Here is a 57,671-nt window from a genome sequence, read left to right as displayed (position 1 = left end):
CCACCCGCTAGCCGGCGGCCGCAGGGAAGAGGCCCCACTCCACCGCCCCGGCAACGGCCGGGCGCACCGCCTCGGGAGCCGCCGCGGCCGCGGCCACCGCCTCCGGATGGGGCGGCAGTCCTGCCGGGAAGGGCGGCCACGCCCTGTAAAAGAATTCCCATCCCAGCCGCGGTGACGGTGGCGGCGGGAAGCCGCCGAAGGCCCGTTCCACCGACCGGTGCTGGGTGCGGTGACAGGCCAGGGCGGCCCGCTTGCGCTCCGCCCAGGCGCGGGCATCGACCACGGTGGTGACGGTGGCGTCCAGGGGATGGGGCGGGCGACCCAGCCCGTTGAGCCGGTAGACGGCGGCAGGCAGGGTGAAGTAGTAGAGCCGCGACCGGTCCCCTGGTGCCAGCACCTGGCGGAAGGCCTGTTCCACCGCCCGGGACAGCACCCGGTGGTCGGTATGGCCGGAGATACCCCCCGGCGGAAAGGTCAGCACCACGTCGGGTTCGAGTCGCTCCATCCAGCCGGCCAGGACCGCGACCAGCTCCGCCGGGGCCACCCGGGCCAGTCGCCCGTCCTCGTAGTCCAGCACATGCACCCGGGCGACCCCCAGCGCCCGGCAGGCGGCCCGCAGCTCCTGCTCCCGCACGCGGGGCAGCTCGGCCCGGCTGCAGAGGGGCGGGTCACCCGCCTTGCCGGCCTGGCCGCGGGTGGCGCACACCACCGTCACCTCCACCCCTTCGGCGGCGTACCGGGCCAAAGAGGCGCCGGGACTGAAGGACTCGTCATCCGGGTGGGCCGTCAGGCAGAGCAAGCGGCGCCCGCCTCCCTGCAAGCGGTGGCCGCCTCCCTCCGGCTCAGGCATCGGCCACTCCTCCCCCCTGCGGCCCGCCTCCCTGGCGCGCGGGCCGCCCCTGCGACGACCGCCGCCGGTGGATGAGCCAGCACAGGCCGTAACCGGCCTCGTACAGCACGGCCAGGGGCACGGTGAAGACCAGCTGGGTGATGATGTCGGTGGTCGGCGTGAGGAAGGCCGCCACCACCAGGGAGGCCAGCAGGGCGTACTTGCGCAGGTGCGCCATGAACGGCGGGGTGAGGAGCCCGATCTCCGTCAAGATCCCCACCACCACCGGCAACTCGAAGATGAAGCCGAAGGGCCAGACCAGGCCGGTGACGAAGTCGACGTAGGCCTGCACCGAGAGGGTACGCTCGATGGGGCCGGCATTGAACCCCAGGAGAAAGTTCAGCGCCATGGGCGCCGCGACCAGGAGGCCGAAGGCCAGCCCCGCGGCGAAAAGGACCAGGGCCGGGAACGCATACCAGCGCACGTACCGGCGCTCCGCCTCGGTGAGCCCCGGCCAGATGAAGCGCAGGGCCTGGTAGACCATCACGGGCGACGCCAGGCCGAGGCCCAGCAGCACGGCGATGCGCAGGGTGACCAGGAAGGCCTCCGCGGGAGCCAGGGCCACCAGCTTGACCTCGGGGCCCCTCTCGATCAGCCATTCCAAAACCGGCCGGGCGTAGAAGAACCCCACCGCCACGCCGGCCACCAGAGCCAGCCCGCAGTAGATCAGGCGCAGCCGCAGCTCGCTGAGGTGCTCGGCCAGGGAGGGCCAGAAGCCGCTCCCTCCGGTCTCCTCCACCCCTGGGACCATCCTTCACCCGGCAGGTTCCTGGCGGCTCAGCTCGCCGTCCGGAGCCCCTGCCGGCGGTGCGGTCCCGCCCGCTCCGGCCGCCCCTGCAGCGCCGCCCCCCGAGCTCCCCGCCGCGGGGGCAGCCGGGGGCACGGCCTGGAGCGCCGGCTCCTGTTGCGCACCCGAAGCGTTCGGCGGCTGCTGCGCGCCCGCCGCTCCCGCCTGCGCACCGGCCGCTGGCCCGGGCTGCCCGGCGGTCGCCGCGCCGGCCGCCGGCATTCCGGCCGCGGCCGTACCGCCCGTTCCGGCCGCCGCCGCGCCAGCCCTCCCGCGGGCATGAGGGGCATCCTCGTCACCGTCGTCCAGGGACCGGACCGCCGAGCGGAACTCGCGCATCGCCCGGCCCAGGGAGCGGCCCAGCTCGGGCAGTCGCGCCGGGCCGAAGATGATCAAGGCGACCGCACCGATCAGCAAGAGCTCAGGCAAGCCAATCTGTCCCACGGCTGGCACCTCCTTGGGCGGCCCCGTCCCCGGAGCCGCCCCGCGGGCCGGCGGCGGCCGGCCTCGTCCCTCAGGGCGTCGCCGCTATTGTAGCGCACCGCTCCCCAGGGCGGGCACCCGGTTCGTCCCCCCAGTCCCGCAGGCATCACCCCCCGAGCCCTGTAGGTCCCCGCCCCGTCCCCGGGCCGCCGGCCGCCGGCCGGACCTGCGGCCGCCTGCCCACCGCCCACCGGCCTCCCTCAGCCCGCAGCCAGCAGCCACAAGAGGAACAGCACCGCCCCCGCCAGCGCCAGCTGGACGAACAGCTCGTCCCGCCGGGCCAGTTCTTCGGGCGGGGGGTGGGGCTGGGCCGTGACCAGCTCGAGAAAGGTCCGCCGGCCCCACAAGAACCCGGAGTAGTTCAGGGCCGACAGGAGGACCAGGGCCACCTCGACGGCCAGGGCCCGGCCCAGGACCTCCCGCCGGAAGGGCCCCGGCCAGAGGAACACGGCCAGGGCCGTCAACGCGCCCAGGGCCAGCGCCGCGGCCACGGGCACCAGCCACCGGGCGGGACCCGCCCCCCGGCCCGGGGCTTCGGGTTCCAGGGAACGGGGTTTTTCAGGCCGTGCCATGGCCACCTTCCCTGCCCTGGGTTCCGGAGCCGCCGTGCAGGAAATAGACGGTATCCAGCCCCACCTGCCGGGCCACCGCCTGGATGTCCGCCCGGCCCATGCCCTGCCAGGCGCGGATCAGCTCTTCCGGGTCGTCCCGGTGACCGTGGACCTCCGCTTCCAGGGCGGCGCGGATCAGGGCACCCGGCTGGTCCAGCTCCGCCCGCAGGCGTTCCACCAGCGAGCGGCGGGTGGCCTCCAGTTCCTCGTCACTGATGCGGCCGGCCGCCATGTCTTCCACCTGGCGCAGCATGATGGCTTCGGCGTCCTGGCGGCGGCGGGGGTCGATGCCCGCCATGGCCAGGATCAGCCCCTTGCCGCGGACCAGGCGGGACCAGGCGGAGTAAGCCAGGCTGGCCCGCTCCCGCACGTTGAGGAAGAGCTTGGAGTGGACGAACCCGCCCAGGATGCCGTTGTACATCTCCAGGGCCGGCCGCAGCGGGTGGTCGAAACCGATGGGGGCCCGCAGCCCCAGGACCAGCCATCCCTGTTCCATGGGCAAGGTCTCCTCCACCCGCCGGGGTTCGGGGCGGGGGCCCCGGATCACCGCCGGAGGCAGGGACAGGACCTCCCTGGGCCCGCCGCCCGCCCGCTCCCAGGCGGCGGCCACCGCCTCCACCAGGGAGCCGGGCTCGACCGGCCCGGCGACGAACAGGTCCAGGGGAGCCACGGCCCGCACCCGCCGGTGCATGCGGAGCAGGTCCTCGCCGTCCAGCATGGCCAGGCGCTCGCGATCCCCCAGCTCGCTGAGGCCGTAAGGCTCGCCGGCGCAAAGGTGCTCCAGGCAGTGACGCAAGGCATAGGTCGCCTTGTCGTTGACCAGGGCCCGGATGCGCTGGATCTGCGCCTCCTTCTCCTCCGCGACCCGGTCCGCCGGAAACCCCGTGCCGTCCAGGTAGGGGTCGGTGAACACCTCCATCAACAGCCCTGCGGCGCGCGCCACCAGGCCGCCGGCGCCCTCCTCCCGGGCCCCCGGGACGAAGCGGCCCGCGGGCCACGTCAACGTCAAGGTGGCCACGTGCCGGTCGCCCATCTTTTCCACGCCCGCGCCCAGGTTGGCCCCGTAGAGCTCCGCCAGCGCCCGCTCCAGGGCGGGCAGGTCGGGATGGTGCCGGGTCCCGCGGCGCAGCAACCGGGGAAGCAGGGCGAAGGGGCTGGCGGTGTCCGTCGCCAGGGGCATCTGCCAGGCCAGGACGGCCGCCACCCGCTTGAACCGGGGATCGGGCCGCACGTGCACGCGCAGGCCGGGCAGGTCATGCCGGATGAAGCCCGCCGCCCGCCCTAGATCCAGGCCACCGCTCATGATGCCGCCTCCTTCCCCGGCAGCACCGCGGCCCGCACCGTGCGCCGCGGGTCGGCGTGCTCCCGCAGCCAGCGGTCGGCCGCTTCCACATCGACCCGTTCCAGGATCTCCAGCCGCCGGTAGAAGTCCCACCCCAGGAAGCGGTCCGTGAGGAAGGCGTGGGCCAGGTCTTCCGGCGAGTCCAGCACCGACAGGAACTCGCCCAGGGCCTTTCGCCGCACCGCTTCGAAAAGGCCAGGGTCGAGCCCTCCGCTGAGAGCCTCCCCCAGGCGCTGGCTGCAGGCCGCGGCGAAGGCGTCGGGGTCGCCGGTCTCGCCGCCCACCTCCCAGTGGGCCGCGCCGGGCACCACCGACAGGCCGAACCAGTAGCGGTCGGTGATCACGTGACGGCGGTACTGCTGTTCATACCACGGGCTCAGGCGGCCGAACAGCGCCTCCGCCACCAGATCCCCCAGGACGGCATCGCGCAAGCCCTCTTCCGCGGCCGGGAAGGGACCGACCTTGATGCCCCACTGCACGTAGGGGCGGGAAACGGCCATCTGCCGCTCCACCGCGGGACGCGCCAGGTCGGGACCCTCCTCGGGCACTTCCCGGCGCGGCCGGGGCCGCGCCGGGAAGCGGCGCCGGGCCAGGTCGGCGGCCACCATGTCCACCACCCGCCGGGGATCCACGTCCCCCACCACGCAGACGGTCATGTTGGCCGGGTGGTAGTAGGTGCGGTGAATGGCCTCCAGCAACTCCGGCGTCAGGGTGGCGATGGATTCGGGCGATCCCAGGATCCAGTCGCGCACGGGGTGCTCGCGGTACATGGCCTCGAGGAAGTCGTAGTAGAGCCGGTGCACCGGGTGGTCGTAGGCCGTGGCGATCTCCTGGCCGATGATCCCCTGCTCCTTCGCCACGCTTTCCGGGGTGAAGCGCGGGTCCTGCACGTAGTCCAGCAGCAGCTCAAAGCAGGGCTCGAAGGCTTCCACCACCGAGAAGAGGTAGACGGTGTAGAAGTGGCCCGTGTAGGCATTCATGCTGGCGCCCAGCCGGGCAAAGCGCTCGAGGATGCTGCCCTCGGGCTTGTCGAACATCTTGTGCTCAAGGAAATGGGCCGCCCCGGGCGGGATCTCCATCCGGCGCCCCGTCTCCGGGTCCTGCAGCACCCGGTCGATGCTGCCGTACCGGGTGGCATAGGTCGCGTATTTCTTCCCGAATCCCGGCTTGCGGATCACCACCACCTCGGCGCCCGGTTCCACCCGCGCTTCATAGACCCGCTCGTCCAGGGCCGGCAGCACCCGCTCCTCGAGCTGCACGCCCTCACACCTCCTCCATCCGCCTGCGGCACCCCGCCCTCCGCCCCCCTCCACGCCCTCCAGGTCCGCCACCTCGGGCCGCCGGGCCGGGCTCGCGCGGCCAGAGCTCGGCCGGAGCGCGGCCGGCTCCTGCCCCGCGGTGGCCCCACGCTCCGGCCCGGTTCTTCCTTAGGAATACCGCCGCGGGGGTACGCGGATACTACGCCCGACCCAACGGGAAGGAGGCGGTTTCCCATGCCCGTGACCGACCAGTTCCAGCAGTTCACCAGGGAACTCTCCCAGCGCATCCAGGCCGCCCGGCAGGCCGGGATGTCCCAGCAGGACATCAAGGCGCGCGCCCAGCAGATCGGTGACTGGCTGGCGCAGGAGGTCGAACCCCGCACGCCCGAACAGCGGCTGCTCAAGGAGATGTGGCAGGTGGCCAACCAGCAGGAACAGGAGGCCATCGCCAGCTCCCTGGTGAAGGTCATCCAGCGCCAGCCGGGCATCAGCGGCTGAGCGCCCGGGCCGAGCTTCCATCCGGTGGCCCGCTGGCCCGCAATGCCCGGCACCCAGGACAGGGCGGGGGCCAGGGGGCGCTACCGGCCACCAGGACAGAACCCCGCCGGGGACCGGCACTGCCGGTCCGGCCCGAGGCCGGCGGGGTTTGCGTTGCCAGGGGCCCGGTTCCGTCCTCCCGCCGTTCCGGTGCCGCCGGTTGCGACGGCCGGTTGCTACGGGTAGGGGGAAGAGGACCCGGCGGGGCCTCCGGCCTGGGGCATTCACGCACCCGCCGCCCGCAGGCCGCAGGACTGGCGAATGATCAGGCGGGGGGCCAGGCGTTCGGGCTCCGCCCGGACGTCCCCTGCCTGCCGGCCGGCAGCGGCCCGTTGGGCCAGCGCCGCGGCCGCCTGCCGGGCCAGCTCCTCGAGGGGCGGCACGACGGCCGTGAGCCGGGGCCGCACCGCCCGGGCCAGCATCCCGCCGCCGTAGGCCACCAGGGCCACATCCCCCGGAACCGTCTTGCCCAGCTCCTCCAGGGCCTCGACCGCCCAGGCCGCCAGCTGGGCCGAGGCCGCGAAGAGGGCCGTGGGGCCGGGTTCCTCGGACCACCAGCGGCGGCAGGCCTCCGCCACGGCGACGGGATCGGGCGCCACCTGGGCGACCCGCTTCGGCGGCAGCTGGCGGCCGTTATGGGCCAGGGCCTGGCGAAAACCCCGCAGCCGCTCGCCCGCCGCCGGCGACTCGCCTGCCGGGCCCAGGAACGCCACCTCCTGGTGCTTGAGGTTCACCAGGTGCTTGCCGGCCAGGTATCCGGCCCGGTAGTTTTCCACCACCCACGTATCCAGCCGGCTGCCGGGAAGAACCCGGCCCGCGGCCACCGCCACCCGGCCTGCCACCAGCTTCCCCAGCTCCGGACCCGCGTCCCGGGCGGGCACCAGCAGCACAGGCTCGCCCGGGGGCAGGGCGGCCAGGCAGCGGATCTGCTCCGCCTCCCCGTCGGCCACGGGCCAGACGGCGACCCGCGGCCAGTGACGGCGCAGGGCGGCCACCAGGGCAGGCGGCAGGTCTTCCTCCTCGCCCTCCAGGCCAGGGGTCACCAGATGGACCACCGCGGCCTGGGAATCAGTTGCCGAGACCGTCAAGGCTCCCTTCCTCCAGCCCGGTCTTGAATCCCCATCGCTCCCAGGTTAGCCCACCCCGCCCCGGTGGACAACGGGCCGTCGCCGGGGCTGGACGGGCGGAATAATCGCTGACAGCCCCCCATATTCCTGTACCACGAGAGGAGGGTGCGGGTATGGAGCGACTCAATCGCCTCTGGGTCGTGGTCGCCGTCCTGGTGGTGGCCTTCATGGCCTACAGCGTCGGGGGCTGGCTCAACAACGTCCAGCAGACGATGACCACCGTCGACGACCTGATGGTGCGCATGACCCAGCTCGAAGCCCAGCAGGCCGAGATCTCCGCGGCCCTGGCGGGCGGTGGCGACCTGGCCGCCGGCTGGCCGGACCAGGGCAGCACCGGGGATGACCAGGCCGCCGGCGGGGACCAGACCGGCTCCACGGGTTCCGGGGGCCAGGCGGCCGAGCCGGCGGAACCCCAGGCCAGCACCGGCCAGACGGCCACCGTCACCACCCAGTACCTCAACGTCCGCGCCGAACCCACCCAGGAATCCACCCGGGTCGGTACCCTGGCCAAGGGGAGCACGGTCCAGGTCCTGGAGGAACAGAACGGCTGGGCCCGGGTGCGCTACCAGGCCAACGGCCGGACGTACGAGGGCTGGGTGGACGCCCGCTACCTGCAGCGCTGAGCCGCCCGGCCCCAGGCCGGACCCGGCCGTACCCCGGCCCCATCCGCCCGCGGCGCCCACCCCGGGACCAACCTCCGGCAGCACCGGGACGGAACCCAGCACCAGCCCCAGCCCCATCTCCCGCGGCCTCGTTCGGAGGCCGCATTCTTTCGGCCCTTGCTGCGCCGGACCGGTGTGCAGCGGGAAAGGCCAGCCGGGGGGCAGGCGGGCTCGCGCCCTGCCTGCCCCCCGGCTGGCTCCCGTGAGGCTCCACCGCCCGAACCGGCCTCCGGCCCGCACCGCAGGCCGGTCAGGCCGGTTCCACGGCAGAAAGCGCCTCTTCCAGGATCAGAAAGAGGTCGGTCACGCCGAAAGGCTTTTCCAGAATCCACTGCACACCGTAGCCGGCGGCAATCTCGTCCACACCCACGCTGCCGGTCATGAGCACGACCGGGACCTGCTTCAGCCGCGGGTCTCGGCGCAGGGCCCGCAGCACCTGGGCCCCGTTCATCCGCGGCATCACCCAGTCCAGGAGGATCAGGTCCGGCTGAACCTCCCGGGCCATCTGCAGCGCGGTCTGGCCGTCGCCGGCCAGCATGACCTGATAGCCCTGCTCGGCCAGGGCCAGCTGGAGAAAGGCGCGCACCGCGGGCACATCGTCGACCACCAGCACGCGGCGCCCGCCGCTGGGTTCTTCCGGCGGCACCCCCTCAACCTCCCCACCCGGCCCACCGTGGGTTTGCGCGGGTCCCGGCCTCTCGCCGGGCCCGTCCAGCTCCGCTCCGGGCCGGGACGTATCTTCCCATACAAACAGGGATACCGCCTGCCCCGGGCCGTTCCTGCCGGTGTCGAACGAAAGACAGGATTCGACACGCCGCCTGCAGGCGGCCTCCGCCCGGGCAGCCTACCGCGACGCGGGGCAACCGGCCCGGACACCGGGTCCAGCGGCCGGCAGGGGCAGCCGGCTCGGGGCTCCCGCTCCGACGCCGGGACGGCGCCGGCGGCTGAGGAGCCCCGCGGCTCAGACCGGGTGCACCGGGTTGTGGCGGGCGGGCCAATCCCGCCGGCGGTTCTCGTAGAGGGCGAAGCGCCGCACCAGTTCCTCGCGCAACCGGGCCGCCGGGATCACCTCGTCCACCACCAGGTCCGAGGCCATGCGGTAGATGTCGATGTCCCGGGCGTACTCCCGCCGCTTCTCGTCGATGAAGCGCTGGCGCTCCTCCCCCTCCAGCTGGGCGATGTGGTTGTAGTAGACGGCGTTCACCGCCGCCTCGGGTCCCATGACGGCGATCTGGGCCGTGGGCAGGGCCAGGCAGGCATCGGCGCCGAAGGCCGGGCCCGCCATCGCGTAGAGGCCGGCGCCGTAGGCCTTGCGCACGATGACCGAGATCTTGGGCACCTCGGCCTCGGAGACGGCGGCGATCATCTTGGCCCCGTGCCGGATGATGCCCTGCCGCTCCACCGCCGAGCCGATCATGAACCCCGGCACGTCGGCCAGGAACAGCAGGGGAATGTTGAAGGCGTTGCAGAGCCAGATGAAGCGGGCGGCCTTGTCGGCCGAGTCGACGAACAGCACGCCACCCCGCACCCTGGGCTGGTTCGCCACCACGCCCACGACCCGGCCGTCCAGGCGCGCCAGCCCGGTGATCAGCTCCGGTGCAAAGAGGCGCTTGATCTCGAAGAAGGAGCCCTCGTCCACCAGGCGGTCGATGAGCCGGTACATGTCGAAGGGCACGTTGGCGCTGGCCGGGATGATGCTGTCGATGGCCGGTCCCGGGGCGGGGGGCCGCGGCTCCGCCCGGGGTGGACGCTCCTCCCAGTGGCTCGGCATGTAGGAGAGGTAGGCTTGGGCGGCGGCGATGGCCTCCTCTTCGCCGGCGACCAGCACGTCGCCGCAGCCCGAGACGGTGCAGTGCATCCGGGCGCCGCCCATCTCCTCCAGGGTCACCTTCTCGCCGATGACCATCTCCGCCATCCGCGGCGAGCCCAGGTACATGCTGGCGTTGCCTTCCACCATGATCACCAGGTCGCAGAAGGCGGGGATGTAGGCGCCGCCGGCCGCCGAGGGGCCGAAGAGCAGGCAGATCTGGGGCACCACGCCCGACATGCGCACCTGGTTGTAGAAGATGCGCCCCGCGCCCCGCCGGCCGGGGAACATCTCCACTTGGTCGGTGATGCGCGCCCCCGCGCTGTCCACCAGGTAGAGCATGGGGATGCGCTGGCGCAGCGCCTGTTCCTGAATGCGCAGGATCTTCTCCACGGTGCGGGCGCCCCAGGAACCCGCCTTCACCGTAGAATCGTTGGCCATGACGGCCACCGGCCGGCCGGCGATGCGGCCGATGCCGGTGATCACCCCGTCGGCGGGCAGATCCCCCGCCAGCACGTTGGCTAAGGTGGCATCCTCCACCAGGCTGTCCGGGTCCAGCAACCGCCTGAGCCGTTCCCGGGCGAAGAGCTTGCCCTGCTCCCGGTTCCTGGCGTGATAGCGTTCCGGGCCGCCGCGGCGCACGGCAGCCAGCCGCTCCAGCAGCTGCCGGTCCAGCTCGCCGGTGCCGCCGGTCAATGGACTCCCCTCCCGCGCTCGACCGTGGCCTTGGCTGCCTCAGGTGTCCAGCTCGATGAGCACGTCGCCCTGGTTGACAAAATCGCCCGGCTGCACGCGCACCGCCCGGACGGTGCCCCCGGCAGGGCTGGCCACGGGGATCTGCATCTTCATCGATTCCAGGATCACCACGTCCTGGCCGGCCTCCACCGCCTGGCCTTCCTGCACCAGGACCTCCTGGACGATCCCGGCCATTTCCGCTTGAATCTGCACCTGCCGTCCCCTCCCGCTGGCCCGGCCGCCATGGCCGGCGAACGTCCCGCGAAAAAGCAAGGCCGGTGCCCGGGCACCGGCCTTGCCGTGCGTCAGCGCGAGTAGAACTCGACGATGAGGGATTCCTCGATGTCGATGGGGATCTCGTCCCGGGCGGGCACCCGCAGCAGCGTGCCCTGGAACCTCTCGGGCTCGACGCTCAGGTACTCCGGCGCCCGCTGGGCGTTCTCCAGGCTCTCCTGGATCAGGGGGATCCGGCGGCTCTTCTCCCGCACGGCGATCACATCGCCGGGACGAACCTGGTAGGACGGGCGGTCCACCTTGCGGCCGTTCACCTGGATGTGGCCGTGGACCACCAGCTGGCGCGCCGCCCAGATGGTCGGCGCAAAACCCATCCGGTAGACCAGGTTGTCCAGCCGGGTCTCCAGCAGCTGCAGCAGCCGCTCCCCCGTGTTGCCCTTGGACCGCTGCGCCCGCTCGAAGTAGCGCCGGAACTGGCGCTCCAGCACCCCGTACATGAAGCGAAGCTTTTGCTTCTCCAGCAAGCGGCGGCCGTACTCGCTGAGCTTCTGCCGCCGGCCCGGACCGTGCTGTCCGGGCGGATAGGGCCGCTTCAGGGCGGGGCACTTGGGCGACCCGCAGAGCGGCCGGCCCACACGCCGGCACATGGCGTGCTTGGGGCCCGTGTAGCGTGCCATCCAACCGACCTCCCGAGTTGCCAGCAGCCAAAGGCTATTTTATCCCATCCGACCGGTCTGGAAAGGGGCAATTTGCAGCCTTCCTTCAGGAGGTGCCGCGGAAGGTGGCCACGTGGCCGCGCCAGCGCTGGGCCTCCTTGTAGATGCAGCGGTTCATCACCACGGCGAGGCCGCCTTCGGCCGCAATGCGCGCCGCCTCCGGGCTCACCACGCCCTCCTGCAGCCAGAACACCCGGGCGCCGCGGGCCACCGCCTCCCGCGCCACCGCCGGCGCGTGTTCGGGCGCCCGGAACACCACCACCACGTCCACCGGGCCGGGCACCGAGGCCAGGTCGGGGTAGGCCCTCTCGCCCAGGATCTCGCTGGCCCGCGGGTTCACGGGCACGATCTTGTAACCCATGCGCTGCAGCTTGCGTGCCACCCGGTAGCTGGGCCGCCCCGGATCGGACGAGAGTCCCACCACCGCCACCACCCGGGCCCGGGGACCGCCGGGTTCGTCCACGGTGGCGCGGCCCACCACCTCGCGGATCACCCCTTCGTCGTTGAGCCGCAGGGTCGACACCGGGTCGCCGTCCCCCTGGGCCGGGGGCAATCCCGCGGCGGCCCGCAGGCCGCGGTCCAGGTCCGCCTGCAGGTCGGCCAGCCCCTCGATGCCCACCGACAGGCGCACCAGGTCGTCGGGCACGCCGGCGGCCAGCCGCTGTTCGGAAGTCAGCTGCTGGTGGGTGGTGGACGCCGGGTGGATCACCAGGGACTTGGTGTCCCCCACGTTGGCCAGGTGGGACCAGAGCGACAGGTTGTCGATGAACCGGCGACCCGCCTCCAGGCCGCCCTTGACGCCGAAGACGATCATGGAGCCGTACCGCCCGGGCCGCAGGTACTTCTGGGCCAGGTGGTGGGTGGGGTGGTCCGGCAGGCCGGGATAGGCCACCCACGCCACGGCCGGGTGCTCCTTCAGCCACAGGGCCAGGGCCAGGGCGTTCTCGCAGTGGCGGTCCATGCGCACGTGCAGGGTCTCAAGCCCCTGCAGGAATAGCCAGGCGTTGAAGGGACTCAGGCAGGCGCCCACGTCGCGCAGCAGGTGGACGCGCAGCTTGGTGATGTAGGCCAGCGTGCCGAAGTCGTTCCAGTAGGAGATGCCGTGGTAGCCCGGATCGGGTTCCACCAGCCTGGGGAACTTGCCGTTCCCCCAATCGAACCGGCCGGAATCCACCACCACCCCGCCGATGGAGGTGCCGTGGCCGCCGATCCACTTGGTGGCCGAGTGGACCACGATGTCGGCACCCCACTCGAAGGGCCGGCAAAGGTAGGGGGTGGCGAAGGTGTTGTCGACGATCAGCGGGATCCCGTGCTGGTGGGCGATCCGCGCCACGGCCTCCACGTCCAGCACGTCCAGCTTGGGGTTGCCGATGATCTCGGCGTAGATGCAGCGGGTGCGCTCGTTGATGGCCCGGCGGAAGTTCTCCGGGTCCGACGGGTCGACGAAGCGCACCGTGATCCCCAGGTCCTTGAAGGTGTTGGCGAACAGCTGGTAGGTGCCGCCGTAGAGGCTGGAGGAGGCCACCACCTCCTCGCCGGCGCGGGTGATGTTGGTGATGGCCAGCGTCGTCGCCGCCTGGCCGCTGGCCGTGGCCACGGCCGCCACGCCGCCCTCCAGGTAGGCCATGCGCTTTTCGAACACTTCCGTGGTCGGGTTGCTGATGCGGGTGTAGATGTTGCCGGGCTCGTCCAGGTTGAAGAGCTGGGCGGCGTGGTCGGTGTCCTGGAACACGAAGGACGTGGTCTGGTAGAGCGGCACGGCCCGCGAGCCCGTGGCGGGATCGGGCGCCTGGCCCGCATGCACCGCCAGGGTCTCGATGGAGTACTCGCGGAAGGGGTCGCGGCGGTCGGTCAAGGGGATCCCTCCTTCTCGATCGGCATTCCCGTTCCCCGCGCGGCCGCCGATTCCTGCCGGGACCCGGGGGCGGGCGCCGCCGCGGCCGCCGGCGGGACGAACCCGGCCCGGGCGCGCCCGTCCGGGATCGGCCGCCCGTCCGGGGCCGGCGCCCTCAGGGCCGCAGGTCGCTGCGGATCAGGGCGAAGACCTCTTGACGGCTGGCCACGTTCTCCCGGAAGAGCCCCCGGACGGCGGAGGTGACGGCATAGGACCCGGGCTTCTGGATGCCCCGCATGGTCATGCACAGGTGTTCGGCTTCGATGACCACCACCACGCCCCGGGGGTTGAGGCGCTCTTCGATGGCGTCGGCGATCTGGACCGTCAGCCGCTCCTGGAGCTGGGGCCGGCGGGACGCCACCTCCACCGCCCGCGCCAGCTTGCTCAGCCCCGTGATGCGGCCGTTGCGCGGCAGGTAGGCCACGTGGGCCCGTCCGTGGAAGGGCAGCAGGTGGTGCTCGCACATGGAGTAGAAGGGGATGTCCTTGACCAGGACCACCTCATCGTGGTCGGTCTCGAAGAACACGCTGAGCTCGTCGGCGGGATCGCGGCCGAGACCGCTGAACAGTTCCTGATAGGCCTCCGCCACCCGGCGCGGGGTGTCCACCAGCCCCTCGCGCCGGGGGTCCTCGCCCACCGCCTCGAGGATGTCGAGCACCGCGCGCTTGATCCGGTCCAGGTCGAATTCTTCAGCCCGTCGTGGCATGGGGCGTCCCCTTTCCTCGGTGAAGTCGGCACGGCCGGGCTCGTCCGGCCCGGCCGCCGCGGTACGCCCCCATTGTAGCCCAAAGGATGCCGGTCCCAGGCACCGGCGGCGCACCCCGGCCCGGGCGGCCCGTCCGGCCCGGCGCCGGCAGCCCGCGCCGCCTCCCGGAGCCGCCCCATCCCGCCGTCCCGCGGCGCCCCAGGCCAGGCCTTGACGGCTTGCTGGCCGCGGCACGACGCCGCCTCAGCCGCCGTGGATCCGCGCCACACACCACAGCACCACGCCGCCCAATCCGGCCTCCAGGGCCAGCAGCAGGACCAGCCAGCGGGCCGCCAGGGGAAAGCGCTCCATGCCCTGGGGATCCCGCAGCATGGCGGTCACCCCGAAGGCCAGGGCCGCCCCGGTGATCAGCATGCCTGCCGCCCCGGCCATCTTGGCCAGCAGCAGGCGCCCGTACAGGGTTCCGGGCAGCTCGGCCAGGGGCCAGGGCAGGGCCAGCATCCGGACGATGCCGCTGGCGACCACCGCTGTGGCGGCCACGACGGCCACCCCGTGGAACCGGGCCACCAGCTGCAACCACAGGCGCCGGCGCAGGAGGGGCGGCTGGCCGGCCAGGACGGGCGCCACCACCAGCAGCTGGTAGAGGACGCTGCCCAGCCACAGCACGGCCCCCAGGTCGTGCACCCAGACCCACCATGCCTTGGGCCCCATGGCGGGACATCCCCCCGCTGCACCTTACGAAGCGGGGCGGGGGTTGAGAACAGCCAACGCGCTTCCCATCGCTTTGCGCCCGCGACCCGTAATCTCACGGGCCTGGCGGCCGCCGTCGCCGGGAGTGGCCCGGAGATGTCAAACGCCCGTGGAAGGGATGGAAGACGTGCCGCACCGCAGGCGATCCCGGAGGAAGCGGAAGCCCACCGGCGCATGGCCGGGTGAAGACCGGCACCGCCGATCCACAAGGATCGGCTGCCTGACCCAGCCTGCCGGCGCGGGAGCCCGGGGTCCCGGTTACGGGACGGGACGTTCCGCAAGGGTCACCCCGCCTTCTCCGGCCTCTTCGGCCCGGGGAGGCCAGGGCCGGACCGTCAGTTCTTCCCGCTCGCCGTACCGGGCCAGGTCGATCCGCAGCACCGCTCGCCGGGCCTGCTCCTGCCCACCTTCCCCGTACCACTCCCGGACGAACTCATCCACCAGCGGGTCAATGTATACCTCCGCTGCCGGCACCGCCGGCTGGGGCGACCCGGCCGCCGCGCCTGCCGCCCGGGCGGCCACCGGCCCCGCGGCACCGTCGCCCGCCGGGAGCGGCCCACGGCCTGGGGCGAGGCCGCGGTCGGATTCCCAGCCCGGGCCGGCGGGCCCGCCGCCGGGGACCGCCAGGGGCACCGTCACGGCCCGGAAGTCACCGCTGGGCGGAGGCCCCAGGTGCACCTCGGGAGGCAGGTTCGGCGAACAGCAGCCCGAGACCAGGAACGCTTCCACGGTGAGGGTGTAGTTCAGTTCCGGCCGCCGCGCCAGCTCGCGCGCCGCAAAGGCCGCGGCCTCCGGCGTCAACTGGACGCGCACGCTGTCACCTCCCCAGGGAGCGGGGTCCTTTCGCCGGGCTCCGGGATCCCGCCCCGGCCCGGCCGGAGGCCCTCCTCCTTGTAGTACAATGTTTCCTGGTAGTCATGTCGATTGCTCGGGACGAAGGAGCGTGCAGGGCGATGGCGACTGCGACCCCATCTCTCACCCGGCCCGTGGAGGTTCCCCGCGACCGTTTTGAGCAGGAGGTCCTGCAGCACAAGGGGCAGGTCCTGGTGGAATTGTGGCGGCCCGGGAAGGACACGGAGTTCTTCACCCGGGCCCTGGCCGAACAGGCCCAGCGGCATCCCGAGGTCAAGCTGGTCCGGATCAACGTGGACGAGTACGGCGACCTGATCCAGGAATACCACCGGCGCCGGGCCATCAACCAGACCTACGACCTGGCCCACGTGCCGGGGGTCGCCCTCTTCCGCAACGGCAAGCTGATCACCACCATGAAGCCGCTGATCGTCAACTCCGACCCCGAACTGATCGCGTACAACGTCCGCCGGCAGCTGGACGTGTTTCTGGCCAAGTTCGTCGAGGACGTGAAGACGTCCGTCCCCACGGACGAGTCCGATGCGCCCGGGGGCGCTGCGGGGGGCGACGCGGGGGGCGCCGCCGGCGACAAGGACGCCAAGATCAAGGCCGCCCTGGAGAAGGCGGCCCGGCTCAAGGCCGAACGCGCGAAGCAGAAGGCCGCGGCCGGCGAAGGCGGGAGCGCCGGTAAGGCAGCGACCGCCCAGGGCGAAGGGGCCGGCGGCGACCAGGCGGGTCCGGCGGCCGCAGGGCGGCCGCGGGCTGCGGCCGCCGGCGACAGGGACGCGCGGGTGCAGGCGGCCCTGGAGAAGGCGGCCCGGCTCAAGGCGGAGCGGGCCAAGCAGCAAGCCGCGACCCCTGAGGCCCAGGGCGGTGCGGCCGTCGCGGGTGAGAAGCCCGCTGCGGAAAGCACCGCCGAGGCCGGCACGGCCGCACCGGCGGGAGATGCCGGGAGCGACAAGTCCTCCTGACGGGCCCGCCGGTCGCCCCGGGACGCCAGGGACGGGGCGCCCGGGCGGGCAACACCGATCACCTGCCGGCCGAGCCAACAGCGCCCGGGGCGGGGACCCGCCGGTCCCCGCCCCGGGCTTGTTCGTCCGGCGGTGTCCCCCGCAGGGCTTCCGCAGGGTCGCCCGACCCATCCTGCCCGCCGGCCCGGTCCCGGCCGGGATCAGTCGATCCGCTCGTACGCCGGCAGGGTGAGGAACTCGATGAACTCGGGGCTCAGGGCCACCAGCTCGAAGAGCTCCCGGGCCTCGTCGAAACGTCCCCCGCGGAAGAACTCGTCCCCCACCGCCCGGCGGATGGCCTCCATCTCCTCATCCGCCACCTTCCGAACCAGCTCGGCGGTGATGGCGGGACCGCCGTCGATCCGCGCCCCGTGGCGGGTCCACTGCCAGACCTGGGCGCGGGCGATCTCGGCGGTGGCCGCGTCCTCCATCAGGTTGAAGATGGCCGCGGCGCCGTTGCCCCGCAGCCACGACGCCAGGTACTGGATGCCCACGCTGACGTTGTTGCGCAGGCCCTCCTCGGTGATGCGCCCGCCGGGGACCCGGACGTCCAGCAGGTCCTGCGCCGAGACCTGCACGTCGTCCCGCTGGCGTTCCACCTGGTTCGGCCGGGCGCCCAGGACCCCGTCGAAGACCTCCATGGCCACGGGCACCAGGTCGGGGTGGGCGACCCACGTGCCGTCGAAACCGTCCCCTGCCTCCCGGATCTTGTCTTCCCGCACCCTGGCCAGGGCCACCTCGTTCACCTGGGGATCCTTGCGGCTGGGGATGAAGGCCGCCATGCCGCCGATGGCGTGGGCCCCGCGCCGGTGGCACGTCTTGACCAGCAGCTCGGTGTAGGCGCGCATGAAGGGCACCGTCATGGTCACCTGGGCCCGGTCGGGCAGAAGGAAAGCGGGATCGTGGCGGAACTTCTTGATCACGCTGAAGATGTAGTCCCACCGCCCGGCATTGAGCCCGGCCGCATGATCCCGCAGCTCGTAGAGGATCTCGTCCATCTCGAAGGCGGCCAGGATGGTCTCGATCAGCACCGTGGCCTTGATGGTGCCCCGGGGGATGCCTAGGGCGTCCTGGGCCAGGTTGAAAACGTCGTTCCAGAGCCGCGCCTCCAGGTGGCTTTCCAGCTTGGGCAGGTAGAAGTAGGGGCCCGTCCCCTTCTCCAAAAGGCGCCGGGCGTTGTGGAAGAAGTACAGGCCGAAGTCGAAGAGGCTGGCGGATACGGGCTCGCCGTCGACCAGGACGTGCTTCTCTTCCAGGTGCCAGCCCCGCGGGCGCACCACCAGGGTGGCCACCCGTTCGGCCAGCCGGTAGATCCGGCCGTCGGGGCTCGTGTACTCGATGGTCCCCGCCACGGCGTCGATCAGGTTGATCTGCCCCTGGATGCAGTTGTCCCAGGTGGGTGTGTTGGCGTCTTCGAAGTCGGCCATGAAGACCCGGGCCCCGGAGTTCAAGGCGTTGATCATCATCTTGCGGTCGACGGGCCCGGTGATCTCCACCCGGCGGTCCTGCAGGTCGGCGGGCACCGGCGCCACCCGCCAGTCGCCTTCCCGGACGGCACGGGTCGACTCCAGGAAGCCGGGCCGGACCCCCGCTGCCAGCTCCTGCTGCCGCTCGGCGCGGCGCCGCAGCAGGTCCTTGCGCACGGGATTGAACTCCCGCTGCAGCCGTGCCACGAAGGCCAGCGCCTCCGGGGTCAGGACCTGGTCGTACCGCTCCCGGACTGGACCCCGCACTTCGATGCCGTCAAGGGACGCCATGCCCATACCTCCTTCTCGGTTCGCCGGTGACCCCGCCTCGCTCGCCGCCCTGCCCCATCCTCCCAGAGAGGGCCCTCCCATCCGGCCGGTCCGGGGGTTGCCGCCGGGCGCCCGGAGGCCGGGGCCCGGAGGCCCCGCCATCGGGTGCCGGGTTCGACCGGCTTGGCGGCAGGACCCGGCCGGGTGGTGGTTTTTGACATCGGCGCTTGTCTCCGCTTCGCGGCCGGTGACAGCCGTTCCTTCCCCCCGGCGCCAGGAGCCGCCCGCAGGGGGCAGGCGGCCGCCCCCGGGGGGTGAACGGCAGGGCGGTGGGGGAGGCGGCCATCCACCCGAGCGCCTCCCCCATCCGCCGAGCCCCTGCCACCCGCCCGCCCCGCTCCCCCGTCAGCCGCCGAAGAGCTGCCGCAAGACCTGCTGGCCCGTCTGGTACACGAAGAAGGCGTAAAAGGCCGAGAGCAACACCAGGCCCAGGCGCGACGGCCAGCCGGGGCGCAACTCGGGCGGAAGCACCCGGGTGTTGAGCCACAGCAGCGTGAGCCCGCCGAGAACGAAGGCGACGCCGGCCATGTTGGCCACCAGCAGCACCAGGGTCAGGGGGTTGTACGCAAACAGGATGGCGAGCCACACGGTGATCACGGCCATGATGATGTAGTAGACGACCCGGATGTCGTTGCGGGTCCAGCGCCCCAGGCCGGCGGACCACAGGGTGTCCGTCAGGTGCCGCACCACGGCGTCGGTGGCGCTGATCTGGGTACCCCACAGGACCCAGAAGCCGATCAGCAGCACCCAGACCCAGCCGAGCCCGCCGATCACCTGCGAGACCGCATGGGCCTGGATGGCTGCGACGTCGTAGTTCCCCTTCAGGGGCGTGCCCGGCTCGATGAGGCCCACCGCCAGCAGCACGCAGAGGTACATGCCCAGCAGGCAACCCCCGCAGTAGAGGGTCCACTGCTCCCAGCGGCTGTACCGGAGCCACTCCCGGAACCGCGCCAGGCTCTCGGCCGTCAGGTCGAAGATCTTGCCGGTGGGCGAGACCTCCACCTTGCGCCCGCCCACCAGGGCCGGGATGTAACCCACCTGGCTTCCCATGCCCCAGCCGCGGTCGCGCATCCAGTTGGAGGCGGCCATGTTCAACACGCCGCCGGTGGCGGCGTAGGCGGCGAACCCGCCGATGAGGGTCCAGTCGACCCCGCCCCCGGATCCCGACGGCAGGTACCCGAACTGGAAGAACCCGGCCGCCACGCGGCCCCACCACTCCAGGGGCACAAGCCACAGGTCGAGGACGATCAGGCTGGTGAAGATGAAGGCCACGGCAAAGGTCGAGACCCGGGCCAGGGTCCGCTCGACCCGGGAGCCGAAGGCCATCACCAGCATGACCAGCAGCATGGCCAGGATCCCGTAGACCAGCACCAGGCCCCGATCCGCATCCGTGGGCAAGCGCCCCAGGTGCAGGGCGGCCAGGGCCGTGGCCGACGACGCCGCCCACCCGGGCGACACCGAGAGCAGGCAGATGAGCGCCCACACCGGCCCCCACACCCACCGGCCGGGCCAGAGGCGCATCAGGCCGGGAATGATGGACTCGCCGGTGGCCAGCGTGTAGCGCTGGCACTCCAGGTTGAACACCGTCTGCAGCACGGTGGCCACGGTGGCGATCCACAAGAGCGCCGGGCCGTACTGGATCACCGAGCGCGGGCCCAGGAGCCACTCGCCGCTGCCGATGGAGATGCTGATCAGGATGGCGCTGACCCCGATCATGCGGATGAAGTTTCGGAAGTTGAAGGGCGGCGGCGCCGGGAGCTCGCCGATCTCCATCGGCGGGCCGTAGCCCATGGGGACGGTACGAACAGCCTTCGCCACGGTTCACCCCTCCCTGGGCGGGGCATCCCGATGCCTCAGGCACAGGGTTCCTGCCCCGCGCTGTGGTCCGCGGAGGGCGTCACCGGACACGGCCGGTGGCCGGGCTCCGCATCTTGGGCCGCCGGCCCGTCCCCCAGCGGGCCGGCGCGAGCCCTTCGAGGCCGGCACGAGCTGTGCCGGCCCGGTCCCGGTTCCTCTCGCTTTCCGCCCGCTCTGTACCTCCCGCTCCTGGCGCCGGGTCGCGCCCTGCCGGTCTCGGAACCCCTTTAACGGGCCCCCGGCCGCCAGAGGCACCCCCCGCCCGGCGTGCACCCCTGCCCGGGGTACACCCTGCACCGCACCCGCCCGGCGGCCCGGCAACCAGCCCGCCCGCCGGGGGCGGTCGCTGGAGGAACCCGGCCCGGCATCCCCCCTTTCCCGGCATCGCCCGCCTGCTCACCCCTATGCCTGGCCGGCGGGCGCCACCACCTTGCCGGGGTTGAGGATCCCCAGCGGATCCAGCATCGCCTTCAACGAGCGCATCCAGCGGACGCCTTCCTCCCCGTGCTCGGCCACCAGGTACCGGATCTTGCCCATGCCGACCCCGTGCTCGCCGGTACAGGTGCCACCCCGCGCCAGGGCGTCTTCCACGATGCGCCGGTTGACGGCCTCGGCACGGGCCACCTCCGCGGGGTCCTCGGGGTCGACCATGAAGGTGACATGGTAGTTGCCGTCGCCCACGTGCCCCAGGACGGCGGCTTCCAGGCCGTGTTCTTCCGCCACCTGGCGGGCGAAGCGGATGCTGGCGGGCAGCTGGGAGAGGGGAACGCAGACGTCGGTGGCCATCATGCGCCGGCCCGGGGCGGCTGCAGCGATGGCCAGGGCCGCCTGGTGGCGGGCCTCCCAGAGCTTTTCCCGGGCCGCCGGGTCCGTCTCGAAGGTGAAGTCCACGGCGTCCTCCAGGGCCGCCAGCTCCCGGGCCAGGGCCACCTCCTCCCGGACGGCCGCCTCGGTGCCCGCGAACTCCAGAAACAGCGTGGGCCGCTCAGGGTAGGCGGTGCCCTTGTAGCCGTTGACCGCCCGGATGGTGGCGGCATCCACCAGCTCGACCCGGGCCACGGGCACGCCGGCCCGGATCAGGGCCACCGCCACCCGGGCCGCCGCCTCCACGTCGGGGAAGCTGGCCCGGGCAGCCAGCACGAACTCGGGCAGCGGGTAGATGCGCAGGATGGCTTCCGTCACCACCCCCAGGGTGCCTTCGGACCCCACGAAGAGGGCGGTCAGGTTGTATCCGGCCGAGGACTTCACCGCCCGGCTCCCCGTGCGGAGGACCCGGCCCCCGGCCAGCACCACCTCCAGACCCAGCACCTGGTGCTTCATGGCCCCGTACCGGACGGCGCTGGTCCCGCTGGCGTTGTTGGCGATCATGCCGCCGATGGTGGCGTCGGCGCCCGGATCCACGGGGAAGAACAGGCCTTCCCGGGCCAGGCGCTGGTTGAGCCGCGACCGGGTGATGCCCGGCTGGACCCGGACCAGGAAGTCCTCGGGCCGCACCTCCAGGATGGCGTCCATCCGGGTGAGATCCAGGCTGATGCCCCCGGCCAGGGGCACGGTGTGGCCCTCCAGGCTGCTGCCCACGCCGAAGGGCACCACCGCCACCCGGTGGCGGGCGGCCCATTCCAGGACCGCCTGGACGTCGGCCGTGGATTCGGGATAGACCACGGCGTCGGGCAAGTGGGGCGGGTGGTAGCTGAAGTCGCGGCTGTGGTGCTCGCGGGCTGCCCGGCCGGTGGTGACCTTGCGCGGGTCCCCGAGCCGGGCACGGAGCTCCTCCAGCTGCTCCGGGCCGGGCCGGTTCAGCGGAGGCTGTGACGACGGTTGCGACGCGGGGGAGTCGAACACGCCCCATCCTCCCTTCTCGTGCTCACCGGCCGGGAAGGCTTGCCGCCGGCCGCCGGTCCCGGGGGCCGGGACCGCCTTACGGTGCCGCCGGGAGGGCCTGGTACGCTTCGGCCAGCAACTGGACCGTATGGACCACCGGCACCGGGAGGCCCGCCTGTTCCAGCCCCTGGCGGATCTGCACCAGGCAGCCGATGTTCCCCGTGGCCACGGCTGCGGCACCGCTGCGGCGGATGCTGGCCACCTTGCGCTCCTGCAGGACCCGGGCCACCTCCGGGTGCTCCAGGTTGTAGGTGCCGGCGGAGCCGCAGCAGAGGTCGGGTTCGTCCAGCTCCACCAGCTCCAGGTTGGGGATGGCCGCCAGCAGGCGGCGGGGGGCCGTGCGGATCCCCTGGCCGTGGGCCAGGTGGCAGGCGTCGTGGTAGGCCACCCGGAGGGCGGCCGGCAGGGGGCCCGGTTTCCGAGGCCCCAGCTCGTCGAGGAACTCGGCCACGTCCCGGACCCGGGCGGCCAGGCGGCGGGCGGCCTCCTCCTCGGGGTGCCCGGCGAAGAGGTGTCCGTACTCCTTCATGGCCGAGCCGCAACCGGCGGCATTGACCACCACGGCGTCGATGTCCGCGGGAAAGGCCCGCAGGTTGACGGCGGCCAGGCGCCGGGCCTGCTCCAGCTCGCCGGCGTGCATGGGCAGGGCCCCGCAACAGCCCTGGGCGGCCGGGACCACCACCTCCACCCCGTTGGCGGCCAGCACCTGGGCGGTGGCCCGGTTGATCTCCGGTGCCAGCACCTGCTGCACGCAGCCCGCCAGCAAGACGACCCGGGCCCGCCGGGGCCCGCGGGCCGGGATCACCGGCGGCAGCGGATCCGGCGGAGGCACGCGGGGCGGGGTGAGGGCCACAACGGCCGCCAGTTGCCGGGCCAGCTCCCCGCCCCGGGAACGGGCCGGACTTTCGCCGGCGGGCTCGCCGGGTTCTTCCCCGGGTGCGACCGGAACCTCCTGCGGGGCCTCCCCCTCCGCCCGCTTCCCCGGCCTTGCCCGGCCCTCCAGCCAGGCGGCCAGCAGGGGCCGGGCGGCGGTCGCCAGCGCCAGCGCCCGGCGGAAGCGGCGGGGATGGGTCAGGGTGGCCAGCAAGACCTGCCGCAGCCGGCGCTGCATCCAGGGGCGAGGAGCCTGTTCCTCCCGCAGGGCGCGGAAGGGGGTCAAAAGCTGGCCGTACTGGACCCCCGAGGGGCAGGCGCTTACGCAAGCCAGGCAACCCAGGCACCGGTCCACGTGCTCGCTCACGCTGCCCGCCAGGGGCAGGTGGCCTTCCAAGGCTTCCTTCATCAGGTAGATCCGGCCCCGGGGCGAGTCCATCTCCTCGCCCAGCACCAGATAGGTGGGGCAGGCGCTCAGGCAGAAGCCGCAGTGGACGCAGGCATCGACGGCTGCTGCCATGGCCGGCCCGGCCGGTCCCAGTTGCTCCACGGGAATCTGGTGCTGCAACGGTCTGCCCCCCTCTCGCCGCAACCCGCGCCATGTCCCGAACCGGCCGCCGCCGGGAAGGTCAGCCCGGGGGGCTTCCCGCCGGCGGTTCCGCCCAGGGGAGGTCCAGAAAGCGCCCGTGGGGATCGAACACCTGCTTGAGGGCTCGGGCCACCGCCGTTCCTGCCGGCGGCACGGCGAAGGCGGGCGGCGGCTGGCTGGCCCAGCCGTGGCCCCGCCAGCAGAGGACCGGGATGCCGAGACCGGCCAGTTCGGCCAGGAGCCGGGCCCGCTCGCCGGCGCCGGGCGCCTGCGGGAACAGGGCCCAGGCCGCCGTCCCCGCCTGGGTGTGCAGGACCACGGCCCCGTGCCGGCGCAGCAGGGCGTCAAGGGCCGGCAGCAAGCCGGGCCGGGAATACAGCCGCAGCAGGTCGGGCCCCCGGTGGGATCCCTCGGGACCGCCCTCCTCCGGTGACCGCCCCGGTCCCGCGGCGCCGGCGGCCGGTACAGCGGGTGCGGCCGGTGCCGGTCCGGCAACCGGTGCCCGGCTGGCCTCCGGTGCCGGCCCGGCCGCCGGTACCGGCGGGCCGGGATCGCCCTCGGCGGCGGTCCAGGCCAGTTCCCGCAGCCTTTGCCACAGCTGCTCTTCCGGCTCCCCCTGCAAGATCTCGGCCCGGCGGGCCGCGGCGGCTCCGCCCACCACCGTCACCACCCGGTCGACCCAGGCGGGGAGGATGGCGGCCGGCCCGCCCACCCGCACCAGCAGGGTATAGGCCTGGCCGAAGCCCTCCAGGCCCGCAGGAGCACCGGCGGCGCCTGCAGCCTGCCGCATCATCACGCCGGGACCGGCCACCTCCAGGGCGTGGGGCTCCAGCGGCGAGCGGTAGACGGCCGCCAGGGCCGCCGCCGCTTCCTCCGCCGAGGGGAAGGCGAAGCAGGCCGTGGCGAAGGCCTCGGGCCGGGGGAACACCTTGAAGGTGAGCTCCGCCAGGATGCCGAAACGTCCCAGGCTGCCACACAGGAACTTGGGGAGGTCGTAGCCGGCGGCGTTCTTCACCACCCGCCCGCCGCCGCGGGCCACCTGGCCCCGGCCGTCCACCAGGGTCACGCCGAGCACGAAGTCCCGCACGCCGCCGTAGCGCATCCGGCAGGGACCCGAAACGCCCGTGGCCACGGTCCCGCCCAGGGTCGCTCCCGCGCGCACCAGCAGCGGGTCGAAGGGCAGGTACTGGCCGTGCCGGGCCAGAAGCTCCTCGAGCACCGCCACCCGCGTTCCCGCGCGGGCCGTGACGGTAAACTCCGCCGGGTCGTAGTCCACCACCCCCGCCAGGCCCGTGGTGTCGACCACCAGGACGCCCGTGGGGCCCCGGCCGCCTTCCGGGCTCTGGTGCCGGTCGCCGGCCGGGCCGCCGAGCCCCTGCGCCGCCGGGACCGGCTGCCCGGCCGGACCTGGTCCCGCGGGGCCCGGGAAGCCGGGCCAAGCGGGCCTGCTCTGGTCCTCGCCAGCTGGAAACGCCGGCTGGGCAGCCTTGGTCCCGCCGCCCCGGGGGAACACCCGGGCCGCCTCCCGCACCAGGGCCGCCAGCTCCTCCAGGGTGGACGGCCGCGCCACCGGCCCGCCCGCAGGCGCCGCAGCCGGAAGGGGCTCGCTCACCGGACATCCCTCCCCCGGCCCGCGGGCCCGGGCACCGGCGTCGGCTCGGCCAGGGACCCTGCCCCCGCGGGCACCGCCACCCCCGCCTGCCCCCAGGCCGCCGGCTCTCCCGCCGGGATGCCGGCCGGCGGAGCCGGCTCGTCGGGAAAGACCTTGCCCCGGTTGGCCAGTTCCAGAGGGTCGAAGGTGCGGCGAATGCGGCGCATCAGGTCCAGGGTCACGGGGTCGAACAGGCGGGGCAGGAAGCGGCGCTTCTCCAGTCCCACCCCGTGCTCGCCGGTGATGGAGCCGCCCAGCTCGATGCAGGTCTCGATGATGGCCGCCGCCAGCTCCTCGGCCCGCTCCACCGTCTCGGGGGAGCGGTCGTCGAAGAGGATCAAGGGGTGAAGGTTGCCGTCGCCGGCATGGAAGACGTTGGCCACCCGGAAACCGTGGCGGGCGGCCAGCTCCTCGATCCGGGCCAGGGCCTCGCCCAGGCGGGTCCGGGGCACCACGCCGTCCTGGACCAGATAACCCAGGCTGATGTGGCCGACGGCGGAGAAGGCGCTCTTGCGCCCCTTCCAGAGGCGCTGGCGCTCGGCTTCGTCCTCGGCCAGCCGCACTTCCGTCGGGCCGGACGCGGCGATGACCTCCATGAGGCGGCGGAAGTCGGCCTCCACCTCACCGGCGGGCCCGTCCAGCTCCACGATCAGCAGGGCGCCGGCCTGGCGGGGGTAGCCGGCGCCCACCGCCGCCTCGGCCGCGTCCATGGCCAGCCGGTCCATGATCTCCATGGCGGCGGGCAGCAGCCCCGCCTTCACCACGGCACCGACGGCGTCGCCCGCCTGGTCCAGGCGGCGGTACGCGGCCAGCACCGTGCGCACCGCTTCCGGCCGCGGCAGCAGCCGGACCGTCACCTCCACCACCACGCCGAACTGGCCCTCGGCGCCGGTGAACAGCCCCGGCAGGTCGGGACCGGCCACGTCCAGGCTGCTGCCGCCGATGGTCACCGTCTCGCCGGTAGCCAGCACCACCTTCATGCCCAGCACGTGGTTGGCGGTCATGCCGTACTTCAGGCAGTGGGCCCCGCCGGAATTGAAGGACACGTTGCCGCCGATGGTGCAGATCACCTGGCTGGAGGGATCGGGGGCGTAGTAGAGGCCGTAGGGTGCGGCGGCCCGGCTGATCTGCAGGTTGACCACGCCGGGTTCCACCACCGCCAGGCGGTCGGCGGGATCCAGGTGGAGGATGCGGTTCATCCGGTTCAGGGCGATGACGATCCCGCCGGGGACGGGCACGGCACCCCCCGAGAGGCTGGTGCCGCTGCCCCGGGCAACGAAGGGAACGCCGTAATCCCGACAGAGGCGCACCGTGGCTTCCACCTGCTCCCGCCGGGTGGGCAGGACCACCGCCACCGGCCGGGCCCGGAACACCGTCAGGCCGTCGCACTCGTACGCCGCCAGCTGGGCCGGATCGGTATGCAGCGACCCCGGCGGGTAGATCCGGCTCAGGGCCGTGAGAAAGGAGCCCTTCTCCGCCTCCGCCGCCATGGCGATCCCCCCCGCTTGCTCCCCCAGTGCCGATCATGGGGCCTCGGGCCCCGCCTCACCCTGCCGTCATGACGGGATGTCCGGACCGGAATCCGGATTCTTGTGCGGGAAGGTACTGGGATTCTTATTCACGACGCGCAGCCAAGTTCCTGGTTCCGTGCGCCGCCGGTAGGAACCGGGTCCGGCGGGCGCGAAATGTGCCCCATCCTACCCAAACCGTTGCGCCGGAACGGAGGCGGTGCGGTGTTCGACGGCAGCGGGGTCCTCTGGTTCCAGCAGGCGGCCCACCCGGTGCTGGACGCCGTGGCCCGGATCTTCACCTACCTGGGCAGCGAGTACTTCTACATGCTGATCCTGCCGCTGTGGTACTGGTGCGCCGACCGGCGGCGCGGCCACCAGCTGGCGTTCCTGTTCCTGGTTTCCATGTGGCTGAACGGCCTGCTCAAGGACGTGGCCAACATGCCCCGCCCGTCGGCCCTGCTGGACGGGGTGCAGGTGCTGGTGCGGGAGAGCAGCAACGGCTTCCCGTCAGGCCACGCCCAGGGTGCCATGACGGTGTTCGGGTACCTGTTCGCGGAATACCAGGTGGGCTGGTGGCGGGCCCTCTGCGCGGTGCTCATCGTGCTCATCGCCTTCTCGCGTCCGTACCTGGGCGTGCACTACCTGGGCGACACCCTGGGCGGGCTGCTGATCGGCCTGGTGGTGCTCGTGCTCTTCCGCTGGGGATTCGCCCAAGGTCTGGGAGGAACCTGGCCCCGGCGGCGAAAGCTCCTGCTGGCGCTGGTGGTGCCGGTCATCCTTTTGCCCCTCTATGGCGAATCCGTCGCCTACCAGACCCTGGGTTTCCTCATGGGCTTTCTGGCCGGCGACCTCTACGCCATGCAGGCCCTGCCCTACTCCACGCCGGCGCGGCCTGCCGTGGCCGCGGCCCGCCTGGGCGTGGGGCTGGCGGGGTTTGCCGTCCTCTACGTCCTGCATGGCGCGCTGATTCCCAACGGGCTGCCGGAACTGCCGGGCTATGCGCTGCTGGGCCTGTGGGTCACGGCGGGAGCGCCGTGGCTCTTCCGGCGGCTGGGCCTGGCCGGAGGAGGGCCCGGAACGGCCGGCGAGACGCCCGCGGCGGAGGGCCTGGTGGTGCCCGGTGGAACCGGGTCCGCCGCCCTGGCCGGCGCCCGCATCCAGCCCGCGGCGGCAGGCCCGGCCGCCGGCGCCGCCGCCCTGGCGGCGCCGGTTCGTCCCCTGCTGCGTCTGGCGGCGGGGTTCCTGGCCGCCACCGCGCTGGGCGCCGCCCTGGCCCAGCCTCCCCTTGACCGGGCCCAATACGGCCCCATGGCGGGCGAGCCGGCCCGCCGCCCGGTGCCCCTGGTCATCGCCCACCGCGGCGGCGACCAGCGGCCGGAAAACACCCTGGAGAGCTTCCGGTACGCCGCCGCCCTGGGTGCGGACTGGATCGAGCTGGACGTCCACCGCATCCGCGACGGGTCGCTGGTCGTCCTCCACGACGAGACGGTGGACCGGACCACCAGCGGCAGCGGGGACGTCCACGCCATGACGCTGGCCGAGGTCAAGGCGCTCGATGCCGGGTACTGGTGGACCCCCGACGGGGGGCGGACCTACCCGTATCGCGGCCGGGGTCTGACCGTCCCCACGCTGGAAGAGGTCCTTCAGGCCCTGCCCGGCCAGCGGCTCCTCATCGAGCTCAAGGACGACGACCTGCAGCTGGCCGAGGCGGTGGCCCGGGTTCTGGAGGCGCACGGCGCCACGGACCGGGTCATGGTGGCCTCCTTCCACGACCGGACCCTCCAGCACTTCCGCCAGGTGGCTCCTCGGGTTCCCACCAGCCTGGCCAGCGGCGAAGCCCTGCGCTTCGTCATCCTGCAGCGGCTGGGGCTCACGCCCTACCACCGGACGGCGGGCGTCGCCCTGCAGGTGCCCGAGTACCACGGAATCCTCAGGGTCTTCTCCGGGGGCCTGGTGCGACTCGCCCACGACCGCGGGGTGGAAGTCCACACCTGGACCGTCAACGACCCGCGCAAGATGGAGCAGATGTTCCTGGCCGGGGTCGACGGCATCGTCACCGACCGGCCCGATCTGGCCCTCCAGGTCCGGGCCAGCCTGTTCCCCACCTCCCGCCGCTAGAGCTTCCGGCGGGGCGCGGCGGCCGGTCCGGGCATCCGGGGTTCGGGGCCGGACCCGGTGCAGCCGGTGGCCGGGGTGCCGGCAGGGGCCGGCTCCGCGCCGGCCGCCGCTCCCTGGCCCGCCCCGTCGCGGTGGGGGGACGGCCTGGTACCCGGGGTGGCGCGGGGGCGCCCCGCGGGGGAAACCCGCCGGTGGCGGTCTGCCGGTGCGGGCCAGCCCCGCCGCGGCGAAAGGAGTGAAGCGCATGAGCAGCCTTCCCTCGTTCCAGGGGAACTTCGGCCTGCAGGCCCAGGTGGAGATCTACCTGTCGGCGGGGCAGGCCCAGCGGCTTCCGGTGAGCGTCGACCGGTGGCGGGAACGGGCCCGGGCCGTGCTGCCCGACGGGCCCTGGTGGTACGTGGAGGGCGGAGCGGGCGGCGGGGCCACCATGGCCGCCAACCGCCAGGCCTTCGACCGCTGGCGCCTGCGCCCGCGGATGCTACGGGACGTGGCCCAGCGGGATCTGTCCACCGAACTGCTGGGGCGCCGCCTGCCGGCGCCGGTGCTGCTGGCGCCTGTGGGCGTGCTCTCGGTGGTCCACGGCGAGGCGGAGCGGGCGCCCGCCCGGGCGGCGGCCCGGCTGGGCCTTCCCTTCATCGCCAGCACGGTCTCCTCCGTCACCCTGGAGGGCATCGCCGAGGCCATGGGCGACGGGCCGCGCTGGTTCCAGCTCTACCCGGCCCGGGACCGGGAGATCATGGCCAGCCTGATCCGGCGGGCCGAAGCGGCGGGCTACGAGGCGCTGGTGGTCACCGTCGACACCACCATGCTGGGCTGGCGGGAGCACGACCTGGAGAACGCCTACCTCCCCTTCCTGCTGGGGGAGGGGATCGCCAACTACCTGTCGGACCCGGCCTTCCGGGCCCGCCTGCCCCGGCCGCCGGAAGAGGACCGGGAGGGGGCCATCCTGCAGTTCCTCCAGGTCTTCGTCAACCCGTCCTTCACCTGGGACGAGCTGGCCTTCATTCGAGGCCAGACCCGCCTGCCGGTCCTCGTCAAGGGGATCACCCACCCCGGCGACGCCCGCCAGGCGGTGGAGTGCGGGGTGCAGGGGATCATCGTCTCCAACCACGGCGGCCGGCAGGTGGACGGGGCCGTGGCCGCCCTGGACGCCCTGCCCGAGGTGGTGGAGGCGGTGGCCGGCCGCGTAGCCGTCCTGTTCGACAGCGGCATCCGGCGCGGGGCGGACGTCCTCAAGGCCCTGGCCCTGGGGGCCCGGGCGGTGCTGGTCGGCCGGCCCTACGTCTATGCCCTGGCCGCCGCCGGGGAAGCGGGGGTGGCCCGGCTGCTGCGGCACCTGCTGGCCGATCTGGACCTGACCATGGGCCTTTGCGGCGTCCGCTCCGCGGCCGAGATCGACGGGAGCCTGGTGACCCGGGTGTGACGAACCGGCCGGGTGCCGCGTCAGGCCACGATCCCCCCGAAGGCAAGCGGCGGGAGCGACCCCCCTGGCCCGGAGCGACCGGTCCCGAGCCGGTCGCGGGCCGGCAGGCTCCAGACCGGAACCGGTCCGGGGCCCGGGAGGGCGGTGCAGCCGGCCCAGGCAAGAGCTGGGGCGGCGGAACGCCACCTTGCCGGTCCACGGCCGGGCCAGGCATGGGTTCGCGGCCCGGTGGGCCTGGGGCATCCAGGCGGGATCCGGCCGTCCACCGGCATGCCAGGCCCAGGGCCCGCCGGGCCGCGTTCCATCACCGCCGGACACGCCGGTGACCACCCCGTCGCCGGCATGTCCGGCTACCCTCGGGCCCGCCCCGGCGCACCGGGGCCCTGCCCCGCACCACGGCCCAGCATGCGGCGGACGGTGGCCAGGACCAGGCGGTCCCGCAGCCCCGTGGGCAGCCACCGCAGCAGGCGCACCTCCCGGGCCCGCTCCGGGGCGGCCACCAGGTAGCGGGCCCGGGGGCGAGGGGCCGTCAGCGCATGGACCACCGCCCGGGCCACGGCCTCCGGCGGCAGGCCTTGCCGGGCGTTGCGCTGGGCAATCCGGGTCATGGCGGCGACCGCCGCGGGGTAGACCGCTTCCGTACCCGGTGGAGGCGGCAGCAGGTAACCCTGGGCCGCCTCCGCCGACCGGGTCCAGATGGGCGTCACCACCGAGCCGGGCTCGATGAGGCTTACCGCGATGCCCCAGGGGGCCAGCTCGATGCGCAGGGCGTCGGCCAGGGCCTCCAGGGCGAACTTGGAGGCCGAATAAGGCCCCATGAAGGGCAGGGACACGAGGCCCGATACGGAGCCCATGAGCACGATCCGGCCGCGCCCCTGCCGGAGGGCCGGGAGCAGGGCCCGGGTGACGGCCACCACGCCCACCACGTTGACCTCCAGCTGCTGGCGCCAGACGGCCTCGGGGATCAGCTCCACCGGACCGGCGGCGGCGATGCCGGCATTGTTGACCAGCCCCTGGAGACCCCTTTCGCCGGCGCGGCGCCGGACGGTCTCGGCCGCGGCTCGCACCTGCTCTTCGTCGGTCACGTCGAGGAGCAGCGGCTCCACCGCCGGCCCACCCGCCTCCCGCAGGGCCTCGCCGTCTTCCGGGCGGCGGACGCCGGCCAGCACCGTCCACCCGGCGCGGGCCAGGGCCAGGGCGCTGGCCCGCCCGATGCCGCTGCCGGCACCCGTGATCAGCACCAAGGGCATCCCCGTCCCTCCTCAGCCCACCCCGGCCCACCCGGGGTGCCGCGGCCTGCCGGCCCGCGCCATCCGGACCCACGACCGGCGACGTACTGCAACCTGCCGAAGGCGCGGCCGGCGAGGGACCCGACCTGCCGGACCCGCAACCTGCCAGCTGTCGCGCCCTGCCGGGAGCGGAAACCTACCGGGCCACCGCCCGGGCACCGGCCCTCTCCTCCGCCAGCTCCAGCAAGGTATCGGCCACCAGCGCCCGGATCAGCTCGACCTTGTACTCGCTGCCCGGCAGAGGACGGGCGCCTTCCACGGCCAGGGCGCCCGCCTGCCGGGCCGCCTCCGGATCCAGCCGCCGCCCCTCCAGCCAGGCCTCCACGCTCTCCAGCCGCCAGGGCTTGAGGGCAACCCCGCCCAGCGCCAGCCGGGCCACCCGGACCCTCGGCCCGGTCCCCGGTTCACCGCCTTCGTCCCAGCGGATGGAGGCCGCCAGGCTCACCAGGGCAAACTGCCAGGCCCGCCGGTCGGTGAGCTTCCGGTAGGCGCTGGTCCAGTGCGCTCCGCCACCGGCCGCCGGCAGGTCGATGGCGACCACCAGCTCGTCCGGTTCCCGGACCGTGAGGGCCGGCCGCCCGGCCGGCACCCGCCCCGTGAAGTACTCCCCGGCGGGAACCCGCCGGCGGCCAATCCCCCCCGCCTGCCACCGGGCCAGCTCCACCTCGGCCCCCAGGGCCACCAGGGCCACGGCGGGGTCCGAGGGGTGAACGGCCCCGCATCCTGCCCCGTCTTCGCCCGGACCGTGGCCGAAGACGGCCTGGAAGGGACCGGCGGCACCGGGAGCGGCACAGGTGCAGTGGTCGTGCCCCGCCAGGCGGCAGGGCAGGCCGGTGCGGAAGTACCAGCAGCGCACCTGCTGCTCCAGGTTCCCTCCCAGGGTGGCCCGGTTGCGCAGGGCCGGCGTGGCCGAGGCGGCCGCCGCCTGGGCCAGGGCCCGGTAGGGTCCGGGCAGGGCACCCGGCCGGGCCAGGTCGGCCAGGGTAGTCAGGGCGCCGATGCGCCACCGCCCGTCGTCCAAAGGCCCCATGCCGCGGAGGCCGCCGATCCGGCGGATGTCCAGCAGCCACCGGGGCCGCGCCCGGCCCTGGTGCATCAGGGTGAGGAGGTCCGTCCCCCCGGCCAGGGCCACCGGCCGCTCGCCCTGGTGGGCAGCGGCCAGGGCCTGGAGGGCGTCCTCCAGGGTCACCGCCCGGCCATAGGCCGGGCCGGCCGCCGGCAGGTGCCCCTCGTCCCGGTCGGATCCTTCCGCCGCTGCCGCCGGCGGTGCCGGCGGCGCCGCGCCACCGCTCGCGGCAGCCGAATGCCGTTCCTCTCCCCAGCGCTCTGTCACCGGGGATCACCTCCCCCCGCAGCCTGGGGCTGCCGCCGGCCGTCGGGGCCGATGCCGTGGCGGCGCAAGAGGGCCAGCACCCGCTGGCGGGTGAGGGGCAGTTCCCGCACGGGGATGCCCGTGGCGTGGTAGAAGGCGTTGGCGATGGCCGCCGCCGTGGGGATGATGGGCGGCTCCCCCGCCCCCTTGACCCCCAGGTTGTTGCCATGAGGATCGGGCCCGCCGGTGAAGGCCACGTGCAGCCGCGGGATGTCGGCCACCGTGGGCACCCGGTAGTTCTCCAGGTTGGGGTTGAGCACCCGGCCGCTCAGCGGATCCATGACCCGTTCCTCCATGAGCGCGAACCCCAATCCCTGGATCATGCCGCCCTCCATCTGGGCCGCCGCCGTCAGGGGGTTCACCACCCGGCCGATGTCGTGGACCGCCCAGAGGTCGAGCACCCGCACCTCGCCGGTAGCCGGATCGACCTCCACCTCGGCGAACTGGGCGCCGAAGGTGTGGATGGCGTACTCGTCGGGGTTGGGGCCGCGGCTGCCGCGGCCGGTGATCACGTACTGGCCGAGGGTCTTGCCGAGTTCCTGGAAGGTGACCGCCCTGTCGGGAGCCCCCCGGACCTGCACCCGCCCCGGAGGAACCAGCTCCAGATCCCGCGGATCGGCCTCCAGGAGCCCGCCCGCCAGCTCCAGGATCTGGCGGGCGGCATCCGCCGCCGCCGACCGCACCGCCGGTCCCATGGAAGGTACCGTCATGCTGCCGGCGCTGATGGGAGCGTAAGGCCCGCCGTCGGTATCCCCCAGCTGCACCCGCACCCGCTCGAGGGGCAGGGCCAGTTCTTCCGCGGCGATCTGGGCCAGCACGGTGCGCGTGCCGGTTCCGATGTCCTGGCCCGCCGTCACCACCGTGGCCGTACCGTCCGGATGAACCCGCACCTCGGCCTGGGCGGGAGGGCCGCCCGCGCCACCCCAGATCTGGCTGGCCATGCCGATGCCCCGCAGCCGGCGCCGGCGGCCGGCTCCGCCTTCCGCAACCGGGCCGCCCGTTCCCCCCGTCGCGGGGGCCCCGGCACCGGTCCCGGTGGCGGGGCGGTCGCCGCCGGCCCCCTGGGCAGCGGCCTCAAGGGCGACAACGCCCGGCACACCCCATCCACTCCCGCCGCGCTTGGCCTCCCAGCCCGCCATGGCGGCGCCCATGGCGTAGGCCTGCCGCAGCCCCTTGGAGGAGTAGGGCCGGCCGCTGGTGGGGTCGACCTCCGCGTAGTTGCGGAGCCGCAGCTCCAGCGGGTCCAGGTCGAGACGGCGCGCCAGCTCGTCCATCAGCACCTCCAGGGCCACCGTGCCCTCCACGTAGCCCGGCGCCCGGAAGGCGGAGGTGGGCCCGGTGTTGGTGTGGACCGGCACTTCGACCGTGCGCACGTTGGGAATGGCGTACAGCTGGCGGGCCGGGCCGCCGATGCTGCCGGGACTGCCCAGGACCCCCACGGCGGCATAAGCTTCCAGGTCCAGGGCCACCAGCCGGCCGTCGGCCCGGGCGCCCAGCTTGAGCCGCTGCAGGGTGCTGTGGCGGTTGCCTGCGGCCAGGTTCTCCTCCTCCCGGTCCAGCACGCAGCGCACCGGCCGCCCCAGCTGCCGGCTGAGGATGCCCGCCAGCACCGTGTACTTGTGCAGCCCGTTCTTGCTGCCGAAACCGCCGCCCATGTGCTCCTTGACCACCCGCACCCGGTGCACGGGCAGCCCGAAGAGCTGGGCAAACCGGTCCCGGACGCCGAACAGGTGCTGGGTCGAGTCGTAGATGGTCACCCGGTCCTGCTGCCAGTCCACCACGCTGCCGTGGGTCTCCATGCAGTTGTGCAGCTGCACCGGGGTGCGGAAGGTGCCCTCCACCACCACCTCCGCCTCGCGAAAGCCGGCCTCCACGTCCCCGCGGCTGTAGCGGGTCGCCCGGTCCCAGCGCACGTTGCCCTGGGGCCGCACGGGCGGGGCATCGGGCTTCATGGCCTCTTCCAGGTCGACCACAAAGGGCAACGGCTCGTACTCCACCTCCAGGGCCGCCGCGGCGGCCCGGGCCGTCTCGAGGTCGCGGGCCGCCACCACCGCCACCTCATCCCCGTGGTAGCGCACCACCGGGTTGAGGACGCGATCCCCCTCGCGGCCCCAGGGAATGGGCGGGCAGTTCTCATGGGTCAAAACGGCCAGGACCCCCGGGATGGCCAGGGCCCGCTCCGCCCGGATGGAGCGGATCCGGGCGTGGGGATAAGGGCTCCGTACGACCACCGCATGGACCATGCCGGGCAGGCGGACGTCGTGGGTGTAGCGGGCGCGCCCGGTCACCTTCTCCCAGCCGTCCACCCGCGGTACGGGCCGGCCGATGTAACGCAGCCGGTCTTCTCCGGGCAGCGGCGCCGCGGGGTCGTCCTCGACCACCACGAACCGCTCCTGCACCCGGCCCTCGAACTCGAAGCGGGTCTTAACCAGTCGCGGCACCGGACACCCCTCCTCCGCCCCCGGCCCCGCCCAGCGCCCCGGCAGCCCGCAGGGCGGCCTGAACGATCCGGGTGTAGGCCCCGCACCGGCAGAGGTTGCCGGACAGCGCGGCCACCACCTGCTCCCGGGTGGGGTGGGGCTCCCGGTCCAGCAGGGCCTTGACGGCCATGATCTGCCCGGGCGTGCAGAAACCGCACTGCAGGGCGTCCTCCGCGATGAACGCTTCCTGGATGGGGTGCAGGCGATCGCCCCGGGCCAGCCCCTCCACGGTCTCCACCCGGCTGCCGTCGCAGGCGGCCACGGGCACCAGGCAGCTGTACACCAGCTCCCCGTCGACGATCACGCTGCACGCCCCGCAATTGCCTTCCCCGCAGCCGATCTTGGTCCCCATCAGGCCAAGCCGCTCGCGGAGGAACGCGGCCAGGGTGAGGCTCGCCGGAACGTCTCCCACCCAGGTCTCCCCGTTGACCACCAGGCGGACGGGAACCTGGGCGCGGAACGCCGGCAGGGCCGATTCTCCGGCTCCCGGTTCCGGTTCCCGGGAGCCGGGTTCGTCCCCGACCCCGGGGAAAGCGCCGCCGAGAGGCTCGCCGCCCGGAAGTCCGCCGCGGCCCCCGTTCCCGCCGCTGCGATCCCTGGACAACGTGTCCCGTCGCCTCCTTACCGGCCCTTCCACTGGGGGGCCCGCTTCTCCAGAAAGGCCTGCATGCCTTCCTTCTGGTCTTCCGTGGCGAACAGGCTGTAGAACAGCCGCCGCTCGAACTCCAGTCCCGCGCCCAGGGGCGTCTCGTAAGCCTGCAGCACCGCCGCCTTGGCCATCTGTACCGCCAGCGGCGGCATGCCCGCGATGGCGTGGGCCAGCCGCACGGCCTCGGGCAGGCACTGCTCGTCGGGCACCACCCGCGTGACGAGCCCCCACGCCTCGGCTTCCCGGGCGGGGATCATCCGTCCCGTCAGGATGGCCTCCATGGCCTTGTACTTCCCGGCCACGCGGGTCAGCCGCTGGGTACCGCCGGCGCCGGGGATCACGCCGATCTTGATCTCCGGCTGGCCGAACTGGGCCGACTCGCCGGCGATGATGATGTCGCATCCCATGGCCAGCTCGAACCCGCCGCCCAGGCAGTAGCCCTGGACCGCGGCGATCACCGGCTTGCGGATGCGCCACAGGCGCTGCCAGGCGCCCAGCAGGTCGTCCCCGGTCACCTCGGCCAGGCCCTTGCCCGCCATCTCGGCGATGTCGGCGCCGGCGGCGAAGGCCCGCTCGTTGCCGGTCAGGACCATGCAGCGGATGTCCGGGTCGCGGTCGAACCCGGCCAGCACCCCGGCCAGCTCTTCAATGAGGTCCCGCCGCAGGGCGTTGAGCACCTTCGGCCGGTTCAGCCGGACGATGGCCACCGGCCCGTCGGTCTCCACCAGCAGGTACTCGTAACGGCGGTCCGCTCCGTCCCCCGTTGCGGTCAAGCCCGGTCACCTCCGCCCATCCATTCGCCTGGGAGGAACCGGTTCCCTGCGGCGCCGGCAGGCAGCGGCCTCAGCCGTTGTGCGGCGGCTTTGCTATGATGAGCAGGGTGCCGCCCGCGGCACCAACCCTTGAACGCCCCTGTGGAGGAACGAGCCCGTGACCAGCAACGCCCACCCGCAACCCCGGCCGGGTGCCGGTCCGGAGGTCCGCACAGTGACCGGCACGGCCGCCCCTGACCCGGAGCCAGCCGGCGCCAGGCCGGCAGGCGCCAGCGGGACTCCTGGGGCTCCGCCTGATGGCGCCCCCTCCACCGCACCGCCGGTGGCCGCAACCCCGGCGGGTCCACCCGGCGGCAGACCGGGCAGCACCCCGAGGGGAGAGGACAGCGGCCTCAACCTCGCCGGGACCGGACCCCTGGCACCCTGGAGCCTTCTGCCCCGTACCTGGCTGGAGCCGGCCGGCGGGCGCCCGGGCCCGTGGCGCCGGGAAGAGGCTCTGGCCCCGCGCCCGCTGACCCCCTATTCCGCCGCCCTGTGGCGGCAGGAGCTGCCGGACCTGACGGGGCGGATCAGCCGGGACCTGTCGCTGCCCAGCGCCGGTGTCGACCTGACCGTGGACGAACAGGGCCATCTCCTGGCCCGCCCCCTCCCGGCCGCCGCCTGGCCGGGGGCCCTGGCCTGGCGGGCCGCCCGCCACGGCTGGATCGCCGCCCGCCAGGCGGCCGAGCTGGTTCGCTGGTGGGACGAGCAGGGTGCCCGGACCCTGCTGGCCGACGCCGGCGAGCTGCGGCTGCGGGTGATCCCCCTGGAGCGGGCCGGGGGGACCCCCGGCGGGCCCGGCGGGCCCGGGCGGCTCCAGGAATGGCGGCGGACCCTGGAACGCTGCCGGGACATCTGGCGGGCTCACCTGGACCGGCTCCTGCGCCTCGAAGCCCTGGCGACCCTTAGCCTCTGGCAGCTGGACGCCCTCTTGCAGGCCTTTCAGCTGCCCGGTGCCCCGCGGGCGGGCGACCTGGTCCCCGTTCCGGCGGTGGTGGCGGAGATGGGCCAGCGGCTCTGGCACCTGGCCGCCCGCGGCCGGGAAGCAGGGGCGGTGGCCGCCGTCTTCCGGGAACCGCCCTACCACCCCCGGCTGTCGCGCCTTGCCCAGGACGCCCCCGGTGCCGGCGCAGGAGCGTCGCCGGAACACGGCGGGCCGGTGGCCGCCTTCCTGGAGCTGTGGGGCCAGTTCCTCGAGCGGTACGGGTACGTGGCCCTGCCCGCGGCCGAGCTGGCGGAGCCCACCTGGGCGGAGGACCCCGAGCCCGCCCTGGCCTGGCTGGCCCGGTTCTTCCAGGACCGGGGGCTCAGCCCCATCGCTGCGGAGATCAACGCCCAGCGGCGCCAGCAGCAGCTGGAGGAGGCCATCCGCCGGCACCTGGCCCGGCGGCCCCTCGACCGGGGCCGCATCGAGGAGACCCGGCGGCTGGCCGAGGCCACCACCCGGGTGGCCGCGGAGATGGGCTACCACATGCTGGTCCTCAGGTCCTGGTGGCGGCGGGCGGTGCTGGGGGCTGGGAGGGACCTGGCCGCCGCCGGGCGGCTGGAGGAACCCGCCGCCGTGTGGCAGCTCGCACCCCATGAGCTGGAAGCGCTCCTAGGTGGAGGGCCCGGCGGTGGCCAAGCCTCGTCCCACGGCCCGGCCACCGCGACGGCCGGGCGCCACCCGGAGGGCCCCGGGGCCCCTGCGGGGACCCCAGGCCAGGCAGGCCCCGCTGGCGCCGCCCCGGCGGCCCGCCTGGAGGGTCATGACGGGGCCGCCGCACCGGCCGGCGGCCACCCCGGCAAGGGCCGCGGCGGGGACCGTCACGAGCACGAGCAGCCGGACGAGGGCCGTCACGAGTTACCCGGCCGGGGCGGTCCCGCGCAGCCCGGCGGGGGTCGTCACGAGCAGCGCACCGAGCCGCCCGCTCCACCGGACGAGGAACGCCTCGAGCGGGCCCGCCAGCGGGCGCACCGCTTCTTCCGCTACGCCGGGATGGCGTACTTCGCCCTGCTGGCGCTGATCCCGCTGATCATGGCCCGCCAGGGCCTGCTCTGGTGGGGCCTGCGGGAGATGGCCCTCCTGGTCGTCGAGATCGTGGTGGTGCTGGCACCGCTCGCCGCCGTCGCCGGGGCCGCCTACCTGCTGGCCCGGGGCAGGAAGGGGCGGCCCCGAGCCCGGACCCGGGACGAACAGGCAGGCGGCGCCGGGGGAGCGGCCGGGCCGGGCCAGCCCGGATAGCCGCCGGCCCCGCGCGCCGGCTACGGCCGCCGGGCGGCCAGGTGCCCGCTGCGCTCAAGCCCCGCCCGCACCAGGTGGGCCAGGCTGTCTTCCTCCAGCCGGCCGATCACCTCTTCCAGGGTGGAACCGGAGCAGGCCCAGTTGTCCTTGGCCGAATCGTAGCAGTACAGCAGCCAGCCCTCCGGGCAGCGGTAGATCTCCACCTTGCCCGGACGGGTGAAGGGTTCGATGCGGGCCACCAGATCGGCTTCGAAGCGCAGGCGATCGCCCTGCAGCTGCACCCCGGGCGCCACGCGCCGTACCTCGTTCACCACCGTCGCCGAGGCGGGGTCAGCGGCCGGGTGGGACAGCTGCACTTCCTGAAGATCCATCTTCGCCGGGCCCTCCTTCCCCTGCCTCCTCCTGGACGAACCCGGCCAGGAGGCCGGCCAGGCGCTCCAGCCCCTCGACCAGGCGGGGACCGGGCCGGCCGAACAGGGCTTCGGGCAGGGGCACGACGCGGCCTCGGGCCACGGCCTCCAGCCGGCTCCAGCCCGGCCGGGCCGCCACCCGCGAGGGGTCCATGTGCCCCTGCAGCGTCCCGCACCAGCACAGCAGGATCACGTCGGGCACCCGGGCCACCACCGCCTCCGGCTCGACGACGCCGCTGGTGCGGTCGAGATCGGCGAAGATATTCTGCCCTCCGGCCATCTCGGCCATGTCGGTGAACCAGCTCCGCCGGCCGGGTGTGATCAGCGGCCGCGGCCACCATTCGAGGTAGAGCCGCCAGGGCCGCCCCCGCCGGGCGGCCAGCCGCGCCATGCGCTGCCGGACCGCGGCGGCCCGGGCTTGGAGCTGCCGGACCAGCCGGCGGCCGCGTTCCTCCCGTCCGGTGGCGGCGGCCACCGCCTGGATGGACTGCAGCACCTCGGGCCAGCGCTGGGGATTGAGCACCAGGTGGGGCAGGCCCCGGCGCTGGAGGGCTTCGACGTTGCGCTCCATGCCGGGAACGCTGAGGGAGGCCAGGACCAGGTCGGGCTCAAGGGCGGCCACCCGGTCGATGTCGACGGTCAGGTCCGGCCCCACCCGGGGCAGGCGCGCCACCTCCGGAGGATAGTCGGAGTGGTCGTCGACCCCGACCACGAACTCCCCCAGGCCCAGGGCAAAGGCGATCTCCGTGTTGCTGGGGGCCAGGGAGACGATGCGCACGGCGAATCCCTCCCGCAACCGGGCCTGCCGGCCCGGCCGGCCCCCGGCGGCAGCATGCCGGCAGGGCCGGACCGCCGCCACCGGGCGGCCGTCCAGGGCGGGCGGCAGGCCTACCCGGCCAGCTCCAGCTGCGGCGCGATGCCCCGCAACGCCTCGATGACGTGGGCGATGTGCTGGTCCAGGGGGACGCCCAGGTCTTCCGCCCCGCGGATCACGTCCTCCCGGTTCACCCCGCGGGCGAAGGCCTTGTCCTTGAACTTCTTCTTCACCGACGGCACGGTCAGGTCGGCCAGGCCGGTGGGCCGGACCAGGGCACAGGCGATGACGAAGCCCGTCAGCTCATCCACGGCGTAAAGGGCCTTCTCCATCCGGGTCTGCCGCGGCACGCCGGTGTGATCCCCGTGGGAAAGGATCGCCCGCACGATCTCCTCGGGCCAGCCCCGCTGACGCAGGATCTCGGCGCCGCGGAAGGGGTGGTCGTCCAGGGAGGGGTAGCGGTCATAGTCGAAATCGTGGAGCAGGCCGGTGATCCCCCACTTTTCCTCGTCCTCGCCAAAGAGGCGGGCATAGTAACGCATGCACGCCTCCACCCCCAGGGCGTGCTTGATCAGGTGGGGGGACTGGGTGAACTCCGTCAACAGCTGCCAGGCGGCCTGGCGGTCGAAGGTGGGTTCAGCCATTGCCATCCCTCCAGTTGCCACCAGGATAGCGCGAAGGAGGGACGGGGGCCAGTCTTCCCGGCCGCCGCTGGCCGGCACGCGCAGGCGGCGCCTCCAGCGGCTCCTGAACCCCCCGGTGCCGGGCCCGGCGGCCGCCCCCACCGCCGGCTCTAGCCGCCGATGGCGTACATCGCCCGCTGGGGCTTGACGAAACCCTTCTGGTTGATCAGGTGGCCGGCCCACTTGGCCCACACCGCCCGCCGGATGGCTGCCGCCACCGCCTCATCATCAGCCCCGCCGCGCAGGAGCTCCCGCAGGTCGAACTCCTCGACGGCGAACAGGCAGTTGCGGATCTTGCCGTCGGCCGTCAGCCGGATCCGGTCGCAGCTGGCGCAGAAGGGCTGGGAGACCGATGCAATGATGCCGAAGGTGCCCCTGCCGTCGGCGAACCGGTACAGGCGGGCCGGGTCCGCGGGGTCGTTGTGCAGGGGCACCACGGGCGCAATGCGCTGGGCCTGCTGGAGGATCTCCGCCGCCGTGTACACCAGATCCCGGGTCCAGACGTTGGAACCGTCTAGGGGCATGAACTCAATGAACCGCAGGGTCAGCTGGATGGGCTGTTCCCGCACCCAGCGCAGGAAGGTCTCGATCTCGCCGTCGTTGAAGCCCCGCATCACCACGGCGTTGATCTTGATGGGCTCAAGGCCCGCGGCGGCCGCCGCCGCGATCCCGTCCAGCACCCGGTCCAGCTCGTCCCGGCGGGTGAGCTGCCGGAACCGGTCGCGGTCCAGCGAGTCCAGGCTGACGTTCACGCCCGCAAGGCCCGCCGCCTTGAGGGCCCCGGCCTTTTCCCGCAGGAAGAAGCCGTTGGTCGTCATGCTGACGGAACGGATCCCCGGCACCCGCACCAGCCGCGCCACCAGCTCCTCCACGCCGGGTCGCAGCAGGGGCTCGCCGCCGGTCAGGCGGATCTTTTCCACCCCCATCCCGGCGACGATCCGCACCACCCGCTCGATCTCGGCAAAGGTCAGGATCTCGGTCGTGGGTATCCAGGGGATGTCCCCTTCGGGCATGCAGTAGACGCACCGAAAGTTGCAGCGGTCCGTCAGGGAGATGCGCAGCTTGCGCACGACCCGCCCGAAGCGGTCGACCAGCGGGCCCGTGGTCGGCATCCCCGGCGGCGCCGGATCGGTGGCCCGGCTGATCACGGTCCGCACGGCTGCGGCGGCCGGCTCCGGCCCTCCCAGCGTCATGGCCTCACCCCCAGCGGGTCCCGGCAGGCCGGGTTCGTCCGGCGGCCGAACCCGCCCCCTCCCGCGGCCCTTTCCCCTACCATTCGGACGGGAGGGCGGGATTCCTTTTCCGGGCCGGCGGCGGGTCACAGGAATGGCGCAGCCGGGCCGCCAGGCCCATCCAGGGCCGGCCGGCCCGGGACCGGCTTGGGGCGCCCTCGCGGCGGCCGCTCTTACGATGCGTTCTCACTCCCGTTCTCGCCCCCCGCCGCCTTCAGGCTCCCGGCCGGGGGACGGGGCCGGCGCCAGGCGCGGCGGGCCGGTGGGGATCTGGCGCCCGGTGTGATCGATGTAGTAGGGCCCCTTGTGCAGGAGCTGGGAGACGGGGACGATCTCGTACCCCTCGCCCTGGAGGCGCCGCAGGATCTCGGGCAGGGCCGCGGGCGTCGACTCCGCGTTGTTATGGAAGAGCACGATGGAACCGGGACGAACCAGCCGGGTCACCCGGTCCACGATCTGCTGCGGCGTCACGTCCATCCAGTCCAGGGAATCCACGTCCCACTGGATGGGGATGATGCCCATGCTCTCCACCACCGTGATCACCCGGTCGTCGTAGGCGCCGAAGGGCGGCCGGAACAGCCGGGCCTCGAAGCCGGCGGTTTCCCGCACGGCCCGGAGGTTGTCTTCCAGCTCGCGCCGGATCTCGGCGTCGGAGAGGGTGCGGAAGTCGGGGTGGGTCGCGGAGTGCAGCCCGATCTCGTGCCCCTCCCGGGCGATCATGCGGGTCTCCTCGGGATACTTGCGGATCCACATGCTGACCAGGAAGAAGGTGGTTTTCACGTTGTGCCGGCGGAGGATCTCCAGGATCTTGGGCGTCTTGTCGGCGCCCCAGGTGGCGTCGAAGGAGATGGCGATCCGCCTGGCGTCCGTCTGGACGCTGTAGATGGGCAGCTTCTTCTTGGCGGGAGCCGGCGGCTCCCCGGCGGCAAACCGCGGCACCACCGGCGCCGGGCCGGCGGGGGATACCATGTCGTCCGCCGGGGTGGGCGCGGCCATGCGCACCGCCAGGACCAGGACGAACAGGCCGGCCAGCAGCCCGGCCGCAAACCAGCGGCGTTCCTCCCCTGCCACGATGGTCCCTCCGTCCCTGCGCCCGCCGGGGCCGGATTCGTCAAGGCTGCCGGACCGGGATGCGGCATGCCGCGCCGGCCCGGGCCGGCGCCGGGAGGCGGTCCGGGCGTCGGGATCCTCCGGCCGGCCCGGCCGGCAAGGTGCGTCGCTCCAGGGAGTTGGGCCGGGCCCCGGCGCCCCTTCATACCTATGTCCGGGGGCAGACCGCCATGCTACAATGAACCAGTTGCGAGCCAGGTTCCGTGCGTCAGGTTCCGCACGTGATGCATGCAGGAGATCCGTGAGGCATACAGGAGGCCAAGGAGCCCGGATCATGGCCAAGCAGCCGCCCCTGGCGGGGCGCAACGACCCCCGCCTGCAGGAACGGTACGAGCAGTTGCTGGAAGCCGCCGCCGCGGAGTTCGCCACCCGGGGTTACCACCAGACCACGGTGAAGGACATCGTGGAGCGGGCCGGAGTGGCCACGGGGACCTTCTACCTCTACTTCGCCAACAAGGAGCAGTCTTGCATCGCCCTGATCGAGCGCCTGTACGGCCGGGTGCTGGCGGAGGTGGTGGCGGCCCGGGCCGGCATGGCCACTACGCTGGATAAGCTGGCGGCTTCCATCCGGGCGGCCCTGGGGGTCTTCGGCGCCCATCGCAACCTGGCCCACATCGCCCTGGTCCGGGCGCCGGGCGCCCATCCCCTCTTTGACGAGCTCCTGGCCCGCATCCACCGGGAGCTCTGGGACCTTGTCGCGGAAGACATCCGCGAGGCGGTGGAGGAGGGCCTGCTCCCTGACCAGCCGGCGGACATCGCCGCCCGCGCCCTGATCGGCGCCCTCTACGAGGTGGTGATCAGCTGGCTGCAGGCGGAGGTGCCGGCCGATCTGGCCGAAGCCGTAGAGCCGCTGGTGGGGTTCTGCCTGCGGGGGCTCGGGGCGGCTTGGCCGGGCGCCTGAGCCCGTTCTTGCCCTCTACGGCCCGCCCGGCGGGCCCGATCCCCCAGTAGGGGGTAGGACGCCGGTCACCCGTGTTCTGCCAGGCCCCAGGGCACGATGCCGGTGATCAGCAGGACACCGATCACGCCGGCCAGGACCAGGTACGCCCAGCCCACCCGGCGGGCCAGCCGCCGGGCGGCGGGTCCCAGGTCCCCGGCCGTCGCTTCGAACCGCAAGAGGAACAGGCCGCTGCCCAGGAAGGCCAGAGCCGTCACGGGCTCCGCGGCCTCCGCCAGGAGGGCCACCACCGCCAGGATGGTGGACATGCCGGCACCCCCCTTGCCCCTCCTGGTGCCCCTCTCGTGGGGACGGTCCCGCCTTGCGGCTGGGCCGGCACCCCGGGCCCAGGGGCGCGGTTCTACCGGATGGTCAAGCCGGTGCGGCGCACCCGGACCACGACCTCGACCCGGGCCTCGATGCGCTCTGCCGCTTGCCGCGTCGCGCTGCCCGGCTGCGGCCAGAGGGACGGCTCCACCACCCGTAAGGCGCGCCCGATGCCGAAGGGATCCGCCCCCAGGTCGCGGACGCGGGCGACGATCCGCTGCACCCGCTGTTGCAGGTCCCGCTGGGTACGGGCCTGGATCCGGCGCATGGTGGCGGTGTCCGTCAGGTCGATCCCGCCGGCCCGGTGCTCGACCACCCGCCCCTCCACCAGCAGGCGAAGCACCGCCTCACGGCTGTCCGGCGGCCCCTGGAGGTTGAGGCGCGAGTCCACGTGGAAGATGTCGAGCACCACGCCGCCCGATACAGGCTCCCGCACGGGGACGTACAGGGTGGTCCGCCGCGGGCTGCCCATGGCCCACATCAGGTACCATGCCTCGGGCGGCCGGATGATCGTCTGGAGGCGGTCGTCCCGGAACACCGCCAGGCCGGCCCAGTCGATGCCCGCTTCCGTTCCCGCCGCCTGCCGCAGCACGGAGGCCACGGGATCGACGCCGGGCTCCGAGACATCGGTGAGGAACCGCGACAGGTCTACGTTGGGGGCACGGCCGGTGCGGGTCAGATCGTCCAGCATCTGGCTCAGGTAGAGGGCGGCCGTGGCGTCCTGGGCCATGGTCGTCGTCAGGAAATCCTTCGCCCGGCCCCGCACGACGGCCAGCGGGATCAGCCGCCGGATCTCGGGGTTCTGCACCAGCATCTCCAGGTGTTGCAGGACCCCAGCCCGGGCCAGGTCCTCCCCGACGAGGACCACCCGCACGTGGCCGAGGAAGATGTCAAAGCGGGCGGCATCCCGAAGGTGCGCGATCGCCTCGTGGACCGTGGCTCCCGTAGCAGCAAGCACCACCTTGGTGCCCCCCTGGAGGCCGCCACGCTGCCCCGGCTGGTTGCCGCTGATGCCCGGCCGCGTGGTGGTGCCCCCGGGAATGGTCACCTCCAGGCTCACCTCGATGCGCCCGCCCCGGGCCCGGTCCAGGCCGACCCCCACCACGATGGCCCGATCTTCCACGTCCCGGGCGTCCCAGCACCCGCCCAGCACCAGAGCGGCCGCCACCAGCACCAGAACCAGCCGCCCGCCGGGGCGGCGAGAGGGACGCCGGTCCGCAGCCACCGCCCGCCGGGCGCCCTGGAAGCACCGGGCCACGGGCTACACCCCGCGCTCGGGGCCGGAGGCCGCCCCGGACCCGGCGGGCGATCCAGCACCGGCGACCCGCCCGAATGGACCCCCGGACGGGCGGACGGGGGAGGGACCGGCCCCGGCGGCAGCCGCCGCCGCGGGGCCGCGGTGAGCCCGCTGCAGGCGCCGGCCCTTGATCGCCGCCACCGCCCAGAGCAGCAGGGGCACGGCCACCTCCAGGCCCAGGCTCACCCAGCCCAGCACGGTCATCAGCTGGCCCACAGCCGCGAAGTTGGCCGGCAGGAGCGCCACCACGTACATGAGGGGCAGGGCCATGGGGGCCAGGACCCGGTGCTCGTCGAGCTCGAACAGGGCCTGCAAGGCCTTGGCCGCGGCGAAGAGGGCCGGACCCACGGTGGTGAACACCGCCGTCACCCACACGGCCAGGAAGGCCGACTCCAGCCGCTCGAACACCCGGCCAGGGATCTGGGTCACCTTCACCAGCTCGATGGTGGGCCAGGTGATGCGCTGGACCTCCACCACCCCGAAGGTGCCCACCGCCGAAAACACCACCATGCTGTAGATCAGGCCGACCAGGCCTGCCACCAGCCAGGGCATGGCCCGGCGGGGCCGGGCTTCCAGCTCGGGCAGCAGGAAGAGGTACACTGCGAACCCTGAATAGGCAAACAGCGACGCCGCGGCGCCCTGGATGAGGGGGCCGGCGCCCAGCGCCCACTGGGGCCGCACGTAGATGAGGTTGACCCGGCCCATGGTGGCCAGGGCCAGCAGCACCAGGGTCACCACCAGCACGGGGAAGGTCAGCTCGATGGCCCGCATCACGGTGACGGTGCGGTGGTGGACCAGGAAGACCGCGGCGAGCAGCATGGGGATCATGATGGCCTCGACCGGGGTGTTGCGCAGCACGTTGGCGTTGACCACCTCGGCAAAGGCCCGGGCGATGACCGATGCCAGCACGCCAAAGTAGATCGCGTAGGCCACGAGCAGGATCCGGGCCGGCCAGCGCCCCACCAGCATTTCCAGCCCGTGCTGCAGCCGGCGCCGGTGCATCCATGGGGAGAGCCCGTTCAGGGCGGCCAGCACCACGGCCACCGGCAGGGCCCCCAGCAGGGTGGCCACCACGCTGTCGGGGCCGCTGCGGGCCGCCACCTCCCGGGGCAAGGTGAGGATGCCCACCCCGATCATGACGTTGACGATCACCGTCAGGGCCCCCCGTACGGTGACCGCCTGGCTGTTCTGCAACGGCGACACCTCCCCCGCCGGGCTACGGGCGGGTGGCACCCTCACCCCGCTGCACCGCGGGCAGGGGCGCCCGCACCAGGGTGTCCCTGAGTTCCTTCAGCGACCGGGGCGGGGTGAAGGGATACAGGTAGGGTAGTCCAAAGGATTCCAGGTCCGCCAGGTGGACGATGATCAGCAGCAGTCCGACGACCACCCCGTAGAGACCGAACACCGACGCGGCCAGCATCAGAGGATAACGCAGGATGCGCAGGGCGATGGCCGCGCTGTAGTTGGGCGTCGCGAAGGAACCGATGGTGGTCACGGCCACCACGATCACCATGGCGGGGCTGACCAGGCCCGCCGAGACCGTCATCTCGCCGATGATCAGGCCACCCACGATGCTGATGGCAGGGCCGATGGGTCCGGGCAGCCGGATGCTGGCCTCGCGCAGGATCTCCACCGCCGTTTCCAGCAGCAGCGCCTCGCCGATGGCGGGAAAGGGCACGCCGCCGCGCATGGAAGCCAGCAGCACCGCCAGGGGCGTGGGAATCATCTCCGGATGGAAGGAAACGAAGGCGATGTACAGCGCCGGCATGAGCAGGGCCAGCGCCATGGACAGGACTCGGATCAGCCGGATCAGGGTCGAGATGATCCACCGCTGGTAGTAGTCCTCGGGCGACTGGTAGAACTGGCTGAACAGGGCAGGCGCCACCAGGGCGAAGGGGCTCCCGTCGGTCAAGAGCACGATGCGCCCGGCCAGCAGGTTGGCCACGGCTCGGTCCGGCCGCTCCGTCTCCATCAGCTGGGGGAAGGGCGACCACGGCCGGTCTTCCAGCCACTGTTCCAGCTGCCCCGAATCCAGCACCGCGTCGGAGCGGATGCGAGCCAGCCGCCGCTCGACCTCCGACACCAGCTCCGCGGGAGCGATCCCTTCCAGGTAGACCATGCACACCCGGGTGCGGGCCACATCCCCCAGGCGGTAGGTCCTGAGCACCAGGTTTGGGGTGACCAGGCGCTGGCGGATCAGGGCCACGTTGACCTCGACGCTCTCGACGAACCCGTCCCGGGGGCCCCGCACCAGCCGCTCCGCCTGGGGCTCGTCCACGGCCCGCTGCCGGAAGCTGCGCACCTCGAAGACCCAGACCCTCCGCTGCCCTTCCAGGCAGAGGACGGCGTGACCCGTGAGCAACCGCATCACCGCCTCGTCCAGCCCGGGCAGGGTCTCCGCCTCGTCGCCCAGGCGCCACCAGGCCGGGTCCAGGGCCGCCTTGGCCGTTCCCTGGCGCAGGAACTTGTCCAGGTCTTCCACCAGCCCGCCCAGGCGCCGGGTGTCCACCAGGGGTTCGAGGAAGAGCAACGCGGCCACCAGGCGCCCCCGCCAGCGAAAGGTCTTCACGTTGAGGTCGGCGGTGTGGTGAAGGGCCGCCCGCAGCCGCTCCACGTCCACGGCCACCACGCCGGTGAACCCGCCGGTGAACCCCGCCCGGTTGGCGGACTCCAGCTGCTGGACCAGATCGCCCAGCCGCTCCGACAAAGCCGAGGACAGCCGGGTCAGTTCCTTGACCTGGTGGGCCAGCCGGGCATGTCGCTGCCCGTCCGGCCCGGCGCCACGCACCATGAGCCCCACCCCCGGCACGAGTTCAGCATGTGCCGGTGGCAGGGGCGCCATTCCGATCCAGGCGGGGCCGGCATCATGCATGGGCGGCGGCCGGCCGTCCCAGGTACCGGACCATGCCTCCCGCCGACCGTCCCGAGCCGGACCGCGGGTCAGGCCCGCCCGGGGAGCTGCCGGAACAAGCTGGCCATCTCCACGGCGGTCAGGGCCGCCTCGGCGCCCCGGTCGCCTGCCCGCAGGCCGGTCCGGTCCAGGGCTTGTTCAAGGGTTTCGCAGGTGAGCACGCCGCAGATCACGGGCACGCCGCTCAGAAGGCCGGCCTGCATCAGCCCTTGGGTTGTCGCACCGGCCACGTATTCGAAGTGGGCCGTGGCCCCTTTCAGCACCGCGCCCAGGGCGATCACCGCCTGATAGCGCCCTGTTTCTGCCAGACGGCGTGCCGTCAGGGGGAGTTCGAAAGAGCCAGGCACCCAGACCACGTCCACGTTCTCATCCCCGATCCCGTTGCGCCGCAGCGCGTCCTGGGCTCCTGCCAGCAAGGCCGCGGTGATCGGCCGGTTGTACCGGGCGACCACCACAGCCATCCGAAGTCCGCCGGCATCCAACCGCCCCTCGTAAACGGCCACCGGTCATTCCCCCTCCTGTGCAGGCTCTCCGCTTACCCGGCGCCGCCCGCCCCCTCCAGAGGGGCCGGCCGGCACCGCGGCCTCCGTGGCCGGGAGCCAGTCCAAAGAGTGTCCGAGACGGTCGCGCTTCGTCATCAGGTAGCGAAGGTTCTCCGCATGGTAGGCGGCCGGCAGGGCGACCCGTTCTGCGACCTCGATGCCGTAACCCTCCAGTTGGGCGATCTTGTCCGGGTTGTTGGTCAGAAGCCGGATCCGGCGGAGCCCCAGGGAGCGCAGGATCTGGGCCGCCACTCCGTAATCCCTGGCGTCCGCAGGGAAGCCCAGGGCCCGGTTGGCATCCACCGTATCCAACCCGCGGTCCTGCAAGGCGTACGCCTTGATCTTGGCCGCCAGCCCGATGCCGCGTCCTTCCTGGGCCAGGTAGACGAGGGCACCCCTGCCTTCGGAGCCGATCCGCTCCAGGGCGGCATGGAGCTGGTCTCCGCAGTCGCAGCGCCAGGATGCCAGGGCATCTCCCGTCAGGCACTGGCTATGGATGCGGACCAGGACGGGCGCCGACCCGGCCGCCGCAGGACTCGGCTGAACCGCGCTTGACCTCGCCGGGTGGTGCCGCGAAGCCGGGCGGTCCAGGCCGCAGGTCAGAGCCAGGTGGACCGTGCCGTCCGGCATGTATTCGAAGGCCGTCAAGTGGAACTCGCCATAGCGCGTGGGCAGTCGCGTTTCGGCCACCGCCCGCACCAGCGTGTCATGGCGAAGGCGGTACGCCACCAGATCGCCGACGGTGACCCACGGCAGGCCGTTGGCCATGGCCCACGCGATGATCTCCGTTCCCCGCAGGGGCGTGCCGTCGCCCCCCAGGATCTCGCAGATGGCCGCCACCGGTTCCATCCCTGCCAGGCGCGCCAGGTCCACGGCGGCCTCCGTGTGGCCCCGGCGTTCCATGACGCCCCACGGACGCGCCCGCAACGGGAAGACGTGGCCGGGCCGGACTAGGTCCGCCGCCGTGCTGGCCGGATCTGCCAGCACCTGCAACGTCCGTGCCCGGTCGGCCGCCGAGATGCCGGTGGTGACACCGTGCCGGGCGTCGATGCTGACGGTGAAAGGCGTACCCATGGGATCGGCGGGCGGATCCACCATCAGCGGCAGCCCGAGGGTTTGGCAGCGGTCCGCCGCCATGGCCGCACAGATCAGCCCGCGCCCATGAAGCAACATGAAATTGATGCGGTCCGGGGTCGCATGCTGCGCCGCCAGCACCAGATCCCCTTCGCCCTCCCGGTCGTCGTCGTCGAGGACCACCACCATGCCTCCCGCCCGCAGTGCGGCCAGGGCCGTCCGGACCCGCCCGACCGCGTCGGGCTCCTGGACGTGGGGGCCGGCGCCGCGCTTGGGCCGTTCCAGAGTGGCCAGGGTCATGGCCGCTCCCGGCAAGCGGGCCGGCGGTTCCGGCACCGGGGCCCCCGCCGCCGGCCGGTGCCGGGCGGCATACCGGGCCAGCCAGTCGACCTCCAGATTGACCCGGTCGCCAGGCCGGTGCCGGCCCAACGTCGTGTACTCGAGGGTGTGGGGAACCAGCGCCACGGTAAAGCGGCGGCCCCGCACTTCGACCACCGTGAGGCTCACACCGTCCACCGCGATCGAGCCCTTCGGCGCGATCAAGGGGGCCAGGTCTGCCGGTGCCTCGATCTCCATCAACACGCCGGCGTCCTGAGCCGACACCGCCATCACCGTGCCGGTGCCGTCCACGTGGCCCATCACCAGGTGTCCTCCTAAGGGACTGCCCCAGCGCAAGGCCGGTTCGATGTTGACCTCGTCGCCGGGTCGCAGGTCGCCCAGGGTGGTGACACGCAGGGTCTCGGGGACCGCCGTGAAAGCCAGCCGGTTCCCTCGGATGGCGACGACCGTCAGACACACCCCGTCCACGGCCACGCTGTCGCCGGGGCGCACCTGGCCGAGAAAGGGCGCTTCGATCCAGATCTGCAGGCTTGAGCCCGTCGCCTTCAGGTCAACGCACCGGCCCCTGCCCTGAACGATACCGGTGAACATCACCAGACCTCCCTCGTGCCCTTGCCCCACCCCGCGAGGGACCGAGACGGCCTCCGGACAGGAGGGCAGGACGTATTAGCGGGTTCCCGCGCTCTCTCCTGGAGTCGCCGGCCCCGGTGTACCGCCGGGAGCCCGGGGCGCAGGTGGCGGGCCTTCCCGGCAGGCCGGCGGCTGATCGCAGACCAGGGCCGCGGGATCCCGAAGGTAGCCGCTGATCATCCAGTCCTCGCCGATCCGGCGCCAGGTGGGCCGGTGCAGGGCGGGCGCGGCAGCCAGCGCATCCACCCCCGGGTCCCCGATGGGTCCCGGGGCCGCACGGCCCCCGACGAGCTTGGGCGCGATGAAGGCCACCACCCGGTCAACCAGCCCGGCGGCGAAGAAGGATCCGTGGACCGACGCCCCTCCCTCGACCAGCAGGTGCACGATCCCGCGGGACGCCAGCTCCCGCAGGAGATGGAGAATCGAAACACGGCCGTGGGGATCCGCCGGCACCCGCAAGACCTGCACCCCCGCCGCCTCCAGGCGGGCGGTCCGGACGGCGGGAGCCTGGGGTGTCACGGCAACCCATGTGGGCGCCGGGGAATGCCGGGCCGCCCGGATCACCTGGGCGTCCGGGGGGGTGCGGGCGTGACTGTCCAGGATGACCCGGACGGGGTCCCGGCCTCCTGGATGCCAGCGGACGGTAAGGCTGGGGTCGTCGGCCAGGACCGTTCCCACCCCGACCAGAATGGCGTCGACCCGGTCCCTGAGGCGGTGGACCCAGCGGCGGGCCCTGGGACCCGTGATCCAGCGGCTTTCGCCCCGAGCGGTGGCGATCCGGCCGTCCAGGGTCATCGCATACTTGGCCGTCACCATGGGACGACCCAGCACGCGGTGCACGACATACGCTTCGTTCAGGCGCAGCGCGCGGTCCGCCTCGACCCCGACGGCAACCTCTACGCCCGCTTGCGCCAGAACGGAAAGGCCGCGGCCCGCCACCCGCGGATCGGGGTCCACCATGGCCACCACGACCCGCCGCAGACCCGCCGCCAGGATGGCCTCGGTGCAGGGTGGCGTCCGGCCATGATGGCAACAGGGTTCCAGGGTGACATACAGGGTCGCCCCCCGGGCCTGGTCTCTTGCCGACCGCAGGGCCTCAACCTCGGCGTGGGGCTCCCCCGCGCGCCGGTGGTACCCTTCGCCCACCACCACCCCGTCCCGGACGATGACGGCCCCCACCATGGGATTGGGATGGGTCCGCCCGCCGGCTCTCGCCGCCAGGTCCAGAGCCCGCCTCATGAAGTGGCGGTCGGCCTCCCGGTCCACCGCCAGTCGGGCACGGCCGGCAACAGGAGCCGCCCCGCCAGCGGAGGCACGGGACGGGAGGATTGTCCCGGGCGAGGACCCGGGCGCGCGATCGTCGCCCATCGTGCAGCCAACCCCCTCGAGAGCCGCCCCCACGGGCTGCCGGGCGATGGCCGGCGCCCTGCCTTGCCGATCGACCCCGACCCGGAACGTCCGGTGCGGGGTGAGGGAAGGCCGGCGCCCGCCAGGGCCCAAGCCGGGACACGGACCGGGATCCGTGCCGGCGAGCCCTCGCCCCACGGGCAGGTGAAACCGTTGCCAGGGATGGGGGAAAAGGGAGAAGCAGGCCCCGGAGGCGGGGCGAAGGCAGGCGGGCACCCGCCCGGCCTGGCGCCGGTCGAGAGGCGCACGAAATCCCATCGCCCCACCACGAAAAAGGCCCCAGCAGACGCCGGGGCGGGACGAGACAGGTCAACGGCAGGCCGCGGGAAAGGACAAAGGTTCCACGGCCCGACGCCCTGCCCCCTTCTCCCATCCGGACTTTACCGTCGGCGCCGGGATCGCACCGGCTCCTGCCCTGCGGGGGTCACTGGATCCCCGCCACCGGGCTCGCGGGCTCGTCGCGGCACCGGAGGTGCCGCGCATCACCGCCGGTCGGGAATTGGCGCGCAGGAACCAGCCTCGGCGGGCCGGTTCCTGGACCTCACCCTGCCCCGAAGGAGACACGGCTCGGTTGTCCGCTACTTGTGATCGGTTTCACAACAGTCATTCCACAGAGAACGGCCGGGTCCTGCCATTGGCCGGGTCCTGCTCTTGATCGGTGAGGGAGTTGCCCGTTCCTTCCCCGTGGTGGAACCGAGCGATGTCCCTGCGGAACCGCAGCCCCGGGAAGCGGATCTGCTCGACGGCGGCATAGGCCTTCCGCCGCGCCTCCTCCAGGCAAGAACCCAGGGCCGTCACCCCCACCACCCGGCCGCCCGCGGCGACCCAGCGGCCGCCCTCCCGCCGCGTGCCGGCGTGGTCGATGAACACCCCGGGCAGGCCCGCCGCCTGCTCCAGGCCCGTGATGGGCAGGCCCCGGGCGGGTTCGTCCGGGTAGCCGGGCGTCGCCAGCACCACGCACACCGCCGCCTCCGGTCGCCAGGCCGGCGGCTCGGCCGGAAGCCGGCCCGTGGCCGCCTGCCAGGCCAGCTCCGCCAGGTCGCCGGCCAGCCGCGGCACCAGCACCTGGGTCTCCGGGTCGCCCAGCCTGCAGTTGAACTCCAGCACCCGGGGTCCCTGGGCCGTCAGCATGAGCCCCGCGTAGAGCACACCCCGGAAGGGGCACCCCTCCGCCGCCAGGCCCGCCACCGCGGGCTCCACGATGGAGCGCCGGATGGCATCGAGCAGGGCGGGCGATACGCCCGGCACGGGGGAGAAGGCCCCCATGCCGCCGGTGTTGGGTCCGCGGTCGCCGTCTTCCAGGCGCTTGTAGTCGCGGGCCGGGGCCAGGAGGTGGGCCCGGCGGCCGTCGGTCACGGCCAGGACCGAGAGCTCCCGCCCCTCCAGCCGCTCCTCGATCACCACCCGGCGGCCTGCGGCCCCCAGCACGCCCTGCCGCATGAGGCGCCGGACCGCTTCCAGGGACGCGGCGGCATCGTCGCACACGAGCACGCCCTTGCCCGCCGCCAGGCCGTCGGCCTTGACCACCCACGGGCCCGGGTGGCGGCGGAGAAAGTCCTCCGCCGCCGCCGGGTCGTCGAAGACCCAGCCCGGGGCGGTGGGGATGCCGTGGCGGGCCATGAAGGCCTTGGCGAAAGCCTTGCTCCCTTCGATGCGGGCGGCCTCCCGGCCCGGTCCGAAGACGGCGATGCCGGCGGCCTCCAGCCGGCCGGCCAGCCCGGCCACCAGGGGAGCCTCGGGCCCGACCAGGGCCAGGTCGACCCGCCGGGCCTGAAGGCGCCGGGCGGTATCGTCAAGGTCCAGGGGATCGCCGCCCAGGCACTCGGCGCCCAGAGCCGCCATGCCGTCGTTGCCGGGCAGGGCCAGGACATGCTCCACCCGGGGACTCTGCATGAGCGCCCGCACCAGGGCGTGTTCCCGCCCGCCGCTGCCGATGACCGCGACCCGCATGCCCCTCCTCCCTCCCCTTGGGACCTCACGGCGTGCCGCTCCAGGCGCCACCGGCCGGCGGTGTCGCCGCACGACCGGGCGGGCGCCTCAGTGCCGGAAATGCCGCCGGCCGGTGAAGACCATGGCGATGCCCGCCTGCTCGGCGGCGGCGATGACCTCGGCGTCACGCACCGACCCGCCCGGTTGCACGATGGCGGCAATCCCCGCCGCCGCCGCCCGTTCCACCGAATCGGGGAAGGGGAAGAACCCGTCGGAGGCCAGCACCGCCCCCCGGGCCGACTCGCCCGCCAGGGCCAGCGCCTGTTCCACCGCCCGCACCCGGCTGGTCTGGCCGGCGCCGATGCCCAGGGTGCGCCAGCCGCCGCCCGGCTGGGCGGCCGCCACCACGATGGCGTTGGAGCGGCAGGGCTTCACCGCCCGCCAGGCGAAGTCCAGGGCCTCCCACTGCCCGGGCGAGGGAGCGGCCCGGGTCACCACCTGCCAGCCGGTCCGGACGCCGGCGGGAAGGGGCGGGTCGGCCTCCTGGACGAGCCAGCAATCGCCCAGACCCCGGACCTCCCAGGCCCCCCAGGACCCGCTGCTGCCCGTTGCCGCTACGGCCCTTCCGGCTGGACCGGCGTGCCCCGGCCCGGGTGGGGGTGATCCGCCGGCGGCCGCCGCCGCGCCCGGCGCCTCCAGGATCCGCAGGTTCTTCCGCCCGGCGAGGAGGTTTAGCGCCTCCCGGCTGAAGCCCGGGGCGACGACCACCTCCAGGAAGATCTCCGCCAGCAGCCGGGCGGTGACCTCGTCCACGGTGCGGTTGAAGGCGACGATGCCGCCGAAGATGGACTCGGGGTCGGCGTCGCGGGCCAGCCGGAAGGCGTCCGCCGGGGTCGGGGCGGCGCCGATGCCGCAGGGTGTGGCGTGCTTGACCGCCACCGCCGCCGGCAGGGCGAACTCCTGGACGGCCCGCCAGGCGGCCAGGGTGTCGAGCCAGTTGTTGTACGACATGGGCTTGCCGCCGCGCTGGACGAACCCGCCCGGCGCCCCCGCCGGCGCGGCGGCGGTCACGAGGTCGCCGGTGGCCGCGCCGCCGTCCTGAGGCGTGTGGAAACCTCCCGGCGGCAGCAGCGGCCGGTAGACGGCCGCCGCCTGGTGGGGGTTTTCACCGTAACGGAGGACGCTTTCCCGGCGCAGGGGCAGCACCAGGAGTTGAGGCCAGGCGCCGTCCCCCACCCGGTCCGGAGCGCCTTGGGCGGAAGCGGCCCCGGCGACAGGCGCCTCCTCCCCGGCCGGCCGCACCGTTCCAGCAGGGGCCGGCCGCTCCGTTTCAAGAGGCAGCACCTCCCCCGGCATCCGGTCTGCGGGCACAAAGTCTTCCGGCCGGGTCCCCGCCAGCACCTGGGCGATGACCGCATCGTAGGCGGCGGTGTGGGCGAAGGCCTTGACGGCCAGCCGGTGGCGCAGGGCCGCCGGCAGCCCGCCCTGCGCGAGGGCCGCGACGATCTCCGGGTAGTCGGCCGGATCGACCACCACGGCGACGTGGGGCCAGTTCTTGGCGGCGGCCCGGATCAGGGCGGGCCCGCCGATGTCGATCTCTTCCAGCAGGGCGGTGCCGGCCACGCCGGCGGCGGCCGCTTGCGCGAAGGGGTAGAGGTTGACCACCACCAGGTCCACCGGCACGATGCCGTGGGCGGCCAGGGCCGCCATGTCGTCCGGCCGCCGGCGCCGGGCCAGGATGCCGGCGTGGAGGGCCGGGTGCAGGGTCTTCACCCGCCCCTCCAGCAGCTCGGGAAAGCCCGTCACCGCCTGGACGGGGGTCACCGGCAAGCCGGCTTCTTCCAGCACCCGGGCCGTCCCCCCGGTGGAGACCAGCTCCCAGCCCAGGCGGTGCAGGGCCCGGCCCAGCTCGGCGATGCCCTGCTTGTCGGCCACGCTCAGGACGGCCCGCCGCCGGGCAAGGGGCCGGCCAGGGCCGGACGCCACCTCCGGGCGGTCCTCCTCGGCGGCAGGTCCTGGCCGGCTGCCCTTCTGCTGCTGCTCCGTCAACCCGCCACGCCTCCTTCCCGCACCGGGGCGCCCGGCCGCGGGCCGGCGCCCCGCCCCCCTGAAGGCCCCTTCAGGATCCGCACCCGCCGCCCCTCGAGCCGCACCCGCCCCGTCGCCACCAGCCGCACGGCCGCCGGGTAGAGGCGGTGTTCCACCCGCTGGATCCGGCGGTGGAGGGTCTGGGGATCGTCGCCGTCCCGCACCGGCACCGCCGCCTGCAGCAGGATGGGGCCGGTGTCCACACCCTCGTCGACGAAGTGCACGGTACAGCCCGTCACCTTGACGCCGTGTTCCAGGGCCCGGCGGGGCGCGTCCTTGCCCGGGAAGGCCGGCAGCAAGGAGGGGTGGATGTTGAGGATCCGGTTCCGGTACGCCGCCACCACCGCCGGCCCCAGCAGGCGCATGAACCCCGCCAGGACCACCAGGTCCGGCTGCCAGCGTGCCAGCTCGTCCAGGACGGCCCGGTCCCAGTCCCCCGCCGGCCGGAGCAGTATCGCGGGCTTGCCCGCCGCCCGTGCCCGTTCGAGGGCCCCCGCGCCGGGGCGGTCGGACAGCACCGCCGCGATCTGCCCGCCCAGGCGGCCCGCCGCCTCCGCGTCGAGGAGCGCCTGCAGGTTCGTCCCGGCCCCCGAGGCCATCACCACCATCCGGCACGGCCCCGGCCCGGCGGGCGCTACCCCCTGCGTCACAGCCCAGCACCCCCCGGCGGGTTCGTCCCCGGCGGCGGTTCGAACTCGACCCCGCGGGGCCCCGCCACGATCCGGCCGATGACCGGCACCTCGGTCCCCAGCACCTCCGCCGCCAGCCGGCGGGCCCCTTCCGCCTGGGCCGCCGGCACCACCACGGTCATGCCGATGCCCACGTTGAAGACCCGCACCATCTCAGCCCAAGGCACCCCGCCCTGCCGGTGGAGCCAGTGGAATACCGGCGGCACCGGCCAGCTACCCCACTCCAGCACCGCCCGGCACCCGGCAGGCAGGGTGCGCGGCACGTTGCCCGGCAGGCCGCCCCCGGTGATGTGAGCCAGGGCTCGCACCTCGAAGGCCTCCCGCAGGCG

Annotated in this window: 49 protein-coding genes (1 of these 49 cut by a window edge); 7 read left to right on the top strand and 42 right to left on the bottom strand. The window is 73.5% G+C overall.

The features are described 5' to 3' along the window. Window positions 1-7 precede the first annotated feature (7 nt). The 6 genes from THESUDRAFT_RS05550 to yfmH all read right to left on the bottom strand — a co-directional run bounded on the left by THESUDRAFT_RS05550 (window position 8) and on the right by yfmH (window position 5,371). On the bottom strand, window positions 8-850 hold the full coding sequence (locus tag THESUDRAFT_RS05550) for a PIG-L deacetylase family protein (protein WP_006903765.1): 843 nt from the start codon (window positions 848-850) through the stop codon (window positions 8-10). Next, complete coding sequence (tatC, locus tag THESUDRAFT_RS05545) at window positions 843-1,628, bottom strand: twin-arginine translocase subunit TatC (RefSeq protein WP_006903764.1); 786 nt, start codon at window positions 1,626-1,628, stop codon at window positions 843-845. Before tatC ends, THESUDRAFT_RS05550 begins: the two co-directional genes overlap by 8 nt. 15 nt (window positions 1,629-1,643) lie before the next feature. Then, window positions 1,644-2,120 carry a twin-arginine translocase TatA/TatE family subunit gene (locus THESUDRAFT_RS14960; RefSeq protein ID WP_006903763.1) on the bottom strand — a complete coding sequence of 159 codons (477 nt, stop codon included), beginning with the start codon at window positions 2,118-2,120 and terminating at the stop codon, window positions 1,644-1,646. 239 nt (window positions 2,121-2,359) lie between these two features. Then, window positions 2,360-2,731, bottom strand: coding sequence for a hypothetical protein (locus THESUDRAFT_RS05535; protein ID WP_006903762.1), 372 nt, complete (start codon window positions 2,729-2,731; stop codon window positions 2,360-2,362). Beyond that, a complete protein-coding gene (gene yfmF / locus THESUDRAFT_RS05530) occupies window positions 2,718-4,073 on the bottom strand; it encodes an EF-P 5-aminopentanol modification-associated protein YfmF (protein ID WP_006903761.1) in 1,356 nt (451 codons plus the stop codon). Before yfmF ends, THESUDRAFT_RS05535 begins: the two co-directional genes overlap by 14 nt. Next, complete coding sequence (gene yfmH / locus THESUDRAFT_RS05525; RefSeq protein ID WP_006903760.1) at window positions 4,070-5,371, bottom strand: EF-P 5-aminopentanol modification-associated protein YfmH; 1,302 nt, start codon at window positions 5,369-5,371, stop codon at window positions 4,070-4,072. The genes yfmF and yfmH overlap by 4 nt, the downstream gene beginning before the upstream one ends. Window positions 5,372-5,605: 234 nt before the next feature. Here yfmH and THESUDRAFT_RS05520 point away from each other — a divergent pair, with 234 nt between their 5' ends. Continuing rightward, on the top strand, window positions 5,606-5,869 hold the full coding sequence (locus THESUDRAFT_RS05520) for a DUF3243 domain-containing protein (protein ID WP_006903759.1): 264 nt from the start codon (window positions 5,606-5,608) through the stop codon (window positions 5,867-5,869). Between the two features lie 263 nt (window positions 5,870-6,132). Here the strand turns inward: THESUDRAFT_RS05520 and THESUDRAFT_RS05515 are convergent, their stop codons facing one another. Further along, a complete protein-coding gene (locus THESUDRAFT_RS05515) occupies window positions 6,133-6,996 on the bottom strand; it encodes a substrate-binding domain-containing protein (RefSeq protein WP_006903758.1) in 864 nt (287 codons plus the stop codon). 152 nt (window positions 6,997-7,148) lie between these two features. Between THESUDRAFT_RS05515 and THESUDRAFT_RS05510 the strand changes: the two genes are divergently transcribed. Beyond that, window positions 7,149-7,658, top strand: a complete 510-nt coding sequence (locus THESUDRAFT_RS05510) for an SH3 domain-containing protein (RefSeq protein ID WP_006903757.1) — start codon at window positions 7,149-7,151, stop codon at window positions 7,656-7,658. A gap of 289 nt (window positions 7,659-7,947) precedes the next feature. Here the strand turns inward: THESUDRAFT_RS05510 and THESUDRAFT_RS05505 are convergent, their stop codons facing one another. The 8 genes from THESUDRAFT_RS05505 to THESUDRAFT_RS05470 all read right to left on the bottom strand — a co-directional run bounded on the left by THESUDRAFT_RS05505 (window position 7,948) and on the right by THESUDRAFT_RS05470 (window position 15,352). Further along, entirely contained in the window at window positions 7,948-8,343 is a 396-nt protein-coding gene (locus THESUDRAFT_RS05505; RefSeq protein WP_006903756.1) for a response regulator, read from the bottom strand. 315 nt (window positions 8,344-8,658) lie between these two features. Further along, entirely contained in the window at window positions 8,659-10,200 is a 1,542-nt protein-coding gene (locus THESUDRAFT_RS05500; RefSeq protein WP_006903755.1) for an acyl-CoA carboxylase subunit beta, read from the bottom strand. A gap of 39 nt (window positions 10,201-10,239) precedes the next feature. Continuing rightward, on the bottom strand, window positions 10,240-10,452 hold the full coding sequence (locus THESUDRAFT_RS05495) for an acetyl-CoA carboxylase biotin carboxyl carrier protein subunit (protein ID WP_006903754.1): 213 nt from the start codon (window positions 10,450-10,452) through the stop codon (window positions 10,240-10,242). A 92-nt stretch (window positions 10,453-10,544) separates the two neighbouring features. Beyond that, complete coding sequence (rpsD, locus tag THESUDRAFT_RS05490; protein WP_006903753.1) at window positions 10,545-11,150, bottom strand: 30S ribosomal protein S4; 606 nt, start codon at window positions 11,148-11,150, stop codon at window positions 10,545-10,547. A gap of 85 nt (window positions 11,151-11,235) precedes the next feature. Continuing rightward, window positions 11,236-13,044: a PLP-dependent aspartate aminotransferase family protein gene (locus THESUDRAFT_RS05485; protein WP_006903752.1), complete on the bottom strand. Its 1,809-nt coding sequence runs from the start codon at window positions 13,042-13,044 to the stop codon at window positions 11,236-11,238. A gap of 154 nt (window positions 13,045-13,198) precedes the next feature. Continuing rightward, the gene (folE, locus tag THESUDRAFT_RS05480; RefSeq protein ID WP_006903751.1) at window positions 13,199-13,789 is read right to left on the bottom strand and encodes a GTP cyclohydrolase I FolE; all 591 of its coding nucleotides are present in this window, start codon (window positions 13,787-13,789) and stop codon (window positions 13,199-13,201) included. A 243-nt stretch (window positions 13,790-14,032) separates the two neighbouring features. Then, entirely contained in the window at window positions 14,033-14,500 is a 468-nt protein-coding gene (locus tag THESUDRAFT_RS05475; RefSeq protein ID WP_006903750.1) for a CopD family protein, read from the bottom strand. 297 nt (window positions 14,501-14,797) lie between these two features. Beyond that, the gene (locus tag THESUDRAFT_RS05470) at window positions 14,798-15,352 is read right to left on the bottom strand and encodes a hypothetical protein (protein ID WP_006903749.1); all 555 of its coding nucleotides are present in this window, start codon (window positions 15,350-15,352) and stop codon (window positions 14,798-14,800) included. 140 nt (window positions 15,353-15,492) lie between these two features. On the opposite strand from THESUDRAFT_RS05470, the gene THESUDRAFT_RS05465 reads away from it, so the two are divergent. Further along, window positions 15,493-16,359, top strand: coding sequence for a thioredoxin family protein (locus THESUDRAFT_RS05465; RefSeq protein WP_006903748.1), 867 nt, complete (start codon window positions 15,493-15,495; stop codon window positions 16,357-16,359). A 200-nt stretch (window positions 16,360-16,559) separates the two neighbouring features. Here the strand turns inward: THESUDRAFT_RS05465 and aceB are convergent, their stop codons facing one another. From aceB to THESUDRAFT_RS05435, 6 genes are all read right to left on the bottom strand, one after another. After that, complete coding sequence (aceB, locus tag THESUDRAFT_RS05460) at window positions 16,560-18,155, bottom strand: malate synthase A (RefSeq protein ID WP_006903747.1); 1,596 nt, start codon at window positions 18,153-18,155, stop codon at window positions 16,560-16,562. Window positions 18,156-18,539: 384 nt separating this feature from the next. Next, window positions 18,540-20,012 carry an Nramp family divalent metal transporter gene (locus THESUDRAFT_RS13700; protein WP_006903746.1) on the bottom strand — a complete coding sequence of 491 codons (1,473 nt, stop codon included), beginning with the start codon at window positions 20,010-20,012 and terminating at the stop codon, window positions 18,540-18,542. 441 nt (window positions 20,013-20,453) lie between these two features. Next, window positions 20,454-21,893 (bottom strand): FAD-binding oxidoreductase, encoded by a 1,440-nt coding sequence (locus tag THESUDRAFT_RS05450; RefSeq protein WP_006903745.1) that lies wholly within the window; start codon window positions 21,891-21,893, stop codon window positions 20,454-20,456. A 76-nt stretch (window positions 21,894-21,969) separates the two neighbouring features. Beyond that, window positions 21,970-23,373 carry a (Fe-S)-binding protein gene (locus THESUDRAFT_RS05445; RefSeq protein WP_006903744.1) on the bottom strand — a complete coding sequence of 468 codons (1,404 nt, stop codon included), beginning with the start codon at window positions 23,371-23,373 and terminating at the stop codon, window positions 21,970-21,972. A 61-nt stretch (window positions 23,374-23,434) separates the two neighbouring features. Then, window positions 23,435-25,006 carry an FAD-binding oxidoreductase gene (locus tag THESUDRAFT_RS12210; protein ID WP_006903743.1) on the bottom strand — a complete coding sequence of 524 codons (1,572 nt, stop codon included), beginning with the start codon at window positions 25,004-25,006 and terminating at the stop codon, window positions 23,435-23,437. Continuing rightward, window positions 25,003-26,535 (bottom strand): FAD-binding oxidoreductase, encoded by a 1,533-nt coding sequence (locus THESUDRAFT_RS05435; protein ID WP_006903742.1) that lies wholly within the window; start codon window positions 26,533-26,535, stop codon window positions 25,003-25,005. Before THESUDRAFT_RS05435 ends, THESUDRAFT_RS12210 begins: the two co-directional genes overlap by 4 nt. Window positions 26,536-26,778: 243 nt before the next feature. On the opposite strand from THESUDRAFT_RS05435, the gene THESUDRAFT_RS05430 reads away from it, so the two are divergent. Then, window positions 26,779-28,674: a glycerophosphodiester phosphodiesterase family protein gene (locus THESUDRAFT_RS05430; RefSeq protein WP_006903741.1), complete on the top strand. Its 1,896-nt coding sequence runs from the start codon at window positions 26,779-26,781 to the stop codon at window positions 28,672-28,674. A 244-nt stretch (window positions 28,675-28,918) separates the two neighbouring features. Next, window positions 28,919-30,097, top strand: a complete 1,179-nt coding sequence (locus THESUDRAFT_RS05425) for an alpha-hydroxy-acid oxidizing protein (protein ID WP_006903740.1) — start codon at window positions 28,919-28,921, stop codon at window positions 30,095-30,097. A gap of 350 nt (window positions 30,098-30,447) precedes the next feature. Here THESUDRAFT_RS05425 and THESUDRAFT_RS05420 read toward each other — a convergent pair whose 3' ends face one another. The 5 genes from THESUDRAFT_RS05420 to THESUDRAFT_RS05400 form a co-directional block, all read right to left on the bottom strand. Next, window positions 30,448-31,347, bottom strand: a complete 900-nt coding sequence (locus THESUDRAFT_RS05420; RefSeq protein WP_006903739.1) for an SDR family oxidoreductase — start codon at window positions 31,345-31,347, stop codon at window positions 30,448-30,450. A gap of 175 nt (window positions 31,348-31,522) precedes the next feature. Further along, window positions 31,523-32,719 (bottom strand): FAD binding domain-containing protein, encoded by a 1,197-nt coding sequence (locus THESUDRAFT_RS05415; protein ID WP_006903738.1) that lies wholly within the window; start codon window positions 32,717-32,719, stop codon window positions 31,523-31,525. Further along, a complete protein-coding gene (locus THESUDRAFT_RS05410; RefSeq protein ID WP_006903737.1) occupies window positions 32,716-35,199 on the bottom strand; it encodes a xanthine dehydrogenase family protein molybdopterin-binding subunit in 2,484 nt (827 codons plus the stop codon). Before THESUDRAFT_RS05410 ends, THESUDRAFT_RS05415 begins: the two co-directional genes overlap by 4 nt. Then, window positions 35,183-35,842, bottom strand: coding sequence for a (2Fe-2S)-binding protein (locus THESUDRAFT_RS05405; RefSeq protein WP_006903736.1), 660 nt, complete (start codon window positions 35,840-35,842; stop codon window positions 35,183-35,185). The genes THESUDRAFT_RS05410 and THESUDRAFT_RS05405 overlap by 17 nt, the downstream gene beginning before the upstream one ends. 17 nt (window positions 35,843-35,859) lie before the next feature. Further along, the gene (locus tag THESUDRAFT_RS05400) at window positions 35,860-36,660 is read right to left on the bottom strand and encodes an enoyl-CoA hydratase-related protein (RefSeq protein WP_006903735.1); all 801 of its coding nucleotides are present in this window, start codon (window positions 36,658-36,660) and stop codon (window positions 35,860-35,862) included. Between the two features lie 157 nt (window positions 36,661-36,817). On the opposite strand from THESUDRAFT_RS05400, the gene THESUDRAFT_RS14955 reads away from it, so the two are divergent. Next, window positions 36,818-38,923 carry a hypothetical protein gene (locus tag THESUDRAFT_RS14955; protein ID WP_006903734.1) on the top strand — a complete coding sequence of 702 codons (2,106 nt, stop codon included), beginning with the start codon at window positions 36,818-36,820 and terminating at the stop codon, window positions 38,921-38,923. Between the two features lie 20 nt (window positions 38,924-38,943). On the opposite strand, the gene THESUDRAFT_RS05390 is transcribed toward THESUDRAFT_RS14955, so the two are convergent. The 5 genes from THESUDRAFT_RS05390 to THESUDRAFT_RS05370 all read right to left on the bottom strand — a co-directional run bounded on the left by THESUDRAFT_RS05390 (window position 38,944) and on the right by THESUDRAFT_RS05370 (window position 43,133). Next, window positions 38,944-39,294 (bottom strand): hypothetical protein, encoded by a 351-nt coding sequence (locus THESUDRAFT_RS05390; protein ID WP_006903733.1) that lies wholly within the window; start codon window positions 39,292-39,294, stop codon window positions 38,944-38,946. Further along, a complete protein-coding gene (locus THESUDRAFT_RS05385) occupies window positions 39,254-40,111 on the bottom strand; it encodes a cobalamin-binding protein (RefSeq protein ID WP_006903732.1) in 858 nt (285 codons plus the stop codon). Before THESUDRAFT_RS05385 ends, THESUDRAFT_RS05390 begins: the two co-directional genes overlap by 41 nt. A 110-nt stretch (window positions 40,112-40,221) precedes the next feature. Then, complete coding sequence (locus tag THESUDRAFT_RS05380; RefSeq protein WP_006903731.1) at window positions 40,222-40,791, bottom strand: HD domain-containing protein; 570 nt, start codon at window positions 40,789-40,791, stop codon at window positions 40,222-40,224. 149 nt (window positions 40,792-40,940) lie between these two features. Beyond that, a complete protein-coding gene (gene moaA, locus THESUDRAFT_RS05375; RefSeq protein ID WP_006903730.1) occupies window positions 40,941-42,023 on the bottom strand; it encodes a GTP 3',8-cyclase MoaA in 1,083 nt (360 codons plus the stop codon). A 225-nt stretch (window positions 42,024-42,248) separates the two neighbouring features. After that, window positions 42,249-43,133, bottom strand: coding sequence for a polysaccharide deacetylase family protein (locus THESUDRAFT_RS05370; RefSeq protein WP_006903729.1), 885 nt, complete (start codon window positions 43,131-43,133; stop codon window positions 42,249-42,251). A 313-nt stretch (window positions 43,134-43,446) separates the two neighbouring features. On the opposite strand from THESUDRAFT_RS05370, the gene THESUDRAFT_RS05365 reads away from it, so the two are divergent. Beyond that, entirely contained in the window at window positions 43,447-44,073 is a 627-nt protein-coding gene (locus THESUDRAFT_RS05365; protein WP_006903728.1) for a TetR/AcrR family transcriptional regulator, read from the top strand. A gap of 65 nt (window positions 44,074-44,138) precedes the next feature. On the opposite strand, the gene THESUDRAFT_RS05360 is transcribed toward THESUDRAFT_RS05365, so the two are convergent. The 11 genes from THESUDRAFT_RS05360 to purM form a co-directional block, all read right to left on the bottom strand. Continuing rightward, window positions 44,139-44,378 carry a hypothetical protein gene (locus tag THESUDRAFT_RS05360; protein ID WP_006903727.1) on the bottom strand — a complete coding sequence of 80 codons (240 nt, stop codon included), beginning with the start codon at window positions 44,376-44,378 and terminating at the stop codon, window positions 44,139-44,141. Window positions 44,379-44,470: 92 nt separating this feature from the next. Next, a complete protein-coding gene (locus THESUDRAFT_RS05355; RefSeq protein WP_051009253.1) occupies window positions 44,471-45,694 on the bottom strand; it encodes a Ger(x)C family spore germination protein in 1,224 nt (407 codons plus the stop codon). Between the two features lie 3 nt (window positions 45,695-45,697). Then, the gene (locus THESUDRAFT_RS05350; protein WP_006903725.1) at window positions 45,698-46,927 is read right to left on the bottom strand and encodes a GerAB/ArcD/ProY family transporter; all 1,230 of its coding nucleotides are present in this window, start codon (window positions 46,925-46,927) and stop codon (window positions 45,698-45,700) included. A gap of 22 nt (window positions 46,928-46,949) precedes the next feature. Next, window positions 46,950-48,524 carry a spore germination protein gene (locus tag THESUDRAFT_RS05345; RefSeq protein WP_006903724.1) on the bottom strand — a complete coding sequence of 525 codons (1,575 nt, stop codon included), beginning with the start codon at window positions 48,522-48,524 and terminating at the stop codon, window positions 46,950-46,952. Window positions 48,525-48,673: 149 nt separating this feature from the next. After that, on the bottom strand, window positions 48,674-49,147 hold the full coding sequence (ribH, locus tag THESUDRAFT_RS05340) for a 6,7-dimethyl-8-ribityllumazine synthase (RefSeq protein ID WP_006903723.1): 474 nt from the start codon (window positions 49,145-49,147) through the stop codon (window positions 48,674-48,676). A gap of 3 nt (window positions 49,148-49,150) precedes the next feature. Continuing rightward, complete coding sequence (locus THESUDRAFT_RS15180) at window positions 49,151-51,190, bottom strand: bifunctional 3,4-dihydroxy-2-butanone-4-phosphate synthase/GTP cyclohydrolase II (protein WP_006903722.1); 2,040 nt, start codon at window positions 51,188-51,190, stop codon at window positions 49,151-49,153. Window positions 51,191-51,265: 75 nt separating this feature from the next. Continuing rightward, the gene (ribD, locus tag THESUDRAFT_RS05330; protein WP_006903721.1) at window positions 51,266-52,597 is read right to left on the bottom strand and encodes a bifunctional diaminohydroxyphosphoribosylaminopyrimidine deaminase/5-amino-6-(5-phosphoribosylamino)uracil reductase RibD; all 1,332 of its coding nucleotides are present in this window, start codon (window positions 52,595-52,597) and stop codon (window positions 51,266-51,268) included. Window positions 52,598-53,239: 642 nt separating this feature from the next. Next, entirely contained in the window at window positions 53,240-54,586 is a 1,347-nt protein-coding gene (gene purD, locus THESUDRAFT_RS05325; protein WP_006903720.1) for a phosphoribosylamine--glycine ligase, read from the bottom strand. Between the two features lie 87 nt (window positions 54,587-54,673). After that, window positions 54,674-56,614 carry a bifunctional phosphoribosylaminoimidazolecarboxamide formyltransferase/inosine monophosphate cyclohydrolase gene (locus THESUDRAFT_RS05320; RefSeq protein ID WP_006903719.1) on the bottom strand — a complete coding sequence of 647 codons (1,941 nt, stop codon included), beginning with the start codon at window positions 56,612-56,614 and terminating at the stop codon, window positions 54,674-54,676. Continuing rightward, entirely contained in the window at window positions 56,611-57,303 is a 693-nt protein-coding gene (gene purN / locus THESUDRAFT_RS05315) for a phosphoribosylglycinamide formyltransferase (RefSeq protein WP_006903718.1), read from the bottom strand. Before purN ends, THESUDRAFT_RS05320 begins: the two co-directional genes overlap by 4 nt. Then, on the bottom strand, window positions 57,300-57,671 hold the end of the coding sequence (purM, locus tag THESUDRAFT_RS05310; RefSeq protein ID WP_006903717.1) for a phosphoribosylformylglycinamidine cyclo-ligase. 744 nt of this gene lie beyond the right edge of the window; only the last 372 of its 1,116 coding nucleotides appear in the window; its start codon lies beyond the right edge, outside the window; it ends in the stop codon at window positions 57,300-57,302. The genes purN and purM overlap by 4 nt, the downstream gene beginning before the upstream one ends.

This window comes from Thermaerobacter subterraneus DSM 13965 (assembly GCF_000183545.2).
Taxonomy (GTDB): Bacteria; Bacillota; Sulfobacillia; order Thermaerobacterales; family Thermaerobacteraceae; genus Thermaerobacter; species Thermaerobacter subterraneus.
The sequence above is the reverse complement of the archived record's forward strand: the minus strand, read 5'-3'. Positions and strand labels throughout refer to the sequence as shown.

Coding starts and splice junctions, on each gene's coding strand:
- THESUDRAFT_RS05520 (WP_006903759.1), top strand. CDS start 5,606: ATGCCCGTGACCGACCAGTTCCAGCAGTTCACCAGGGAACTCTCCCAG.
- THESUDRAFT_RS05425 (WP_006903740.1), top strand. CDS start 28,919: ATGAGCAGCCTTCCCTCGTTCCAGGGGAACTTCGGCCTGCAGGCCCAG.
- rpsD (WP_006903753.1), bottom strand. CDS start 11,150: ATGGCACGCTACACGGGCCCCAAGCACGCCATGTGCCGGCGTGTGGGC.
- folE (WP_006903751.1), bottom strand. CDS start 13,789: ATGCCACGACGGGCTGAAGAATTCGACCTGGACCGGATCAAGCGCGCG.
- THESUDRAFT_RS05465 (WP_006903748.1), top strand. CDS start 15,493: ATGGCGACTGCGACCCCATCTCTCACCCGGCCCGTGGAGGTTCCCCGC.
- ribD (WP_006903721.1), bottom strand. CDS start 52,597: ATGGGCGACGATCGCGCGCCCGGGTCCTCGCCCGGGACAATCCTCCCG.
- yfmF (WP_006903761.1), bottom strand. CDS start 4,073: ATGAGCGGTGGCCTGGATCTAGGGCGGGCGGCGGGCTTCATCCGGCAT.
- THESUDRAFT_RS05475 (WP_006903750.1), bottom strand. CDS start 14,500: ATGGGGCCCAAGGCATGGTGGGTCTGGGTGCACGACCTGGGGGCCGTG.
- THESUDRAFT_RS15180 (WP_006903722.1), bottom strand. CDS start 51,190: ATGTTCACCGGTATCGTTCAGGGCAGGGGCCGGTGCGTTGACCTGAAG.
- THESUDRAFT_RS05390 (WP_006903733.1), bottom strand. CDS start 39,294: ATGGATCTTCAGGAAGTGCAGCTGTCCCACCCGGCCGCTGACCCCGCC.
- THESUDRAFT_RS05550 (WP_006903765.1), bottom strand. CDS start 850: ATGCCTGAGCCGGAGGGAGGCGGCCACCGCTTGCAGGGAGGCGGGCGC.
- THESUDRAFT_RS05535 (WP_006903762.1), bottom strand. CDS start 2,731: ATGGCACGGCCTGAAAAACCCCGTTCCCTGGAACCCGAAGCCCCGGGC.
- THESUDRAFT_RS05360 (WP_006903727.1), bottom strand. CDS start 44,378: ATGTCCACCATCCTGGCGGTGGTGGCCCTCCTGGCGGAGGCCGCGGAG.
- THESUDRAFT_RS05345 (WP_006903724.1), bottom strand. CDS start 48,524: ATGGTGCGTGGCGCCGGGCCGGACGGGCAGCGACATGCCCGGCTGGCC.
- purD (WP_006903720.1), bottom strand. CDS start 54,586: ATGCGGGTCGCGGTCATCGGCAGCGGCGGGCGGGAACACGCCCTGGTG.
- THESUDRAFT_RS05510 (WP_006903757.1), top strand. CDS start 7,149: ATGGAGCGACTCAATCGCCTCTGGGTCGTGGTCGCCGTCCTGGTGGTG.
- THESUDRAFT_RS05435 (WP_006903742.1), bottom strand. CDS start 26,535: ATGGCGGCGGAGGCGGAGAAGGGCTCCTTTCTCACGGCCCTGAGCCGG.
- THESUDRAFT_RS05420 (WP_006903739.1), bottom strand. CDS start 31,347: ATGCCCTTGGTGCTGATCACGGGTGCCGGCAGCGGCATCGGGCGGGCC.
- THESUDRAFT_RS05380 (WP_006903731.1), bottom strand. CDS start 40,791: ATGGCTGAACCCACCTTCGACCGCCAGGCCGCCTGGCAGCTGTTGACG.
- THESUDRAFT_RS05365 (WP_006903728.1), top strand. CDS start 43,447: ATGGCCAAGCAGCCGCCCCTGGCGGGGCGCAACGACCCCCGCCTGCAG.
- aceB (WP_006903747.1), bottom strand. CDS start 18,155: ATGGCGTCCCTTGACGGCATCGAAGTGCGGGGTCCAGTCCGGGAGCGG.
- moaA (WP_006903730.1), bottom strand. CDS start 42,023: ATGACGCTGGGAGGGCCGGAGCCGGCCGCCGCAGCCGTGCGGACCGTG.